Genomic DNA, 55,995 nt, shown 5'->3' with positions numbered 1-55,995 from the left:
CTCTCGATGCTCGAAGAAGTGCGCGCGGCCCTGCCCGGCTCCCTCGCCCAGGCACAGGAGCTGATCGGCGACCGCGAGCAGATGGTCGCCCAGGCCCGCCAGGAGGCCGAGCACATCATCGAGAGCGCGCACGCCGAGCGGAACTCCCTGATCGCCGGCACCGAGATCGCCCGCCGCTCCCAGGCCGAGGCGGACCGCATCCTCGCCGAGGCCCGCAAGGAGGCCGAGGAGATCCGCGCCGAGGCCGACGACTACGTCGACTCCAAGCTCGCCAACTTCGAGGTCGTCCTCACCAAGACCCTCGGCTCGGTCGGCCGAGGCCGCGAGAAGCTGCTCGGCACCGGCCCCGGCGTCGACGAGCAGGGCTACGAGGACGAGGACGCCCCCGAGCGCAGCCACGACCCGGAGACCCTGCGCCGCACCGCCGACGAGTACGTCGACGTCAAGCTCGGCGCCTTCGAGGCGGTCCTCGCCAAGACCCTGGAGGCCGTCGGACGCGGCCGGCAGAAGCTGCACGGCCGGATCGCCAGCGACGACCTCGGCGCCCTGGCCGACGACACCAGCACCGTCCAGCACACCAGCGATGCCGACTACCTCGCCGGCCTCGCGGCCGTCGCCGAGCCGGCCGCTGCCGAGCCGCCCCGGCAGCAGCCCGCGCCCGACTACGCGGCACCGCAGCCGGCCTACGGCTACCAGCAGCCCGCGCAGCCGGACCCGTACGGCGGCGGCTACCAGCAGCAGTACGAGGGCGCCCAGCAGTACGACGGCACCCAGCAGGACGCCTACGGCTACCAGCAGGCCGCGCAGGCCGATCCCTACGGCTACCACCAGGCCTACGACGCCCAGCAGGGCGCCTACGACCCGAACCAGGCCGCGCAGCCCCAGCAGCCGTACGTGCCGCCGCAGCCGCCCCAGCCGCCGGCGCAGGCCCTCGACGAGACCAGCCTCTTCGACACCAGCATGATCAGCGCCGAGCAGCTGCGGGCCTACGAGCAGGGCCGCGGCAACGGCTGAGGCGCTGTTCGTGGGCCCCGCAGCCGGTCGCGGGCACCGGATTGGGCCGAGAGCGAAAGGTCCAGTATCCTGGCTCTTCGGTCGCGTGTACGTCCGCGATCAACGCTGCCCGGGAAGACCGAAGGGCGGCGCCCGGAGAGCTCGGAAGATCGAAAGCAGGAATGGCTCTGAACGCCCGCCTCGACCACCGCAACCCCCTCGTGTTCGACACACACGAGCTGGGTCGGCGGCCCGGCGCGCTGCAGCGCCTGTCCCGCACGGTCGACGCTCCCCGGGATCTCGGCCTGAAGGACGTCATCGGAGTGCCGGAAGGCACCCCGGTGGAGCTCGAACTCCGCCTGGAGTCCGTCATGGAAGGGGTGCTCGTCACAGGCACCGCCCGTGCACGGGCCGAGGGGGAGTGCGTAAGGTGTCTGGAGCCGCTCGGGCAGCAGCTCGAAGCGGACTTCCAGGAGATGTTCTCGTACCCTGACGCCGACGACCGGGGCCGCCCCAAGGCGGAGCCGGCCGACGACGCCGAGGAAGACGAGGACAGGCTCTTCATCGAGGACGGCCTGTTCGACCTCGAACCCGTGCTGCGCGATGCGGTGGTGCTCGCACTGCCGATGCAGCCGGTGTGCCGGGAAGACTGCCCGGGGCTGTGCGCCGAGTGCGGCGTGCGCCTCGCGGACGACCCGGACCACCACCATGACGCCGTCGACATCCGTTGGGCGGCATTGCAGGGACTCGCCGGCACCATGAAGGACGGCGAGAAGGACGAGATGAGCGGCGCCGATGCGGAAGCGGGCGTCGACGAGAAGCAGGAGAAGTAGCCGTGGCTGTTCCGAAGCGGAAGATGTCGCGCAGCAACACGCGCCACCGCCGGTCGCAGTGGAAGGCTGCGGTCCCCACCCTGGTTGCGTGCGAGCGCTGCCACGAGCCGAAGCAGCAGCACATCGCGTGCCCGTCGTGCGGCACCTACAACAAGCGCCAGGTCCTCGAGGTCTGAGCGGCTGGTGAGAGGCACTGTGTCCACGCCCAAGAAGCAGCAGGCGGACAACCAGGCCTCGTCCCACACGCTTCTGGAAGGGCGGCTCGGCTATCAGGTCGAGTCCGCCCTTCTGGTGCGAGCACTGACCCACCGTTCGTACGCGTACGAGAACGGCGGTCTGCCCACGAACGAGCGGCTGGAGTTCCTCGGGGACTCCGTGCTCGGCCTCGTGGTCACGGACACGCTGTATCGCACCCACCCCGACCTGCCCGAGGGCCAGCTGGCCAAGCTCCGGGCCGCGGTGGTCAATTCGCGTGCGCTGGCGGAGGTCGGTCGCGGCCTCGACCTGGGCTCCTTCATCCGGCTGGGCCGCGGTGAAGAGGGCACGGGCGGCCGGGACAAGGCGTCCATCCTCGCCGACACCCTCGAAGCGGTGATCGGCGCGGTCTATCTCGACCAGGGGCTGGAATCGGCGGCGGAGCTGGTGCACCGCCTGTTCGACCCGCTGATCGAGAAGTCCTCGAACCTGGGAGCCGGCCTGGACTGGAAGACCAGTCTCCAGGAGCTCACCGCGACCGAAGGCCTCGGCGTGCCCGAGTACCTGGTCACGGAGACCGGCCCCGACCACGAGAAGACCTTCACTGCTGCTGCCCGCGTCGGAGGCGTCTCGTACGGCACCGGCACCGGCCGCAGCAAGAAGGAGGCGGAGCAGCAGGCCGCCGAGTCCGCGTGGCGGTCCATCCGGGCCGCGGCGGACGAGCGCGCCAAGGCAGCGGCCCAGGCCGCCGCCGCGGAGCTCACCGAGGCAGCGGCTCAGGCCGCCGCCGAACCGGAGCCGACCGAGGCCCCGGAGAGCGCCGACGCACCGTCGGCCTCCGCCTGACCGACAGCAGCATCCGAGCGCCCGCCCCGCCAGACCGGGGCGGGCGCTCGGCTCATCTCTTCATCTCTCATCCCACGGCCGTACGGGGGAGCCCATGCCCGAGTTGCCCGAGGTGGAGGTCGTCCGGCGCGGCCTCGAACGGTGGGTCGCCCACCGGACCGTCGCCGAGGCCGAGGTCCTGCACCCGCGCGCGGTGCGCCGCCATCTCGCGGGCCCCGAGGACTTCGCGCACCGCCTCAAGGGCCACCGCGTCGGCATGCCCAGCAGGCGCGGCAAGTACCTGTGGCTGCCGCTGGAGGGCACCGGGGTCACCGGCCAGGCGATCCTCGCCCACCTCGGCATGAGCGGCCAGCTGCTGGTCCAGCCGGGGTCGGCGCCCGACGAGAAGCACCTGCGCATCCGGGTCCGCTTCGCCGACGACCGCGGCACCGAGCTGCGCTTCGTCGACCAGCGCACCTTCGGCGGCCTGTCGCTGCACGAGACGACGCCCGAGGGCCTGCCCGACGTCATCGGGCACATCGCCCGCGACCCGCTGGACCCGCTCTTCGACGACGAGGCGTTCCACCAGGCGCTGCGCCGCCGCCGGTCCACGATCAAACGCGCCCTGCTCGACCAGTCCCTGATCAGCGGGGTCGGCAACATCTACGCGGACGAGGCGCTGTGGCGCGCCCGCCTGCACTACGAGCGCCCCACGTCCACCCTCACCCGTCCGCGGACGCGGGAACTCCTCGGCCATGTCCGGGACGTGATGAACGCGGCCCTCGCGGTCGGCGGCACCAGCTTCGACAGCCTGTACGTCAACGTCAACGGCGAGTCGGGCTACTTCGACCGGTCGCTGGACGCCTACGGCCGCGAGGGCGAGCCGTGCCGCCGGTGCGGTACGCCGATGCGCCGGCGCCCGTGGATGAACCGGTCCAGCTACTTCTGCCCGAGGTGTCAGCGCCCGCCGCGTGCCGCGTCGTAGCGCTCACGGGACGCCAGGACCTCGTCCATGCTGCCCTCCAGGAAGTGGATGAGGGACAGCAGGCGCGCGGCGACCTCGCGGCCGAGCGGGGTGAGCTCGTAGTCCACGCGGGGCGGATTGACCGGCTGCGCCTCGCGGTGCACCAGGCCGTCGCGCTCCAGGGCGTGCAGCGTCTGGGAGAGCATCTTCTCGCTGACCCCGTCGACCCGGCGGCGCAGCGCGTTGAACCGGAGGGAGCCCTCGGACAGGGCGCCCAGGGTGAGCGCGCCCCAGCGGCCCGTGATGTGCTCCAGCGTGCCGCGCGAGGGGCAGCACTTGGAGAACACGTCGTACGGCAGGCTCTGCTCCGGCGTGCGCTCCTCCTGCGTGGTCGTCATGCGTCCAGCGTAGGCGACCACAGCGCGAACCGGCAGACTGCGCTGACCGGGAGACAGTGCCGGCCCCGCCGGTCCGGAGAGTGTCCGGGCCGCCGGTTCAGTAGCCGAAGTTCTGCGTCCACCACGGGCCGCCCTGGCCGAAGTGCACGCCCACGCCCAGCGTCTTGAAGTCGCAGTTCAGTATGTTCGCGCGGTGGCCCGGGCTGTCCATCCAGGCCGCCATGACGGCCGCGGCGTCGGCCTGGCCGCGGGCTATGTTCTCGCCGCCGAGGTTGGTGATGCCGGCCTTCTCCGCCCGGTCCCACGGCGTCGCGCCGCTGGGGTCGGTGTGGTCGAAGAAGTTCCGCTCGGCCATGTCCTCGCTGAAGTCGGCGGCCAGCTCGCTCAGCGCGCTGTTCGCGGCGACGGGGCTGCACCCGGCCTGCGCCCGCTCGTCGTTGACGAGCTTGAGCACCTGCGCGGCCGCCGCGGCCTCCTCGGACACCGTGACCGGCGGAGTGCTGGGCACCGGTGCCTTCGTGGCCTGACGCGTGGGCGTCCGCTGCGGCTTCTCGCTCGGCGTGGCCTTCGGCTTCTTCGACGGTGCCTCGGTCGTCGGCGCGGCCGAGGACGTGGACGCGGAGGGCGACGGGGAGGTCGACGCGGACGGGGACGCGGAACGGTCGGTGCCACGGCCCGGCGACGTGCCGTCACGGCCCTCGACCGAGCCGGACGTGCCGCCCTGCTCGCTCGGCGTGCTCGTCGGCGAGTCCGCGGCCTGCACCCGGTCGCCGGCTCCGGAGCCGCCGCCGATGCGGTAGTTGTCCAGGCCCGGCACCGCGCCGGTGGCCACCGCGACCGTGCCGAGCGCGACGGCGGCCGAGACGCCCAGCAGCCCGGTGCGCACCGGTGCGGCCCGCTTCCTGCGGCGCCGGTGCCCCCCGGCGCGCGCGGAGCCGCCGTCGGGCCCCTGGCCGCCGCCCGCGAAGCCCTCGGCCGGGAAGGCGCGGGTGCCGGAGGCCGGGGTGTGGTCGTCGTCGGTGGCGTAGAGGAACGCCTCGGACTTCGCGTAGGTCTCGGCGTACGCCTCCGGGTTCAGGTACGGGGCGATCCCCATGGCCGGGCCGTCGCTCGGGCGTGAGTCCGCCGGCTCGTGGTGTCCCTGGTGGCCGTCCTGCTGCGTGCCCCCCGCGGCGCGGCCCGTGGCGGCGCGGCCGGCGGCGGAGCGTCGGTGGCGTCCCATGTCCTGGCCTTCCTCGTCCTCGCGGTCGACATCGTCCTCATGATCATCACGAAACTCACACGAACGAGTGAGTTTCGTTTGGGTGGGGACGGTACCGCATGGCGCCCGGGGAGGAAGTGTCGCAAGAGACATTGGCCGGTTAGGTTGCCCTCATGAGTGACGATGCACGGCTGGTCGCCTGGGTGCGCGGACGCGTCCAGGGCGTGGGTTTCCGCTGGTTCACGCGGGCCAAGGCTCTGGAGCTCGGAGGTCTGAGTGGCTTTGCTCTCAATTTGCAGGACGGACGGGTCCAGGTGGTCGCGGAGGGCCCGCGCAAGGGGTGCGAGGCACTGCTCGACTGGCTCCGCGGTGACGACACGCCCGGCCGCGTGGACGGAGTCACCGAGATCTGGGACACACCGCGTGGCGGCTACGACGGCTTCGCCATCCGCTGATCCCGGGTCCCGGCCCGGCCCGCCCGGCGGCGAACGAGCCCGTCGCCGGAGCCCGCCCGGAAGAGAAATGGCTGGTGGTTGCCAAGAAGGGCTTGTCGTGGCAGGCTCCACCCGCAAAGATGATCGCCACGCCCCGAGGGCCCCGCAGGAGTCGCCGCGCCGCCGTTTCCGGCCGCGCGCCACTGGGTTGCCGCCAATACGGGGCGTGATCGTGTTGACCGTCAAACTTTTTGGTGAGACGCTGAAAGCCCCGCGCACCTCAGCTGTTTGGCATGGAAGAACGGCACCACAAGTCCACATGTGCCAAGCACCGCGGGTGCGAATCCCTCACGACCCACACCGCTTCGGTCGGTCACTCATTGTGGAGGACCATCCATCATGGCAAAGGCGCTTCTCGGTTACGTCGGCGGCTCCGACCCGCGACTCCTCGCCGAGATGCGACGGCTGCAGCAGCGAGTCCAGGACCTCGAATCCGAGCTCGTACGGATCCAGGCCGAGAACGACGCACTGACGGCTGCCGCTTCTCACGACAGGATCATGGAGAGCGTTGACGCACACCAGGCGGAGCCTGCGCTGACCTGATCGCTGCACCGCTCACAACAGCGCAGCAGTGGTCGGGCCGCCCGTCAAACCGCTAACTCAGAGTTGCAAGGGACGCTTCGGCGTCCCTTCTTTCTTGCCTCCGGCCGCTCCGACGCCCCGACGGCTTCCTTGCCCCCGCGCATCCTTTCACCATCTTTAACGTCTGGTGTGCCCTGCGCGTTCACCGGTGAAACCGCGGGTTCATGGAGTGAGACAACCCCGGCGGGTAAAGTCCACGGGCGTGCACCTCAAGGCCCTGACCCTCCGCGGGTTCAAGTCGTTCGCCTCGGCGACCACGCTCCGGTTCGAACCGGGGATCACGTGCGTCGTCGGCCCGAACGGCTCGGGCAAGTCCAACGTGGTGGACGCGCTCAGCTGGGTCATGGGCGAACAGGGCGCCAAGTCGCTGCGCGGCGGCAAGATGGAGGACGTCATCTTCGCCGGCACCACCGGCCGCCCGCCGCTCGGCCGGGCCGAGGTGTCGCTGACCATCGACAACTCCGACGGGGCGCTGCCCATCGAGTACGCCGAGGTCACCATCACGCGGATCATGTTCCGAAACGGCGGCAGCGAGTACCAGATCAACGGCGACACCTGCCGCCTGCTCGACATCCAGGAACTGCTGTCCGACTCCGGCATCGGCCGCGAGATGCACGTCATCGTCGGCCAGGGCCAGCTCGACTCCGTCCTGCACGCCGACCCGATGGGCCGCCGCGCCTTCATCGAGGAGGCCGCCGGCGTCCTCAAGCACCGCAAGCGCAAGGAGAAGGCGCTGCGGAAGCTGGACGCGATGCAGGCCAACCTCGCCCGCGTGCAGGACCTCACGGACGAGTTGCGGCGCCAGCTCAAGCCGCTCGGACGGCAGGCGGCCGTCGCCCGGCGGGCCGCCGTCATCCAGGCCGACCTGCGCGACGCCCGGCTGCGCCTCCTCGCCGACGACCTCGTACGGCTGCGGGAGGCGCTCAACGCCGAGGTCGCCGACGAGGCCGCCCTCAAGGAGCGCAAGGAAGCCGCCGAGCAGGAGCTGAGGAAGGCCCAGCAGCGCGAGGCCCTGCTGGAGGACGAGGTGCGGCAGCTCACGCCCCGCCTCCAGCGCGCCCAGCAGACCTGGGTCGAGCTGTCCCAGCTCGCCGAGCGGGTGCGCGGCACGATCTCGCTCGCCGACGCGCGCGTGAAGAGCGCCACCTCCGCCCCGCCCGAGGAGCGGCGGGGCCGCGACCCGGAGGACATGGAGCGCGAGGCCGCCCGCGTCCGCGAGCAGGAGGCCGAGCTGGAGGCGGCTCTGGAGGCGGCCCGGCGCGCCCTGGAGGACACCGTCGCCCACCGGGCCGACCTGGAACGCGAACTGGCCGCCGAGGAACGCCGGCTGAAGGACGTGGCCCGCGCCATCGCCGACCGCCGTGAAGGGCTGGCCCGGCTGCGGGGTCAGGTGGGTGCCGCCCGGTCCCGCGCGGCCGCCGCCCAGGCCGAGATCGAGCGGCTGGCCGCCGCCCGCGACGAGGCCCAGGAGCGGGCCGCCGCCGCCCAGGAGGAGTACGAGGCACTCCAGGCGGAGGTCGACGGCCTGGACGCCGGCGACCGGGAACTCGCCGAGCGGCACGACGCCGCCAAGGCGCGGCTCGCCGAGGCGGAGGCCGCGCACACCGCCGCCCGCGAGGCCGTCACCGCCGCCGAACGCAAACGGGCCGCGACCCAGGCCCGCCACGACGCCCTCGCCATGGGCCTGCGCCGCAAGGACGGCACCGGGGCCCTGCTCGGCGCCCGGGACCGGCTCACCGGCCTGCTCGGCCCGGCGGCGGAGCTGCTGACGGTGACGCCCGGGTACGAGGTCCCGCTGGCGGCGGCTTTCGGCGCGGCGGCGGACGCGCTCGCGGTGACGTCACCGTCCGCCGCGGCGGACGCCATCCGGCTGCTGCGCAAGCAGGACGCGGGACGGGCGTCGCTGCTGCTGGCGGGAGCACCGGAGGACCCCGGCCCGGCGGCCGGTCCGGGCGGCGCGGACGACCGCCGGCCCGATACGGCGGTTCCCGCGGCGGACCTGGTCCGCGGCCCCGCCGACCTGATGCCCGCCGTACGCCGTCTCCTGCGGGGCATCGTCGTCGTGAGCACCCTGGAGGACGCCGAGGACCTCGTCTACGCCCGTCCCGACCTGACCGCGGTGACCGCCGAAGGCGATCTGCTCGGCGCGCACTTCGCGCACGGCGGGTCCGCCGGGGCGCCGAGCCTGCTGGAGGTGCAGGCCTCCGTGGACGAGGCCGCCGCCGAGCTGGAGGAGCTGGCGGTCAGGTGCGAGGAACTGGCCGGGGCGCAGCACGCGGCGGCCGAGCGGCGCCAGGAGTGCCGGGCGCGCGTGGAGGAGCTGGGGGAGCGGCGCCGGGCCGCCGACCGTGAGAAGTCGTCCGTCGCCCAGCAGCTCGGGCGGCTCGCCGGGCAGGCCCGGGGCGCGGCCGGTGAGGCCGAGCGGTCCACGGCCGCCGCGGCACGCGCGCAGGAGGCGCTGGACAAGGCCCTCCAGGACGCCGAGGAACTCGCCGAGCGACTCGCCGTCGCCGAGGAGATGCCGATCGAGGAGGAACCGGACACCTCCGCGCGCGACCGGCTCGCCGCCGACGGCGCCAACGCCCGCCAGACCGAGATGGAGGCCCGCCTCCAGGTCCGTACCCACGAGGAGCGGGTGAAGGGGCTCGCGGGACGGGCCGACTCGCTCGACCGGGCCGCCCGCGTCGAACGTGAGGCACGCGCGCGTGCCGAGCAGCGGCGGGCCCGGCTGCGTCACGAGGCCGCCGTCGCCGAGGCCGTCGCGTCCGGCGCCCGCCAGCTCCTCGCGCACGTCGAGGTGTCCCTGGCCCGCGCCGAGCAGGAACGTACCGCCGCCGAGGCCGCCAGGACGCGTCGCGAGCAGGAACTCGGTCAGGCGCGCGCGGCGGGACGCGATCTCAAGGCGGAACTCGACAAGTTGACGGATTCGGTCCACCGCGGGGAGGTACTCGGCGCCGAGAAGCGGCTGCGGATCGAGCAGCTGGAGACCAAGGCGCTGGAGGAACTGGGTGTGGAACCGGCCGGGTTGGTGGGGGAGTACGGCCCGCACCAGCCGGTGCCGCCCTCGCCCCCCGCCGAGGGCGAGGAACTGCCCCAGGACCCGGAGCATCCGCGCAACCGGCCGAGGCCCTTCGTACGGGCCGAGCAGGAGAAGCGGCTGAAGGCCGCCGAGCGGGCCTACCAGCAGCTCGGCAAGGTGAACCCGCTGGCGCTGGAGGAGTTCGCGGCGCTGGAGGAACGGCACAAGTTCCTCAGCGAGCAGCTGGAGGACCTGAAGAAGACGCGGGCCGACCTGTTGCAGGTGGTGAAGGAGGTCGACGAGCGCGTCGAGCAGGTCTTCACCGAGGCCTTCCGGGACACCGCCCGCGAGTTCGAGGGCGTCTTCTCCCGGCTCTTCCCGGGCGGCGAGGGGCGCCTGGTGCTGACCGATCCCGACAACATGCTCACCACGGGCGTGGACGTCGAGGCGCGTCCGCCGGGCAAGAAGGTCAAGCGGCTGTCGCTGCTGTCCGGCGGCGAGCGGTCGCTGACGGCGGTCGCCATGCTGGTGTCGATCTTCAAGGCGCGGCCCAGTCCGTTCTACGTCATGGACGAGGTCGAGGCCGCGCTCGACGACACCAACCTCCAGCGGCTGATCCGGATCATGCAGGAGCTGCAGGAGGCCTCGCAGCTGATCGTGATCACGCACCAGAAGCGCACGATGGAGGTCGCCGACGCGCTGTACGGCGTCTCCATGCAGGGCGACGGTGTGTCCAAGGTCATCAGTCAGCGACTGCGCTAGGCCGCGCACCGATGTGCGTGTGGTCTACACCTGTCTGACCTGCACTTCACGCACGTCTCCGCCACACCACTTCAACTGTTGAACACAACTGCACCTTGCGCAGGGTCGAACCCGTTAAAAATTCATAGATACAACCTCTTGACTTCGAAACTTGAAGGCATAGTCTCTGCAACGTTGCTTTTACCTTCAGGTAATACCTGGAAGGGCTGACCCCCCACCCCGGCGACGTTGCCGGTGGCCCGAGGAGTACACGTGACCAGCACAGCGCAGGCACCCAAGTCAGGAGCCAGGACGGCTCACCCCGAACATCTCGGGCACGTCATCTTCATCGCGGCGGCGGCCGCGATGGGCGGTTTCCTCTTCGGTTACGACAGCTCCGTGATCAACGGCGCCGTCGAGGCCATCCGGGACCGCTATGACATCGGCTCCGCGGCGCTGGCCCAGGTCATCGCCATCGCCCTGATCGGGTGCGCCATCGGCGCCGCGACCGCCGGCCGCATAGCCGACCGCATCGGCCGCATCCGGTGCATGCAGATCGCCGCGGTCCTGTTCACCGTCAGCGCCATCGGCTCGGCCCTGCCGTTCTCGCTGTGGGACCTCGCCTTCTGGCGCGTCGTCGGCGGCTTCGCCATCGGCATGGCCTCCGTGATCGGCCCGGCCTACATCGCCGAGGTCGCCCCGCCCGCCTACCGCGGCCGGCTCGGCTCCTTCCAGCAGGCCGCGATCGTCGTCGGCATCGCCGTCTCCCAGCTGGTCAACTGGGGCCTGCTCAACGCCGCCGACGGCGACCAGCGCGGCGAGCTGATGGGCCTGGAGGCCTGGCAGGTCATGCTCGGCGTCATGGTCGTCCCCGCCGTCCTCTACGGCCTGCTCTCCTTCGCCATCCCCGAGTCCCCCCGCTTCCTGATCTCCGTGGGCAAGCACGAGCGGGCCCGCGAGATCCTCGGCGAGGTCGAGGGCACGAAGATCGACCTCGACGCCCGCGTCGCCGAGATCGAGAACGCCATGAAGAGCGAGCACAAGTCGTCCTTCAAGGACCTGCTCGGCGGCAGCTTCCTCTTCAAGCCGATCGTCTGGGTCGGCATCGGCCTGTCGGTCTTCCAGCAGTTCGTCGGCATCAACGTCGCGTTCTACTACTCCTCGACGCTGTGGCAGTCGGTCGGCATCGACCCGACCGCATCGTTCTTCTACTCCTTCACCACGTCGATCATCAACATCGTCGGCACCGTCATCGCGATGATCTTCGTGGACCGCATCGGCCGCCGCCCGCTCGCCATCATCGGCTCCGTCGGCATGGTGATCGGCCTCGCGCTGGAGGCCTGGGCGTTCTCCTTCGACCTGGTCGGCGGCAAGCTGCCGGAGACGCAGGGCTGGGTCGCCCTGATCGCCGCCCACGTGTTCGTGCTCTTCTTCGCCCTGTCGTGGGGTGTCGTCGTCTGGGTCATGCTCGGCGAGATGTTCCCGAACCGGATCCGCGCGGCCGCCCTCGGTGTGGCCGCCGCCGCGCAGTGGATCGCCAACTGGGCCATCACCGCGAGCTTCCCGTCGCTGGCCGACTGGAACCTGTCCGTCACCTACGTGATCTACACCGCCTTCGCCGCGCTCTCCATCCCGTTCGTCCTCAAGTTCGTGAAGGAGACAAAGGGCAAGGCGCTGGAGGAGATGGGCTGACCCCGGCAACCTGAGCCTCACGGCGGCCGGCACCCTGCCCCGCGAGGCCCGAGCCCGAGGAGAAGGGCCAAGTCCCCGCCGCCCCTCTCCTCGCACCGTCCGCCGCCCCGGCCCGGCACCGCCCGAGCCGGGGCGGCGGTGTCGTTCCCCGCCCGCGCGGCACGGCGGGCGCGCGGGCGAGGTGCCCGGCGGGGCCCATGGCTGATACTGGACGGGTTATGGAAATCGTCATCCTTGCTGTAGTCATCGCCGTGGTCGTGCTCGGCGCGCTCGGCGGGCTCGTCGTCGGCAGCCGCCGGAAGAAGACGCTGCCCCCGCCGCCGCCCGCCGCGCCCGACATCACCGCCCCTCCGGCCGAACCGCACGTCGGCGACGAGGCCGAGACGCCGCGCGACGAACCGCGCCGGACCATAGAGGAGGTGGACCTGCCGGGCGGCGGCTCGACGATGGTCGGGGAACCGCCCGTCGAGGAACTCCCGCCCACCGAGATCGAGGTCCCGGAGCCCACCGAGGGACGCCTGGTACGCCTGCGCGCCCGGCTGTCCCGCTCGCAGAACGCCCTGGGCAAGGGACTGCTCACGCTGCTGTCCCGCGAGCACCTGGACGAGGACACCTGGGAGGAGATCGAGGACACGCTGCTGACCGCCGACGTCGGCGTGCAGCCCACCCAGGAACTGGTCGAGCGGCTGCGCGAGCGGGTGAAGGTGCTCGGCACCCGCACCCCGCAGGACCTGCGCACCCTGCTGCGCGAGGAACTGCTCACGCTCGTCGGCCCCGACATGGACCGCACCGTCAAGACCGAGCCCGCCACCAGCAAGCCCGGCATCGTGATGGTCGTCGGCGTCAACGGCACCGGCAAGACCACCACCACCGGCAAGCTCGCCCGCGTCCTGGTCGCCGACGGGCGCAGCGTCGTCCTCGGCGCCGCCGACACCTTCCGCGCCGCCGCCGCCGACCAGCTGCAGACCTGGGGCGAGCGGGTCGGCGCCCACACCGTGCGCGGCCCGGAGGCCGGCGACCCCGCCTCCGTCGCCTTCGACGCGGTCAAGGAGGGCAAGGAACTCGGTGCGGACGTCGTCCTCATCGACACCGCCGGCCGGCTCCACACCAAGACCGGCCTCATGGACGAGCTCGGCAAGGTCAAGCGCGTCGTGGAGAAGCAGGCCCCGCTGGACGAGGTCCTGCTCGTGCTGGACGCGACCACCGGTCAGAACGGCCTGGTCCAGGCCCGCGTCTTCGCCGAGGTCGTGGACATCACCGGCATCGTGCTCACCAAGCTGGACGGCACCGCCAAGGGCGGCATCGTCATCGCCGTGCAGCGCGAGCTGGGCGTCCCGGTCAAGCTCGTGGGGCTCGGCGAGGGCGCCGACGACCTGGCGCCGTTCGAGCCGGAGGCGTTCGTCGACGCGCTCATCGGGGAGTGAGGCACCTCCGGAGATCCGCAGGCTCACGACGTACGACGAAGCGCCCGCCCCGAGAACTTCGGGGACGGGCGCTTCGTCGTGAGCCAGGCGGGCGTCACGCCCGTGACCGGTGCGCCACGTACGCCAGCGTGCCCAGCAGCAGCCGGGCGGCCGGCGGCTTCGACGCCGAGTCCAGGGCGGGGGAGCGCAGCCAGCGCACCGGCCCGCGCCCGCCGCGGTCCGAGGGCGGGGCCGTGACGTACGTGCCGCGGCCGAGGCCGCGCAGGTCCAGGGAGGCCGGGTCGTCCCAGCCCATGCGGTAGAGCAGCTGGGGCAGTTGGGCCGCGGCGCCGGGGGCGACGAAGAAGTGCGCGCGGCCCTCGGGGGTGGCGGCGACCGGGCCCAGCGGCAGACCCATGCGCTCCAGCCGGGCCAGCGCGCGGCGCCCGGCGGACTCGGCGACCTCGATCACGTCGAAGGTCCGGCCGACCGGCAGCAGCACCGAGGCGCCGGGGAACGCCGACCAGGCGCGGGTCACCTCGTCCAGCGTGGCGCCCGCGGGGACCTCCGCCGCAACGTCCAGCGGGTGCGCGCCCGGGGCCCGGCAGTCGCCCCGGCCGCAGGAGCAGGCGCCCGCGGCGGCCCGGGTGCCCGGCACCACGTCCCAGCCCCACAGTCCGGTGAACTCGGCCACGGCGGTGCACTCCGAGGAGCGGCCGCGGCGGCGTGCGCCGGACCGGATGTCACGAATGCCCCGACTGCTGCCGATCGTGAAGCCCATGCCCCCTCCAACGGGTCCGACGCACCGCTGGTTACGAAACGGACGCGGAACGTGACTCTCTGTTTTCGACTCCCCGTTGCCGCGCGATTCAGGCGGCGCCCTGGGGTGTCCGGGGTGGCGCGTTCGACGGCGTGCGCCCCTCGGTGCACCGCTCCACCCACTTCTGACTGGCCTATGTCAAGTGAATCGGACACCGGCCTGGGTGAGTTCATTCGAAGGGGTGGCGAATGGTGGCGTTTGCTGGTTCTCCGCGGCCGGGTGCGTGATCGTAGGACTACCGTGGGTGCACGAGGCCAGGGGGCACATGCCTTTCTGGGTATGCCGGAGGCAATGCGACCTTCCGTTCGAAGGGTGACGATCGGCGGACGGGAGGATCCAATCACCGGCATTCTGATAGGGCTTGGCGCACTCGACGGCACAGTGGTCTCAGGGATGGGGGCGTTCCAGTGAGCGGCAACGGCGGTAACGCGACGAACGCGGACAAGCGCCCCAACGAGCTGCTCACCTCGTGGTTCGTCCGCAGCGGCTGGTCCAAGGGCGAGCTCGCCCGCCAAGTCAACCGCCGGGCACGCCAGTTGGGCGCCAACCACATCTCCACGGACACCTCGCGCGTGCGCCGCTGGCTGGACGGCGAGAACCCCCGCGAACCCATCCCCAGGATCCTGTCCGAGCTGTTCTCCGAGCGCTTCGGCGTCGTCGTCTCCGTCGAGGACCTGGGACTGCGCAGCACCCGCCGGCCGCCCTCCGCGACCGGCGTCGACCTGCCCTGGACGGGCCCGCAGACCGTGGCCCACCTCAGCGAGTTCTCGCGCAGCGACCTGATGCTGGCGCGGCGCGGCTTCCTCGGGAGCTCGCTGGCCCTGTCCGCGGGACCGTCCCTCATCGAGCCCATGCAGCGCTGGCTCGTCCCCGCGCCGGCCGGCCCGACGCAGGAGCCCCGGCCGGAGCCCACCACCCGCGCCCGCGGCAGGCTCTCCAAGCCCGAGCTGGACCTGCTGGAGACCACCACGGTGATGTTCCGGCAGTGGGACGCCCAGTGCGGCGGCGGCCTGCGCCGCAAGGCGGTCGTCGGCCAGCTGCACGAGGTGACCGACCTGCTCCAGGAACCCCAACCCGAGCGCACCACCCGCACGTTGTTCAAGGTCGCCGCCGAACTGGCCGAACTGGCCGGCTGGATGTCGTACGACATCGGGCTGCAGCCCACCGCGCAGAAGTACTTCGTCCTCGCGCTGCACGCCGCCAAGGAGGCCGGCGACCGGCCGCTCGGCTCGTACATCCTCTCCAGCATGAGCCGCCAGATGATCCACCTCGGCCGGCCCGACGACGCCCTGGAGCTCATCCACCTCGCGCAGTACGGCAGCCGGGACTGCGCGAGCCCGCGCACCCAGTCGATGCTGTATGCGATGGAGGCCCGCGCCTACGCCAACATGGGCCAGCCCGGAAAGTGCAAGCGGGCGGTCCGGATGGCCGAGGAGACCTTCGCCGAGGCCGACGAGTGGGACGAGCCCGACCCCGACTGGATCCGCTTCTTCTCCGAGGCCGAGCTGTACGGCGAGAACTCCCACTCGTTCCGCGACCTCGCCTACGTCGCGGGCCGCAGCCCCACCTACGCGTCCCTGGCCGAACCGCTGATGCGGCGGGCCGTGGAACTGTTCGCGCAGGACGGCGAGCACCAGCGGTCCTACGCGCTGAACCTGATCGGCATGGCCACCGTGCACCTCCTCCAGCGCGAGCCCGAGCAGAGCGCCGTCCTCGCCCAGCGGGCCATGGAAGAGGCCAAAAAGGTCCGCTCCGAGCGCGTCAACACCCGTATCCGAAAGACGGTCGACACGGCCGTACGCGACTTCGGCGACCTCGCCGACGTCGTGGACCTCACGCAGCGGCTCGCCGCAGAGCTGCCGGAGACCGCCGAAGCGGTCTGACCGCCAGAACCCCGGCCGCGGCCGGCCCTCCCGAACAGCCCGACTCGGCTCCCCCCACGCCAGGTCGTCGGAAGGCCGACCGCGGCCGGTTCGCGTCCCCCGCGGCGCCCTTCGTACGAAGGTTGCGCCACGATAACGATCCGGCGATCCGGGATCAGGCAGTTCACCGACGCGTAACACCCAGGGCGCCTTCGTCACGGCGGCGAAACAACGAGGGGCTTCCACCGAAACGGCGCTGCGCCAATCTCTTGGCGCATAACCGGCCCACCCCTCAATCCGCTCAGGCTTCGCCCGCACGGGGCCGTACCAATGACGAGGAGACGCCGATGGCATCAGCCGCCATCACGCTTGCGGCGGACGCACCCACGCTGTCGTCCGCCAACACAGGCTTCATGCTCATCTGTTCCGCCCTGGTGATGCTCATGACCCCGGGCCTGGCCTTCTTCTACGGAGGCATGGTCCGCGTCAAAAGCACCCTGAACATGCTGATGATGAGCTTCATCAGCCTGGGAATCGTCACCGTCCTGTGGGTGCTGTACGGCTTCTCCATGGCGTTCGGCACGGACACGGGCAGCATCGTCGGCTGGAACTCCGACTGGGTCGGCCTCAGCAACATCGGCCTGACCGAGCTGTGGGACGGCTACACGATCCCCGTCTTCGTGTTCCTGGTCTTCCAGCTGATGTTCGCGATCCTGACGCCCGCCCTGATCAGCGGCGCCCTCGCGGACCGCGTCAAGTTCACCGCCTGGGCGCTGTTCATCGCCCTGTGGGCCACGATCGTCTACTTCCCGGTCGCCCACTGGGTGTGGGGCACCGGCGGCTGGGCCTTCGAGCTCGGCGTCATCGACTTCGCCGGCGGTACGGCCGTGCACATCAACGCCGGTGCCGCCGCCCTCGGCGTCATCCTGGTGATCGGCAAGCGCGTCGGCTTCAAGAAGGACCCGATGCGCCCGCACAGCCTGCCGCTGGTCATGCTGGGCGCCGGTCTGCTGTGGTTCGGCTGGTTCGGCTTCAACGCCGGCTCCTGGCTCGGCAACGACGACGGCGTCGGCGCGCTGATGTTCGTCAACACCCAGGTCGCCACCGCCGCCGCCATCCTCGGCTGGCTCGCCTACGAGAAGATCCGCCACGGCGCCTTCACCACGCTGGGCGCCGCCTCCGGCGCGGTCTCCGGCCTGGTCGCCATCACCCCGGCGGGCGGCGCGGTCTCCCCGCTCGGCGCCATCGCGGTCGGCGTCGTCGCCGGCGTGCTGTGCGCCATGGCGGTCGGCCTGAAGTACCGGTTCGGCTACGACGACTCCCTCGACGTCGTCGGCGTCCACCTCGTCGGCGGCATCCTCGGCTCCCTGCTCGTCGGCTTCTTCGCCACCGGCAAGGGCCAGTCCGACGTCGCGGGCCTCTTCTACGGCGGCGGCCTGGACCAGTTCTGGAAGCAGTGCGCCGGTGTCTTCGGTGTCCTCGCCTACTCGCTGGTCGTCTCCGCGATCCTCGCCCTCCTCCTCGACAAGACCATCGGCATGCGGGTCACCGAGGACGAAGAGGTCGCCGGCATCGACCAGGCGGAGCACGCCGAGACCGCATACGACTTCAGCGGCGCCGGCGGGGGTACCGCCCGGACCGCCGCCCCCGCCCCCGTCGTCGGCGCCGGGAGCACGGCCGAGAGCAAGAAGGTGGACGCATGAAGCTCATCACCGCCGTCGTCAAGCCGCACCGGCTCGACGAGATCAAGGAAGCCCTGCAGGCCTTCGGCGTGCACGGTCTGACGGTCACCGAGGCCAGCGGCTACGGTCGGCAGCGGGGACACACCGAGGTCTACCGCGGCGCCGAGTACACCGTCGACCTGGTCCCCAAGATCCGCATCGAGGTGCTGGTCGAGGACGACGACGCCGAGCAGCTGATCGACGTCGTGGTCAAGGCGGCCCGTACCGGCAAGATCGGTGACGGCAAGGTGTGGTCCGTCCCGGTCGACACCGCCGTACGCGTCCGGACCGGCGAGCGCGGCCCGGACGCGCTGTAGGGCAACGGAACAGGAGTCGCTGGGTGACGAGCACGAGCGTGCGCAACGAAGCAGAGGACCCGGGACCCAGCGGCTACGCGGCGGCCCGGCTGCGCCTCCTCACCGAGGGGGCGCAGTCCGGGCCGCCGCGCCGTGCGGCCCTGTCCGGACTGACCGACGACTGGCTGGCCGGGCTGTTCACGGCGGCGACCGGCGAACTGTGCGGCGCCTCCCTGGTCGCCGTCGGCGGCTACGGCCGGGGCGAGCTGTCCCCGCGCAGCGACCTGGACCTGCTCCTGCTGCACGACGGCAGCGACCCCAGGGCCGTCGCCGTGCTCGCCGACCGCCTCTGGTACCCCGTGTGGGATCTCGGCCTCGACCTCGACCACTCCGTAAGGACCCCGGCCGAGGCCCGCAAAACCGCCGGCGAGGACCTGAAGGCCCAGCTCGGCCTGCTGGACGCCCGGCACGTCGCGGGCGACCTCGGCCTCACCGCCGCACTGCGCACCGCCGTCCTCGCGGACTGGCGCAACCAGGCGCCCAAACGCCTGCCCGAACTCCAGGAACTGTGCGCCGAGCGCGCCGAACGCCAGGGCGAACTGCAGTACCTCCTGGAACCCGACCTCAAGGAAGCCCGCGGCGGCCTGCGCGACGCCACCGCCCTGCGCGCCGTCGCCGCGTCCTGGCTGGCCGACGCCCCGCGCGAGGGCCTCGCCGACGCCCGGCGCCGCCTCCTCGACGTCCGCGACGCGCTGCACCTGGCCACCGGGCGCGCGACCGACCGGCTCGCGCTCCAGGAGCAGGACCAGGTCGCCGCCGAGCTGGGCCTCCTCGACGCCGACGCCCTGCTGCGGCAGGTGTACGAGGCGGCACGCCTCATCTCGTACGCCGGCGACGTCACCTGGCGCGAGGTCGGGCGCGTCCTGCGGGCCCGGTCCGTGCGGCCCCGGCTGCGCGCCATGCTGGGCGGCGGCAAACCGGCCGCCGACCGCTCACCGCTCGCCGAGGGCGTCGTCGAACAGGACGGCGAAGTGGTGCTCGCCCGCGCCGCACGCCCCGACCGCGACCCCGTGCTCCCGCTGCGCGCCGCGGCCGCCGCCGCACAGGCCGGGCTGCCGCTCTCCCTGCACGCCGTGCGCCGCATGGCGGCCACCGTGCGCCCGCTGCCGACACCGTGGCCCGCCGAGGCCCGCGAGCAACTGGTCACCCTGCTCGGTTCCGGGCGCCCCACCGTCGAGGTGTGGGAGGCGCTGGAGGCCGAGGGTCTGATCACCCGCCTGCTGCCCGACTGGGAGCGGGTCCGCTGCCGCCCGCAGCGCAACGCCGTGCACGTGTGGACCGTCGACCGGCACCTCATCGAGACGGCGGTGCGGGCCTCCGAGTTCACCCGCCGCGTCAGCCGCCCCGACCTGCTGCTGGTCGCCGCGCTGCTGCACGACATCGGCAAGGGCTGGCCCGGCGACCACTCGGTGGCCGGCGAGATCATCGCCAGGGACGTGGCCGCGCGCATCGGTTTCGACCGCGCGGACGTCGCCGTGCTCTCCGCCCTCGTCCGCCACCACCTCCTGCTCGTGGAGACCGCCACCCGGCGCGACCTGGAGGACCCGGCCACCGTCCGCTCGGTCGCCGACGCCGTCGGCTCCCAGAGCACCCTGGAACTGCTGCACGCCCTCACCGAGGCCGACGCCCTGGCCACCGGCCCGGCCGCCTGGTCGAGCTGGCGCGGCTCCCTCGTCACCGAACTGGTCAAACGGGTCTCCGCGGTGCTCGCCGGCGACATCCCCGAGGAACCGGAGAGCGCCGCGCCGACCGCCGAGCAGGAACGCCTGGCCATCGAGGCCGTCGCCACCGGCAGCCCGGTGCTCGCGCTGCGGGCCCAGACCGAGCCGCCGCCCGAGTCCGCCGCCCAGGACCAGCCCGGGGACCCCGAACCGCTCGGCGTGGAGCTCCTCATCGCCGTGCCCGACCAGTCGGGCGTGCTGCCCGCGGTCGCCGGCGTGCTCGCCATGCACCGGCTGACCGTACGGACGGCCGAGCTGCGGGCCGTGGACCTGCCCGACGGCGTCGACGGCTCCGTACTCCTGCTGAACTGGCGGGTCGCCGCCGAGTACGGCTCCCTGCCGCAGGCCGCCCGGCTGCGCGCCGACCTCGTACGCGCCCTGGACGGCACCCTGGACATCGCGGGCCGCCTCGCCGAACGCGACGCCGCCTACCCGCGCCGCCGGGGCGTCGTCGCGCCGCCGCCCCGCGTCACCGTCCACCCGGCCGCCTCCCGGCTGGCCACGGTCATCGAGGTCCGCGCCCAGGACGCCCCGGGGCTGCTGTTCCGCATCGGCCGCGCTCTGGAGAACGCGGGCGTGTGGACGCGCAGCGCGCACGTCTCCACCCTCGGCGCCAACGCCGTGGACGCCTTCTACGTCACCGGCCCGCAGGGCGCTCCGCTGCCCGCGGACGAGGCGTCGTCCGTCGCCCGGAAGCTGGAGGAGACCCTGCGAGGATGAGCCGGGCCCGGTGACTTGCCCGGCCGGGATACCCTGGAGGGCGATTCATTCGCCTGTCACCGACCCCGAGGACCGCGAGCGCCGTGTTCGATACTCTTTCCGATCGCCTTTCAGCGACTTTCAGGAACCTGCGCGGCAAGGGACGGCTGTCCGAAGCGGACATCGACGCCACGGCGCGCGACATCCGCATCGCGCTCCTCGAGGCGGACGTGGCGCTGCCCGTCGTGCGCTCCTTCATCAAGAGCGTGAAGGAACGCGCCCTCGGTGCGGAGGTCTCCAAGGCGCTCAACCCCGCCCAGCAGTTCATCAAGATCGTCAACGACGAGCTGGTGATCATCCTGGGCGGCGAGACGCGCCGGCTGCGCTTCGCCAAGCAGCCGCCGACCGTCATCATGCTGGCCGGTCTCCAGGGTGCCGGTAAGACCACCCTCGCGGGCAAGCTCGGCCGGTGGCTGAAGGAACAGGGCCACTCGCCGCTGCTGGTCGCCTGTGACCTCCAGCGCCCCAACGCCGTGAACCAGCTCAGCGTGGTCGCCGAGCGCGCCGGCGTGGCCGTCTACGCGCCCGAGCCGGGCAACGGCGTCGGCGACCCGGTGAAGGTCGCCAAGGACTCGATCGAGCACGCGAAGTCCAAGGTCCACGACATCGTCATCGTCGACACCGCCGGCCGCCTCGGCATCGACCAGGAGATGATGCGGCAGGCCGCGGACATCCGCGACGCGGTCTCCCCGGACGAGATCCTGTTCGTGGTCGACGCGATGATCGGCCAGGACGCGGTCAACACCGCCGAGGCCTTCCGCGACGGCGTCGGCTTCGACGGCGTGGTGCTCTCCAAGCTGGACGGCGACGCCCGCGGTGGTGCGGCCCTGTCGATCGCCTCGGTGACCGGCAAGCCGATCATGTTCGCCTCCAACGGCGAGAAGCTCGACGACTTCGACGCCTTCCACCCGGACCGGATGGCCTCCCGCATCCTCGACATGGGTGACCTGCTCACCCTGATCGAGCAGGCGGAGAAGACGTTCAGCCAGGAAGAGGCCGAGAAGATGGCCTCCAAGCTGGCGTCCAAGAAGGGCCAGGAATTCACCCTGGACGACTTCCTGGCCCAGATGGAGCAGGTCAGGAAGATGGGCTCCATCTCGAAGCTCCTCGGGATGCTGCCCGGCATGGGCCAGATCAAGGACCAGATCCAGAACCTGGACGAGCGGGACGTCGACCGCACGGCCGCGATCATCAAGTCGATGACGCCGGGCGAGCGCCAGGACCCGACGATCATCAACGGCTCGCGGCGCGCCCGTATCGCCAAGGGCTCCGGTGTCGAGGTCGGCGCCGTGAAGAACCTGGTGGAGCGGTTCTTCGAGGCCCGCAAGATGATGTCCCGCATGGCCCAGGGCGGCGGCATGCCCGGGATGCCGGGTATGCCGGGCATGGGTGGCGGCCCGGGCCGTTCCAAGAAGCAGCCGAAGAAGGCCAAGGGCAAGCAGCGCTCCGGCAACCCGATGAAGCGCAAGCAGCAGGAGCAGGAGGAGGCCGCCCGCCGCGCCGCCGCAGCCCAGGGCGGCAACGCCTTCGGCCTGCCGCAGCAGGGCGGCCAGGACTTCGAGCTGCCGGACGAGTTCAAGAAGTTCATGGGCTGACCGGCCCGCGCGGTCCACGCTCCGGCCGGTTCCCGCACACGCGCCACTGGGGGCGCCCCTCGTCACAAGGGGCGCCCCCAGTGGCGTTCGGCCAGGTCAGGGCGTGCGGGCGATGAGGTACCGGAACACGTTCGGCATCCACACCGTGCCGTCCGCCCGCCGGTAGGCGTGCAGCGCCTCCGCCAGCTCCTTGTCCACTTGTTCCTGGTCGGTCGCCACGATCGCCGCGTCGAACAGCCCCGTCGACAGCAGACCCCGCACCGCGCTGTCCACGTCGGCGTACCCGAAGGGGCAGGACACCCGGCCGGAACCGTCCGGCCTCAGGCCCGCGCGCTGGGCGACCTCCTCCAGGTCGTCCCGCAGCGCCGGGCGCCAGGTGCCCGCACTGCGCAGCGGGTCCGCCAGCTTCGTCGCCACCCGGAACACGGACGACGTGGCGCAGCGCTCCGGCGGGCCCCAGCCGGCCAGCACGACGGGCGCCCCGCGCGTGGCCAGCGGCGTCGCCTCCTCGATCAGCTCACCGAGCCCTTCCGAGTCGCCCGCCAGACAGCCGATCGGCTCGAAGGCCGTCACCAGTGTGTACGCGGGCGTCCGCGCGTCGGCCGTGTCCCCGGGCGTGCCGTCGACGACCCGGGTCGCGGCACGCGCGCGCGTGTCCCACGCCTCCGGCCGGAGCCGCTCCCGGGCGAGCTGGAGCCGTTCGGGGGAGGAGGTGTCGACGCCGGTGACCGCGGCGCCGCGGGTGGCCGCCATGAGGAGGGCCAGCCCCGAACCGCAGCCGAGGCCGAGCAGCCGCGTGCCGGAGCCCACGTCGAGTCGCTCGTAGACGGCCTCGTAGAGCGGCACCAGCATCCGCTCCTGGATCTCCGACCAGTCACGCGCGCGTGCACGCCGGTCCACGCCGGGTATCGCCCCCACGTGCCGCGGGTGCTGTCGCACGAGCGTAGGTGTCATGAAAGCGCCCCAATCCGCCGAGAGTTGCCGCTGTGCCCATGTACCGGCCCCCGTGAAGATGCGCTCGCACTCCCCCCGTAAGCCAGGAAACTCCGAGCGCGGCGTCGCGTCCAGTGGAACGGGGGCCCGGCTTGCTGAATCCGTGGGAAAGGGGCGAGATTTCACATTCCGGCAACCTGGACGGTTCCGGCCAAGGTCGTCACGACGGGTCGGTGCGGGACGTCGGTGACGGACCGGGTAACGTCGCGGTCGTCGCGTGCGCTGGGTGAGGGGAGGCCCTCCGGCGCCAGAGCGACCGAATCGCCTCTTGCGCATCCGGAGCGCGGCCACCCCCGGCGCCCGGATCCCGCCTACACGCCGGGTCGTATGTTGAACTACGTACCGTCTTGTGGCGAGCTGCGAGGCTTCTCCGCAGATCAGCGCACCCGCCCTCGTCGCGACGCATCAGTGCCAACTGACGGGTACGTGCAAATTATTTGGGATGCCCCGGAATAGGAACACAGCGGCACCCCGGCTCGTTGTCATTACGTGAGCACGACACAGACACCACCTGTTCTCGCCGCGGAACTGGCGCAGGCGTGGGCCGACATTCAGCGGCACCACCCCGAGCTGCCGGATCTGGCCGCGCCGGAGTCCCTGATCGGGGAGTCGTCGTCCGCCTGCGGACACGAGCTCTCCTTCGAGCGACTGCTTCACGAGGCAGTCCACGGCATCGCCGCCGCCCGCGGAGTGCGCGACACGTCCCGGGCCGGCCGCTACCACAACCGCAGATTCCTCTCGATCGCCGAGGAGCTGGGTCTTGACCACCCCGAGGAACCGCATCCCAGCAGCGGTTTCTCGCTGGTCTCGCTCACGCCCGAGGCGAGGCGCCGTTACCGGCCGACGATCGAGCGCCTCCAGCGGGCGCTGAAGGCCCACACGGCGGCGACGGCGTCCGACACCGCCCGCAGCTTCCGCGGTCCCGCCGCCCGGCACGGCTCCTCCGGCGGAGGTGTCCGCGTCAAGGCGGTGTGCGACTGCGGGCGCAACGTCCGGGTCGTTCCGTCGGTCCTGGCCCAGGCCCCCATCATGTGCGGCGGCTGCGGCAAGCCGTTCCGCATCCCGGAGGTCGTGGGAGCCGCGGCAGGCTGACGTGCGGCTGCTCGTGGCAGTCGCACGTCGGCACTGGCGGCGCCGGGCCGCGCACCCGACGTCCTCGGGCGCCGGGTGCCGCTCAGGCGTGCCCGACACGGCCGCGGTCAAGCGTGACCCGCAGGGTGTGGCAGAATGGTCAGCTGTACTCGACAGCCGCACAGGACCCCTCTCTCCTCCGGCTGACGCGTCCATCGGGCACTCGGGTACCGCAACCCCACGCGGCCGTCTCGCCGTGCCCAACCACGTCAAATCCAGGAGAACCCACTCCCGTGGCAGTCAAGATCAAGCTGAAGCGTCTGGGCAAGATCCGTTCGCCCCACTACCGCATCGTCGTCGCCGACTCCCGTACCCGCCGTGACGGCCGGGCCATCGAGGAGATCGGCAAGTACCACCCGACGTACAACCCGTCGGTGATGGAGGTCGACAGCGAGCGCGTGGCGTACTGGCTCTCTGTCGGCGCCCAGCCGACCGAGCCCGTGCTCGCCATCCTGAAGAAGACCGGCGACTGGCAGAAGTTCAAGGGCGAGCCCGCCCCGGCTCCGCTGCTGCAGCCGGCCGAGAAGCCGGCGCGCCCGTCGTTCGAGGCTCTCGGCGGTGACGACGAGGGCAAGGGTGAGGCCATCACCCAGAAGAAGAAGGCTGAGAAGAAGGACGAGGCCGCCGCTGAGTCCGCGTCGACCGAGGCCTGAGCATGCTCGAGGAGGCTCTCGAGCACCTCGTGAAGGGCATCGTCGACAACCCTGACGATGTGCAGGTCGCCTCGCGCAATCTGCGCCGCGGGCGGGTGCTCGAGGTCCGGGTCCACCCGGACGACCTCGGCAAGGTGATCGGCCGCAACGGCCGCACCGCACGCGCCCTGCGCACCGTCGTGGGCGCCATCGGCGGCCGCGGTGTCCGCGTCGACCTCGTCGACGTGGACCACGTCCGCTGACGCAACGCAGCACCGGCTCGGGCCGGGGAGGGCCACAGGGCCGTCCCCGGCCCGCAGTCGTATGACAGGAGATCCAGAAAAGTGCAGCTGGTAGTCGCTCGCATCGGCCGTGCCCACGGCATCAAGGGCGAGGTCACCGTCGAGGTACGCACCGACGAACCGGAGCTCAGGCTCGCCCCCGGCGCCGTCCTGGCCACGGACCCGGCCTCGACCGGTCCGCTCACCATCGAGACCGGCCGCGTGCACAGCGGCCGTCTCCTGCTGCGCTTCGAAGGTGTGCGCGACCGCACCGCCGCCGAGGCGCTGCGCAACACCCTCCTGATCGCCGAGGTCGACCCCGACGAACTGCCCGAGGGCGAGGACGAGTACTACGACCACCAGCTGATGGACCTCGACGTGGTGACCGTGGACGGCACCGAGGTCGGCCGCATCACCGAGATCTCCCACCTGGCCTCGCAGGACCTGTTCGTGGTCGAGCGTCCCGACGGCACCGAGGTGCTGATCCCGTTCGTCCAGGAGATCGTCACCGAGATCGACCTGGAGGAGCAGCGCGCGGTCATCGACCCGCCGCCCGGTCTGATCGACGACCGGGCCGAGATCGCCTCCGCCCGGGACGCGGCCGGAGAAGAGGCGTAATGCGGCTCGACGTCGTCACGATCTTCCCCGAGTACCTCGAACCGCTGAACGTCTCCCTGGTCGGCAAGGCACGCGCGCGTGGGCAGCTCGACGTGCACGTCCACGACCTGCGCTCCTGGACGTACGACCGGCACAACACCGTCGACGACACCCCGTACGGCGGCGGCCCCGGCATGGTCATGAAGACCGATCCCTGGGGGGACGCGCTCGACTCCGTCCTCGCCGACGGCTACGAGACCGGTTCCCGCGAGCCGGCCCTCATCGTGCCCACGCCCAGCGGCCGGCCCTTCACCCAGGAACTCGCCGTCGAGCTCTCCGAGCGCCCCTGGCTGATCTTCACGCCGGCCCGTTACGAGGGCATCGACCGGCGCGTCGTCGACGAGTACGCCACCCGCCTGCCGGTCTACGAAGTGTCCATCGGCGACTACGTCCTGGCCGGCGGCGAGGCGGCCGTCCTCGTCGTCACCGAGGCGGTGGCGCGGCTGCTGCCCGGCGTCCTGGGCAACGCCGAGTCCCACCGCGACGACTCCTTCGCGCCGGGCGCCATGGCGAGCCTGCTGGAGGGCCCCGTCTACACCAAGCCGCCCGAGTGGCGCGGGCGCGGCATCCCGGACGTCCTGCTCAGCGGCCACCACGGGAAGATCGCCCGCTGGCGCCGCGACGAGGCCCTGCGCCGCACCACCGCCAACCGGCCCGACCTCATCGAGCGGTGCGATCCCAAGGCCTTCGACAAGAAGGACCGCGAGATGCTCTCCATCCTGGGCTGGTCACCCGCCCCGGAGGGGGAGCCGTACGGCCGATTTTGGCGCAGGACCGACGGCGTGGAAGAATAGGCCGCTGTTGTGCGCCCGTCCGGCGTGCGCCCCTGCCACAGGGGGACACGACGCCCGCTCCGACCCGCACACCCCCGAACCGAATCTCTCTAGTGCCGCTGATGACCTGTGGCATCAGCGAAGAAAGCAGACGAAATGTCTCACCTGCTCGACACCGTCGACTCCGCGTCGCTGCGCACCGACGTCCCGGCCTTCCGCCCCGGCGACACCGTCAACGTCCACGTGCGCGTCATCGAGGGCAACCGCTCCCGTGTGCAGCAGTTCAAGGGCGTGGTGATCCGCCGCCAGGGTGCCGGCGTGCGCGAGACCTTCACGGTCCGCAAGGTCTCCTTCTCCGTCGGCGTCGAGCGCACCTTCCCGGTGCACACCCCGATCGTCGAGAAGATCGAGCTCGTCACCAAGGGCGACGTCCGCCGCGCCAAGCTGTACTACCTGCGCGAGCTGCGCGGCAAGGCGGCGAAGATCAAGGAGAAGCGCGAGAGCTGAGCTCGCGCCGGAGTCCGTGCGGGGGCCGGATAGCATCTGGCCCCGATGGACACCGAAGCACAGCCGACGGAGCGCGACCGCTCCTCCAGCCCTTGCGAGACCGAGGACACCTCGGATCCGACGGGGCCGGAGGGCCGGTCGCGTTTCGCGTTGGTGTCGCGGGCGGCGGACTGGCTGCCCGGCGGGCGGATCACCCTGACCCTGCTGCTCTGCCTGCTGTTCCTGCTGCTGTTCAGCAGGTTCGTCCTGCAGCCCTTCCAGATCCCCAGCGGGTCCATGGAACGCGGATTGAGGATCGGGGACCGGGTTCTCGTAAACAAGTTGGCGTACCGTTTCGGTGCCGAACCGCGGCGCGGTGATGTTGTCGTGTTCGACGGAAGTGGGTATTTCGGGGACGCGGAGTACATCAAGCGCGTTGTCGGTGTGGGGGGAGACCGCGTGGTCTGCTGCGACAGGGAGGGGAGGCTCCAGGTGAACGGCCGGTCGGTCGACGAGTCGACATACCTCTATCCCGGCGACAGCCCGTCCACGGTGCGTTTCGACGTCGTCGTCCCCGAGGGCACCCTGTTCGTGCTCGGCGACCACCGCAGCGACTCCAGCGACTCCCGCGACCACCTCGGCTCCCCGGGCGGCGGCATGATCCCCGTCGGTGACGTCGTCGGCCGCGCCGACTGGATCGTCTGGCCCTTCGACCATGCCACCCGCCTGGTCCGCCCCGACGTCTACGCGCGTGTGCCCGCCGTGGAGGGCGCCCATGGGTAACCGCGGCAAACCCCGCGGCGCGCCCCGCAGCGCCGCGGACAACCTGCTGCCCACGGGCACCCGGCGGGCGAGCGGCCCGGCCGGCGGGCGTACCCGCGCGGAGCGCCGCAAGCTCCAGCGCAAGGTCAAGCGGCGCCGCAGGCGCTCCGCCGTCAAAGAGGTCCCCCTCCTCGTCGGCGTCGCCGTCCTCATAGCCCTCGTGCTCAAGACGTTCCTCGTCCAGGCCTTCGTGATCCCGTCGGGCTCCATGGAGCAGACCATCCAGATCGGCGACCGGGTCCTGGTCGACAAGCTCACGCCGTGGTTCGGCTCCAGGCCCGCGCGCGGCGACGTCGTCGTCTTCCGCGACCCCGGCGGCTGGCTCCAGGACGAGACCGGCACGCAGAAGAAGGACGACCCCGTCGTCGTCAAGCAGATCAAGGAAGGCCTGACCTTCATCGGCCTGCTGCCGTCCGACAACGAGAAGGACCTGATCAAGCGCGTCGTCGGCGTCGGCGGCGACCGCGTCAAGTGCTGCGACACCCAAGGGCGGGTCACCGTCAACGGCGTCCCCTTGGAGGAGGACTACCTTTTCCCCGGCAACGCCCCCTCCAGCACCCCCTTCGACGTCACCGTGCCCGAGGGGCGGCTGTGGGTGATGGGCGACCACCGCTCCAACTCCGCGGACTCCCGCTACCACCAGAGGAAGGGCAACAGCGGCACCGTCTCCGAGGACGAGGTGGTCGGCCGGGCCGTGGTCATCGCCTGGCCGCTGGGCCACTGGAGCACCCTCGACGAGCCGAAAACCTACGCCTCCGTGGCCGACCCGGGTGCCGCGTCGACCGCCGCCGCCGAGCTGTCGCATAGGGTTGCACCTGATGACCCGGCATCAGAACCGGAAAGATTGATTCAGCTCCCGACCCCTGCGGAACTCCCGCTCGTTATGGGAGTGGTGGGCCTGCGTCGCGGATGGCGCAGGCAGTGGCAAGGAGTAAGGAGTTGGCGTGGGGGATGTGGCGGTAGGCGCACGGTCCGGGCACGACGGCGAGGATCACCGCGGACGCTCCGTGGAGTCGACCGTCCCGGCTTCCGGCGCCGTGACCTCCGGGAGTGGCTCCGGAGCGGGTGAGGACGACAGGGTGACGGGCGAGCAGACCAGGACCGGCGACCAGGGGCCCGACAAGCCGGGTGCCAAGGCGAAGAAGCCCCGCTCCTTCTGGAAGGAACTGCCCATCCTGGTCGGTATCGCGCTGGTTCTCGCGCTGCTGATCAAGACGTTCCTGGTGCAGGCGTTCTCGATCCCCTCCGACTCGATGCAGAACACCCTGCAGCAGGGTGACCGCGTCCTGGTGGACAAGCTCACCCCGTGGTTCGGTGGCGCCGAGCCCGAGCGCGGCGAGGTCATCGTCTTCCACGACCCCGACAACTGGCTGGCGGGCGAGCCGACGGCCGACCCGAACGCGATCCAGACGTTCCTCAGCTGGATCGGCCTCATGCCGTCCGTCGAGGAGAAGGACCTGATCAAGCGGGTCGTCGGTGTCGGGGGCGACACCATCGAGTGCAAGGGCACCGGCCCGCTGAAGGTCAACGGCAAGGCCCTCAACGAGGAGTCGTACGTCTACCTGGGCAACACGCCGTGCAGCATGGACGACCAGGGCGGCCAGTTCAAGGTGAAGGTCCCCCAGGACCACGTCTGGGTCATGGGCGACCACCGGCAGAACTCCCGCGACTCCCGCTACAACCGGTCGGACAAGAACGGCGGCATGGTCCCGGTCAAGGACGTCGTCGGACGGGCCGTCGTCGTGGCCTGGCCGGTCAACCGCTGGGACACGCTGCCCGTGCCCGACACCTTCGACCAGGACGGCCTGAACGCGGCGCCCGCCGCCGCCCTGTCGGTCGCGCCGCAGGGCCTGGCCCTCGTCGGCGTCGTCCCGTTCGCGCTGTGGCGCCGCAAGCGGATCGCGGTGGCCCGGACCCGCTGACGCGGCTGCCGCCGGCGCGGCCCGGTGCCGTGGGACCCGCCGGCGCGCCGGGCCCCGTGAAGCCCTCGTGGAGCTGTGACCTCGGTCGGACCCAAAGGCTGACCGGGTCAGGTACCGCCGGGTAGGGTGCGGATCCATGGGTGGTCAGAGCACGACACGCACGGCCCCGCGCAGCGGCGGCACGAACAGCGGCCCGGCGGGCAGCCGGACCGGGCAGTTCCTGTCCGGCCTGGCGGTGGCGCTGGGCCTGGTGCTGTTCCTCGGAGGGTTCGCCTGGGGAGCGGTCGTCTACCGGCCGTACACCGTGCCCACCACCTCGATGACGCCCTCGATCGACGCCGGCGACCGGGTGCTCGCGCAGCGCGTCGACGGCGCCGAGGTGCGCCGCGGAGACGTCGTCGTCTTCAAGGACACCACCTGGGCCAACGTGCCGATGCTCAAGCGTGTGGTCGCCGTCGGCGGCGACACCGTGGCCTGCTGCCAGGACGGCAAGCTGAAGGTCAACGGCAAGGAGATCGACGAGCCGTACCTCGCCGAGGGCGAGGCGGCCGGGGTCGCCAACTTCCCCACCGTGACGGTCCCCGAGGGCCGGCTGTTCCTGCTCGGCGACGAACGCGGCAACTCCGTGGACTCCACCGCCCACCTCACGGACGCCGCGAAGGGAACCGTCTCGCGCAGCACCGTCGAGGGCCGTGTCGACGCCGTCGTGTGGCCCATGAACGGCATGCTGGAGCGCCCCACCGGCTTCGAGACCCTCGGTGGCCTGTCCACGCCGGGACCGCTGCGCGCCATGGTCGCGCTGATCGTCGGCGGCGCCGCGCTGGTACTCGGCGGGGCGGCGTACGGCCCCCTCGCCAGGCGGAGGAGCGCCTCCCGTGCGCGGGCGAGGACGGAGCCGGCCGGTGCCCGCTGAGGCGACGGACGCCGGCGACCGGGAAGCCCCCGCGGCCGGGCTGCGCAAGGTGGCACGGGTCGTCCTGCTCGACCCCCGGGACCGCATCCTGCTGCTGCACGGCCACGAGCCGGAGGATCCGGCCGACGACTGGTGGTTCACCCCCGGCGGCGGTCTGGAGGGCGACGAGACACGTGAAGAGGCCGCCCTGCGGGAACTCGCCGAGGAGACCGGCATCACCGAGGTTGAGCTCGGCCCGGTGCTCTGGCGGCGGACGTGCTCCTTCCCGTTCGCCGGCCGCCGCTGGGACCAGGACGAGTGGTACTACCTGGCCCGCACGACCCGGACGGCGATCGAGGCGCTGGGCCTGACCGACCTGGAGCGGCGCAGTGTCGCCGGAGCGCGCTGGTGGACGTGTCAGGAACTGACCCGGGCACATGAGACGGTGTATCCGACGAGACTCGCCGAGCTGCTGCGCACACTGCTCGACGAAGGTCCTCCCGCCCGGCCCGTGACCCTTGACACCGAAATCGTCTAGGGGTCCGTGGGACTGGCGCACAATGGTGGGACCGCACGGCTGAAGGGGAACATGCCATGAGCGCCGAGGACCTCGAGAAGTACGAGACCGAGATGGAGCTGAAGCTCTACCGGGAGTACCGCGACGTCGTCGGTCTGTTCAAATACGTGATCGAGACCGAGCGGCGCTTCTACCTGACCAACGACTACGAGATGCAGGTGCACTCGGTCCAGGGTGAGGTGTTCTTCGAGGTGTCCATGGCGGACGCCTGGGTGTGGGACATGTACCGGCCGGCACGCTTCGTCAAGCAGGTCCGGGTCCTGACGTTCAAGGACGTGAACATCGAGGAGCTCAACAAGAGCGACCTGGAGCTGCCGGGCGGCTGAACGCCGGTGGGTGACTGAACATCACCGGGCGACCCGCTGTGCGACCGGGGCCCCCGTCCTGCTGCCGTTCCCCAGTGGCCGTCGTCCCTGTTGGCTGCTGTCCCCCACAGGGGTGACGGAGTTTTCCACAACCCCGTGGTCCGTCCACCAAGATCACACGGCTCGCTGAGCTGCCCGCACTGTTGGCGCCGGAGGTGGTGCCGACATGAACGCACGAGGTGCGATGGGCAAGTACGGCGAGAGTCTGGCCGCGCGGCGGCTGACCGAGGCCGGCATGACGGTCCTGGAGCGCAACTGGCGCTGCGGCAGGACCGGCGAGATCGACATCGTGGCCCGGGACGGTGACGTCCTCGTGGTGTGCGAGGTGAAGACGCGCAGGGGGAGCGCCTTCGAGCACCCCATGGCCGCGGTCACCCCGGAGAAGGCGGCGCGGCTGCGGGAGCTCGCCGAGGGCTGGATCCACACCCACGGCGGAGCACCGCCCGGAGGCGTCCGCATCGACCTGGTCGGCGTGCTGCTCCCGCAGCGCGGCGCGGCCGTCGTCGAGCACGCGCGGGGGGTGGCCTGAATGGGGTTCGCCCGTACGTGCTCGGTGGCCCTCGTCGGCGTCGAGGGCGTCGTCGTGGAGGTCCAGGCCGACCTCGAACCCGGCGTCGCGGCGTTCACGCTGGTCGGGCTGCCGGACAAGAGCCTCACGGAGAGCCGCGACCGGGTGCGGGCCGCGGTGGTGAACTCGGGGGCGTCCTGGCCCCAGAAGAAACTCACCGTCGGCCTGAGCCCGGCGTCCGTCCCCAAGAGTGGCAGCGGCTTTGATCTGTCCGTCGCCGCAGCCGTCCTGGGCGCGGCGGAGCGCATCGACCCCCGGGTCCTCGCCGACATCGTGATGATCGGGGAGCTGGGGCTGGACGGAAGGGTGCGGCCGGTGCGGGGCACCCTGCCCGCCGTGCTGGCCGCGGCGGACGCCGGATACGAGCAGGTCGTCGTGCCGGAGTGCGCCGCCGCGGAAGCCTCGCTGGTGCCGGGAGTGTCGGTTCTGGGGGTGCGCAGCCTGCGGCAGCTGATCGCCGTCCTCGCCGACGAACCCGTGCCCGACGAGGAACCCGACGAACCGGGCCGCCCTGACCCGCTCCTCGCCGGACTGCGCGTGCCCGGTGCGGGAGCCGCCACGGGCATGCACAGCACGGGCGCGGCCCACCACGACCAGGGCCACGACCTCGCCGACGTCGTGGGCCAGATCTCGGCGCGCACGGCGGTGGAAGTGGCCGCCGCCGGGGGACACCACCTCTTCCTCGAAGGGCCGCCGGGCGCCGGGAAGACGATGCTCGCCGAGCGGCTGCCCGCGATCCTGCCCCGGCTCGGCAGGCAGGAGGCGCTCGAAGTGACGGCGGTCCACTCGGTGGCCGGCCTGCTCCCACCGGGCAAACCCATGATCGACACGGCGCCCTACTGCGCCCCGCACCACTCGGCGACCATGCAGGCCCTGGTCGGAGGCGGCCCCGGCATCGCACGGCCGGGAGCGGTCTCGCTCTCCCACCGGGGCGTCCTCTTCCTCGACGAGGCACCGGAATTCAGCAGCCACGCACTCGACGCCCTCCGCCAGCCCCTGGAAGCGGGCCACGTCGTCATCGCGCGCAGCGCCGGCGTCGTGCGCTTCCCGGCGAAGTTCCTGATGGTGCTCGCGGCCAACCCGTGCCCGTGCGGCCGGTTCTCCCAGCGGGACGACTTCTGCGAGTGCCCGCCCTCCGCGATCCGCCGCTACCAGGCCAGACTGTCCGGCCCGCTGCTCGACCGCGTCGACCTCCGCGTCGAGGTGGACCGCGTGACGCGCACCGAACTGACCCGGCTCGGCAGCCGCGGCAAATCCACCGCCACCGTGGCCGACCGGGTACGGGCAGCCCGGGAACGGACGGCGGCACGGCTGGCCGGCACCCCCTGGCGCACCAACAGCGAAGTGCCCGGACGCGAGCTGCGCAGTCGCTGGTCGGCCGCGCCAGGAGCCATGGACGAGGCCGAGCGGAGCCTGGAACGCGGCGCGCTCACCGCCCGCGGAATCGACCGGGTGCTGCGCGTCGCCTGGACCGTGGCCGACCTCGTCTCCCACGACCGGCCGGACGCCACGGACGTCGCCCTCGCGCTGCAACTGCGCACCGGTGTGCCTCGCGGGGTGCCCATGGCGATCGGCGCGCTGACGTGAGCGCCGGACCCGACCCGGCCGGTGACCTGCTCGACCGCGTCCTGCTCACCCGGGTCGTCGAACCCGGTGACGAGGCCGGCGGCCGGTGGGTGCGGGAGTTCGGGGTGGAAGAAGTGGCGCGGCGGTTGCGGGAGGGGGCCCCGCCGCTGCCCGGAGTGAGCGGCAGGCGGTGGGCGGGGCTGCTCGCGCGGGCCGGGCAGGCCGACCCCCGGCGGGACCTCGCCGTGGCGCGGGAGGCCGGGGTGCGGTTCGTGCGGCCCGGCGGGGCGGAGTGGCCCGGCCAACTCGACGACCTCGGTGACGCCCGGCCGCTGGGTCTTTGGGTGCGGGGCCGGCCCAGCCTGCGGATGTGGGCGCTGAAGTCCGTCGCCGTCGTCGGCGCCCGCGCCTGCACCGAGTACGGCGCGCACATGGCCGCCACCCTCGCCGCCGACCTCGCCGGACGCGGCTGGGTCGTCGTCTCCGGAGGTGCCTACGGGGTGGACGGCGCCGCCCACCGGGGTGCTCTCGGGGCCGGCGGAGCCACCGTCGCCGTCCTGGCCTGCGGCGTCGACCGCCCCTACCCGCGCGGCCACACGGAACTGATCAACAGGATCGCCGAACAAGGACTGGTGGTGGGCGAGTTGGCGCCCGGGGAACATCCGACACCGAGCAGGTTCATCCTGCGCAACCGGGTGATCGCCGCCCTCACCCGCGGCACCGTCGTGGTCGAGGCCGCCCACCGCAGCGGCTCACTCGTCACGGCGCGCGCCGCCCAACGCCTCGGGCGCCACACGATAGGGGTACCCGGACCGGCCACCAGCGGCCTCTCCGCGGGCGTGCACGAGCTCCTGCGCGGCGACGCCGTCCTCGTCACCGACGCCGCGGACGTCATCGAAATGGTCGGTGACATCGGCGACCTCGCCCCCGACCGGCGCGGCCCCGTACTGCCCCGTGACCTGCTGGAACCTCGCGCCCGGCACGTCCTCGCCGCGCTGCCCGCGCGCCGGGCGGCGACGGCTGCGGAGATCGCGCGCGGCGCTCAGACGAGCGAGGACGACGCGATCGCGAGACTGTACGAACTCAGAGCACTTGGATACGTCGAACGACATGACGACGGCTGGAAGTTGACACGCCAGGCCGTGATCTCCGTCCGGGATGGTCGGCGCCGCTCCTGACGGAGCGTGTTCGGCCGTCCGGGGGAACGCCGACAGCCTTGGGATTTCCCGCAGTTGGAGCATCGCGGAGATCACGCACAGCGATCACCGTGACCCCGAGGAGCGCCTCGCGGAACGTATCTGCGCACCCCCGCCGCCGTCGTCTTCGCACACCGCGACACCGCAGTCACGCTACGCTCACGAGGATTCCGACGCAGAAGGCAACTCGACATCAGACCGACAGCTCACCCAGGTACCACCACTCCACAGCAGAACGGCACAAGGCGACGAATGCCCCAGCACACCTCCGGGTCCGACCGGGCGGCCATCCCCCCAGCCGCCCGTGACGGTGGCAGCGTGCGGCCGCCCGCTCCCTCGACGCTCGACGAACTGTGGCGGTCGTACAAGGCGACCGGGGACGAGCGGCTGCGGGAGCAGCTCATCCTCCACTACTCGCCGCTCGTGAAGTACGTCGCGGGACGGGTCAGCGTCGGCCTGCCGCCCAACGTGGAACAGGCCGACTTCGTCTCGTCCGGCGTGTTCGGGCTGATCGACGCGATCGAGAAGTTCGACATCGACCGGGAGATCAAGTTCGAGACGTACGCGATCACCCGGATCCGCGGCGCCATGATCGACGAACTGCGGGCGCTCGACTGGATCCCGCGCTCGGTGCGGCAGAAGGCGCGCAACGTCGAGCGTGCCTACGCGACCCTGGAGGCCCGGCTGCGGCGCACCCCCTCGGAGGCCGAGGTCGCCACCGAGATGGGCATCGCGGTGGAAGAACTCCACGCGGTCTTCAGTCAGTTGTCGCTGGCCAACGTGGTCGCTCTGGAGGAGCTGCTGCACGTTGGGGGCGAGGGCGGCGACCGGCTCAGCCTCATGGACACGCTGGAGGACACCGCCGCCGACAACCCGGTCGAGGTGGCCGAGGACCGGGAGCTGCGGAGGTTCCTCGCGCGGGCGATCAACACCCTGCCCGACCGGGAGAAGACCGTCGTCACCCTGTACTACTACGAGGGCCTCACCCTCGCCGAGATCGGCAACGTGCTCGGTGTCACCGAGAGCCGCGTCAGCCAGATCCACACCAAGTCGGTGCTCCAGCTGCGCGCCAAGCTGGCGAGCTTCGGCCGCTGACCCTGCCGGAAGAGGACAGCCCGGCCGGTGTGCCTCCCGCCCGGAGCGGTCCCTCCGTAAGCTGGACGGCGTGCCAAGGATTCGAGCGGCCTCCGTGGCCGAGCACCGGTCGATGCAGCGAGCCGCCCTGCTGGACGCGGCACGCTCCCTGCTGTCCGAGGGCGGGACGGAGGCGCTGACCTTCCCGGCCCTCGCCGAGCGCACGGGGCTCGCGCGCTCGTCCGTGTACGAGTACTTCCGTTCCCGGGCGGCCGTGGTCGAGGAACTGTGCGAGGTCGACTTCCCTCTCTGGGCGGCCGAGGTCGAGGCGGCGATGGGCCAGGCCGACGGGGCCGAGGCGAAGATCGAGGCCTACGTCCGCCAGCAGCTCGAACTCGTCGGGGACCGGCGGCACCGGGCCGTCGTCGCGATCTCCGCGAGCGAGCTGGACGCCGGGGCGCGGGAGAAGATCCGGGCGGCCCACGGCGGGCTGATCACGATGATCGTCGAGGCGCTGGGGGAGCTGGGCCACGCGGAACCGCGGCTGGCGGCGATGCTGCTCCAGGGGATCGTCGACGCGGCCGTGCGGCGCATTGAGCTGGGTGCGGCGGAGGAGCCGGGCGTCGTGACGGAGGCGGCGGTGTCGATGGTGCTGCGGGGCGTGCGCGGCTGACCCGCTGTGCCCGAGGTCCCGCCTTCGAGGCGGTGCGTCTGACGCGTGGCGCTTGAGACGGTGCGGCTGAGGCGTTGCGCCTGAGCGGTGCGTCTGAGGCGGTATGTCTGACGCGGTATGTCTGACGCGTCGCGCCGAGGCTTCGCGTCCGATGCCCTTGCCTGACGCACGGCCCTGCTCTTGGCCTCTGACGTGCCGGCCTTCGATGCGCTGGCCTCTGACATGCTGCGCCTGACGTGCTGCGTCTGACGCGCTGGGTCCCGGCGCACTGCGTGCGGCGCCGACGCCCTGGCGGTCGGCGTCATTCCGGCAGTGGTACTCCCAGCACGGGCAGGAGCCTCGGTGGCGCGTTGCCCGCCAGCCACGGTGGGAGCAGGGCGAGCGGGTTCAGGTAGGTGTCTTTGCGGCGCAGGCCCCAGTGCAGGCAGGAAGGGCCGCCGCAGTGGGCGGACCCGTCCAGCGTGCCCAGGACGTCGCCGGCCGCCACCTCGGCGCCCTCCTCCACCGACGGCCGTACCGGTTCGTACGTCGTGCGCAGTGGGGGTGTGCCCGTGCCCGACAGGTCCACCGACACCACGCCCCGTCCCGCCACCCGGCCGGCGAAGGACACCCGGCCCGGGGCGACGGCCCGCACGGGTGCGCCCGGCGGGGCCGCCAGGTCCACGCCCCGGTGGCCCGGACCGTACGGCGTGGCGGGCGGGTCCCAGCCGCGCAGGACCGCGGGGCGAGCGCCCACCGCCCAGATTCGGCCCACCGCCGGTACCGCCGGGTCCGGCACCCCGGGGCTCGGCGCGGCCGGGCCCGATGCTCCAGGGTCCGGCACTCCAGGGCTCGGCGCGGCCGGGTCCGGCGCTTCAGGGTCCGACGTTCCAGGGCTCGGCGCGGCCGGGTCCGATGCCCTCGGTTCCGGCCGCGCCGAGCCCGGTGCGCCCGGGGCCTGTGTCGCCGGAACGGGTGCTGTCTGGTCCGGTGTGGCCGGCGCGGGTGCTGTCGCCGCCAACCGGCCGGACGCGGAGGGGGCCGGCGACACCGGGCCGTCCGCCCGTGCCGCCCCCGTCGGAACCACCCCCGTCAGTGCCCACAGCAACCCCGCGCCCAGCCACCCGTATCGCCTCGTTCGCATGTCAGGAACCGTGCCGCACGGTCGGTGACCGCCGCCACGGCCTGTGGACGACCGGCCCGTTGTGGGTATCGGCGTCACCCGGTGCCTCCCGGGTCCCGTACACTTCTGATGGCGATCCGGGTCACCGGGTCGACTTCGCACGCCCCGACACCGGGGCCCGGCGCGAGCCGGTGTCCAGGTGTCAGCGCCCCTCGGTCCTTCGCGGCACGGCGCATCGCGGGCGTCAGGCGCGGAAGCCGTCCGGTTTCCGCGGCACAACCGAGAAACACGAGGAGAGCGGCCATGGCCGTCGTCACGATGCGGGAGCTGCTGGAGAGCGGCGTCCACTTCGGTCACCAGACCCGTCGTTGGAACCCGAAGATGAAGCGCTTCATCTTCACGGAGCGCAACGGCATCTACATCATCGACCTGCTCCAGTCGCTGTCGTACATCGACCGCGCCTACGAGTTCGTCAAGGAGACCGTCGCCCACGGCGGCACGGTCATGTTCGTCGGTACGAAGAAGCAGGCGCAGGAGGCCATCGCCGAGCAGGCGACCCGCGTCGGCATGCCGTACGTCAACCAGCGCTGGCTGGGCGGCATGCTCACCAACTTCTCGACCGTCTACAAGCGTCTGCAGCGCCTCAAGGAGCTTGAGCAGATCGACTTCGAGGACGTGGCCGCCTCCGGCCTCACCAAGAAGGAGCTGCTCGTCCTCTCCCGCGAGAAGGCCAAGCTGGAGAAGACCCTCGGCGGTATCCGCGAGATGCAGAAGGTGCCCAGCGCCGTCTGGATCGTGGACACCAAGAAGGAGCACATCGCGGTCGGCGAGGCCCGGAAGCTCAACATCCCGGTCGTCGCCATCCTCGACACCAACTGCGACCCCGACGAGGTCGACTACAAGATCCCGGGCAACGACGACGCGATCCGTTCCGTCACCCTGCTCACCCGCGTGATCGCGGACGCCGTCGCCGAGGGCCTCATCGCCCGTTCCGGCGTCGCGACCGAGGGCAAGGGCGAGAAGGCCGCGGGCGAGCCGCTCGCCGAGTGGGAGCGCGACCTGCTCGAGGGCGAGAAGAAGGCCGACGAGGCTCCGGCCGCCGAGGCCGCTGCCCCCGCCGAGGAGGCCCCCGCCGCCGAGGCCGAGGCCGAGAAGCCCGCCGAGGCGCCCGCCGCCGAGGCTCCGGCCGCCGAGGCCGAGCAGGCCTGACCCGTCAGCGTCGGTGTTGACGGCGGGAGCGGTGACATGAAGTCCGCTCCCGCCGTTCACCCGTAGGTCAGCGGTGAGTCGGCGATCCACACGGATCTTCCACTAGATGTGGATGGCAGACCCCGTAGATCTCCGATCTTCCAGACTTCAGAAAGACTCACAGACTCATGGCGAACTACACCGCCGCCGACGTCAAGAAGCTCCGCGAGCTCACCGGCGCCGGCATGATGGACTGCAAGAAGGCGCTGGACGAGGCCGAGGGCAACGTCGAGAAGGCCGTCGAGGCGCTCCGTATCAAGGGCCAGAAGGGCGTCGCCAAGCGCGAGGGCCGCTCCGCCGAGAACGGCGCCGTGGTCTCGATCATCGCCGACGACAACTCCTCCGGCGTCCTGGTCGAGCTGAAGTGCGAGACGGACTTCGTCGCCAAGGGTGACAAGTTCCAGTCGGTCGCCACGGCGATCGCCGAGCACGTCGCCAAGACCTCCCCGGCGGACCTGGAGGCGCTGCTCGCCTCCGAGATCGAGGCCGGCAAGACCGTCCAGGCGTTCGTGGACGAGGCCAACGCCAACCTGGGCGAGAAGATCGTTCTGGACCGCTTCGCGCAGTTCTCCGACGGCTACGTCACGGCGTACATGCACCGCACGATGCCCGACCTGCCGCCGCAGATCGGTGTCCTCGTCGAGCTCGACAAGCCGAACGCCGAGATCGCCAAGGGCGTCGCCCAGCACATCGCCGCCTTCGCGCCGAAGTACCTCTCCAAGGAGGACGTGCCGGCCGAGGTCGTCGAGACCGAGCGTCGTGTCGCCGAGGAGACCACCCGCGCCGAGGGCAAGCCCGAGGCCGCCCTGCCGAAGATCGTCGAGGGTCGCCTCAACGGCTTCTTCAAGGACGCCACGCTGCTGGGCCAGCCGTACGCGCTCGACAACAAGAAGTCCGTCCAGAAGGTCCTGGACGAGGCCGGTGTCACCCTGAAGCGCTTCACGCGCATCAAGGTCGGCATCTGAGTCCGTACCGCGACCGGCGCCCGGCCCCTATAGGGTCGAGTGCAGTCGGCCAGGGCGCCCGGGGACACCGCCCCGTAAGCGCGTGGCGCGGGCGACAGCAGATCTGACGAGGAGGCCATTGCCGAGTATGGGATGCGAAACACGCCCCACCGGCAATGGCCTTCTTCGTATGTGCGACACGTAAAAGAGGCGAGATCCCATGAGCACCAAGGCCCAGAAAAGCGACGACGGCAAAGTACCCGGCCGGTTTCTGCTGAAGCTGTCCGGAGAGGCCTTCTCCGGCGGCGGGGGCCTGGGGGTCGACCCCGACGTGGTGCACGCCATCGCCCGTGAGATCGCGGCGGTCGTCCGCGACGGAGCACAGATCGCGGCCGTCATCGGCGGCGGCAACTTCTTCCGCGGCGCGGAGCTCCAGCAGCGCGGCATGGACCGGGCCCGCTCCGACTACATGGGCATGCTCGGCACCGTCATGAACTGCCTCGCCCTCCAGGACTTCCTGGAGAAGGAGGGCGTGGACTGCCGCGTGCAGACCGCGATCACCATGGGGCAGGTCGCCGAGCCGTACATCCCGCTGCGTGCCGTGCGCCACCTGGAGAAGGGCCGCGTGGTCATCTTCGGCGCCGGTATGGGCATGCCGTACTTCTCCACCGACACCACCGCCGCGCAGCGCGCCCTGGAGATCGACGCCGAGGCGCTGCTGATGGGCAAGAACGGTGTCGACGGGGTCTACGACTCCGACCCGAAGAAGAACCCCGACGCGGTGAAGTTCGACCACCTCGGCTACGGCGAGGTCATCACCCGCGACCTGAAGGTCGCCGACGCCACCGCCGTCACCCTGTGCCGCGACAACAAGCTGCCGATCGTCGTCTTCGAGCTTCTCTCCGAGGGCAATATCGCGCGCGCGGTCAAGGGTGAGAAGATCGGCACGCTTGTCGGTGACCAAGGCAGCCGGGACTGACCGGCCGGGGGATGGACAATGTCCTGCCGGTCGGGAACCGTGCAGGAAGAAGACGCGACGCAGCCGGCCGCCGCCCCGACAAGGAACCGCAGCCGGGCCTACTCAAGACACGCAGGAGCAAGTGGTGATCGAAGAGACCCTCCTCGAGGCCGAGGAGAAGATGGAGAAGGCCGTCGTGGTCGCCAAGGAGGACTTCGCCGCGATCCGCACCGGCCGTGCGCACCCGGCGATGTTCAACAAGATCGTGGCCGACTACTACGGCGCACCGACGCCGATCAACCAGCTGGCCTCGTTCTCCGTGCCCGAGCCGCGCATGGCCGTGGTGACGCCGTTCGACAAGAGCGCTCTGCGCAACATCGAGCAGGCGATCCGCGACTCCGACCTGGGCGTCAACCCGAGCAACGACGGCAACATCATCCGGGTGGTGTTCCCCGAGCTCACCGAGGAGCGCCGCCGCGAGTACATCAAGGTCGCCAAGGGCAAGGGTGAGGACGCCAAGGTCTCCATCCGCTCCGTGCGCCGCAAGGCCAAGGACGCCATCGACAAGCTGATCAAGGACGGCGACGTCGGCGAGGACGAGGGCCGCCGTGCGGAGAAGGAGCTCGACGACACCACCGCGAAGTACGTCGCCCAGGTGGACGAGCTCCTGAAGCACAAGGAAGCGGAGCTGCTCGAGGTCTGATGAACGACTCTTCCTGGGGCGCGCCGCCACAAGCCGGGTACCCGCCGCAAGCGGGGCACTGGGGGCCCACCGGCCGGGGCCCCGCCCAGGGACACGCCTACGGGCATGTCCAGGGGACCGCCCCGGCGGGTCCCTCGTACGACGCGCACGACGCGCAGCAGACTCGTCCCATGCCCATCGTGCCCGACGTACCCGATCACGGCGGAGACCAGGATGACGACCGGGGGGCCGCTCGGCTGAGCGGCCCCTTGTTCCGCGACGAGACGCCGCAGGCACACCCGTACGGGGAGGTGCCGCAGAATCCGGAGCCCATGCCCGACGCCCCGCAGCCGGCGCCGAAGCCGAAGAAGAACGCGGGCCGTGACCTGGGTGCCGCGATAGGGGTCGGCGTCGGACTCGGCGCGGTGATCGTCGCGTCGCTGTTCGTCGTCAAGGCCGTGTTCGTCGGCGTCGTCGCGGTCGCCGTCGTCGTCGGGCTGTGGGAACTGACGAAGCGGCTCGACGAGCGCAAGGGCATCAAGGCGCCGCTCGTGCCGCTGGCGATCGGCGGCGCGGCGATGGTGGTCGCCGGCTATGTGCGCGGTGCCGAGGGCGCCTGGGTCGCCATGGCGCTGACGGCGCTCGCGGTGCTGGTCTGGCGCATGACGGAACCGCCCGAGGGCTACCTCAAGGACGTCACCGCCGGCGTCTTCGCGGCCTTCTACGTGCCGTTCCTGGCCACGTTCGTCGCGATGATGCTCACCGCCGGGGACGGGGCGTTCCGCGTCCTGACGTTCCTGCTGCTGACCGTGGTGAGCGACACCGGCGCGTACGCGGTGGGCTGGCGCTTCGGCCGGCACAAGCTGGCGCCGCGCATCAGCCCCGGCAAGACCCGCGAGGGCCTGCTCGGCGCGGTGACGTTCGCGATGGCGGCGGGCGCGCTGTGCATGCAGTTCCTGATCGACGGCGGCTCCTGGTGGCAGGGCCTGGTGCTGGGCCTCGCGGTCGCGGTCAGCGCCACGCTCGGCGACCTCGGCGAGTCGATGATCAAGCGCGACCTGGGCATCAAGGACATGGGCACGCTGCTGCCGGGCCACGGCGGCATCATGGACCGGCTGGACTCGCTGCTGCCGACCGCGCCGGTGGTGTGGCTGCTGCTGGTGCTGTTCGTCGGGTCGGGCTGACCCTCTCCGCGCGCCGCAGGCAGTGCGCAACCGTTCGACGAGGCTCGTCGTCCGTACAGGGCGGCGGGCCTTCGTCATGCGCCCGCGGACATCTGCGACGGGGAGAGAGCGACGATGAGCAGGAGTACGAGGCCATGCCGTACCTGCGGGACGGCCGTACGGCAGCCGAGCTTTCGGGTGCGCAGACGGAAGTGGAAGTACTGCCGGACCCATCGCGGCGGGTGGCTCGCCGACATCCTGGAAGCGCTGTTCACCTAGCGGGGAACGGGGGCGGCCGGGCGGGGCAGGCGGGTCACTCCAGTGGATCTGCGACACTGGTACAGCCATGCCTAAGCCCGGAGAACTGGCAGTAGCCGGGCAGCAATAAGCCCCCTACCAGCGCGTTCGGCGCGGATAGGGGGCCTTGTTCGGGCTACTGGGCCGTCTCTGGGCCGTCAGGCTCGCGCGGGGCCGGGAGAAGCACCCGATCCACGGCCTTCCTCGTGCGCTCCTGGCTCGACGGCATCAGGTGCGCGTACACCCGCAGCGTCAGTCCGGGGTCGGCGTGCCCCAGGTACTCGCTCACGGCCTTGATGCTCTCGCCCGCGTCCAGCAGTACCGAGGCGTAGAAGTGCCTCAGGGCGTGCATGCCGTGTTCACGAGCGGACTCGTGCTTGCCGTCCGCTCCCGCTTTCGCGATCAAGCCAGCTGCGGCGAGGGCGGGCTTCCACTCCTGGACGTTGAAGTTGCTGCGCCAGACGAGGCCGCTCGCGGTGTTCGTGAACAGGAGGCGGGCCGACACCTTGGGGCCGTCCGGCTTTCGCCAGGGCAGCGTGATTTCCACTGGCTTGTAGGTGTCCATGTGCGCGCGGAGAGCTTCAGCGACGGAGGGTGGCAACGGCACGTCCCGCTCCTTGTTGCACTTCGGCGGAGCGAACACGGCCTTGCCCCGGATCAGCTTCACCTGGCGGACCACTCGGATGAGGCCGCCGTCGAAGTCGAGCGCGTCCTCAGCGAGCCCCACGATCTCGCCCTGACGCAGCCCGCACCCGGCACCCACGTCCACCATGGGCCGGTAGCGCTCGGGGAGGGCGGCACGGACCGCGTGAACCTGGCCAGGCAGCCAGGGCACAACGCGGCGTTGCTCGACCGCCGGCGGGCGGACGGACTTCGCGGAGCACGGGTTACGGGGCAGGAGCCCGTCGTCGACCGCCGCACTGAGCACGGCTCGTACGTCGCCGTAGATGTTCCGCGCATAGCCTCCACTCACGGCCGGGTCCTTCTCCAGCGCGCTCACCAGGCCGCGAATGTGCTCCGGGCGGAACGAGTCCAGTGGCCGAGAGCCGATCAGACGGAATGCGTGCAGGCGCAACCGCTGCTCGACCACCACCTGACTGGCCGGGTCGATGCCGTGAGTCTTGAGCCACTTCTCCGCGTAGCTCTTGAAGGTGATCCTTGCGGCGCGAGGGTCGATGTACCGACCGTGAGACATGTCCGACGCGATGTCGGTGAGCCACTTCTCGGCGAGGCGCTTCTGGCGGTCCGGGAAGCTCTTGGACTTCTCCGTGCCGTCGGGGCCGATGTACCGAGCGCGGTACCGCATGCCCGTGCCGTACCGGTCAGTCTTGACTCGTACGGCTTTCCCATTCGGGCCGATCTCGGTCTTGTACCAGCGGTCCTGGATGTGTCCGGCCATTAGGCGGCCTCTGCCATCTGTGAGTTGACCCAGGCGCGCACGTCGTTCGGGTCGAAGCGGAGGTGCCGGCCGACCCGGAAGCCGCGAGGGCCGGTGCGCTTGCGCCGCCACTGGTAGACCGTCTCGACGCTGGGGAGTTCGAACATCTCGACCAGGTCCTCAGGGGTCAGGAACCGGTTCGGCAGTTCTGAGGCCATGGTCAGTACGTCCCTTCGTGCGTGAGTTGGTCGCGTAGTGCTTCGCGGGCGGTTTCGCGGTTGGTCTGGAGTTGGCGGGCGATGGTGGCGGCGAGGGCGGATTCGCCGGGGGTGTGGCCGTGTCCGGCGTACTGCCAGTCGGCGAGGACGAGGACGGTGTCCGGCTCGGTGTCGTCCAGGCCCAGGGCCGTGCGCTCCTGGGCGGCGCGGTAGTCGGCGCGCTCCTGGCGGAGGGTGCCGAGGGTGGTGGAGTAGTGGCGGGACTTGGAGGAGAAGTGGCCGCGGAAGCCGAGCATGTGGGCCCAGGCCCAGAGGCGGCGGTCGGGGTAGAGCGGGTCGAGCGTCTTGCACGCATGGATGAGGCGGCGGGTGTGGTCGGGCACCTGGTGGCGGTCGAGTTCGGAGAGTTCGCCGATGCGGCGGTCGAGAGTGCCGGTGTTCTCGGCGGCCTTGGTGGCGTACTTCGCGACGTAGGAGGCGACGGCCTGCTCGGTGATGTCCGAGCCGTCACCGAAGGCCTTGACCGGCCGGACGTCGAGTTGGGTGCCCCAGCGGAAGGTCCGGGCGGGCTGGTCGTCGGCGGCCGGGACGGAGACCGAGGTGTAGGAGTGGGCGGCAGCTGCGCGGATGGCGTCGGAGAGGAGGTCGACCGTTGCCCAGACGGGCGGCGGGGTCTGCGGGCCGTCCGGGCCGTCGAGCCGGATGACGGCATGGAGGTGGAGAGCGCCGCGTTTCTGGAACTCCGCGACCTTGCCGTAGGAGACGCGGAGGTGGTCGCCGAGTTCCCGGCGTGAAAGGCCGGCGCGGGCGGCGATTTCGCGGCGGAGCCGGGTGGTGAAGCGCTGCCAGAGCTGTCCGGCGTGGTTGTTGAACAGGACGGCGCCCGCGTAGTCGTACGTCTCCGGGTCGAGGGCCGTGCCCAGTTCCGGGGCGTCCGGGGCGTGGTGAGCACCGCAGCCGCAGGCTCCGCGGTCGGGACGGTTGTGCACGCGGCCGAACGAAGGCGCGGTGAGCGTGGCGAAGACGCGCGGGTGGTCGCGGACCGTGGCGGGGATCTCGCGTCGGTCGTCTCCCGCGAGGCCCGCGCGGATGAGGTGGTAGGTGTCGCCCGCGTAGGTCCAGGCGCAGGCCGGGCAGCGGGAGGCGCGGCGGTTGCCGCAGGCGATGCGGAGGCGTCCGCCGGGTTCGTTGGCGGTCGTGTAGCGGTGCAGGGTCTCGCCGGTCGTCTTGTCCTTGTGGATCGTCCAGCCGGTGAGGTGGACGGGGTCGGAGCAGCCGCCGGTGCGGCGGATCTGGTCTTCCCAGCGCGTGTAGTCGGGAGCCGAAGCCACCCTCAGCAGGTCGCCGAGGGTGATCGGGTCGAGCAGGGTGTCAGGCACGGGCACCCTCCTGGACGCGGCGGGCGAGGACGGTGCCGAGGCCGTGGCAGGTGGGGCAGTGGGTGGTGATGGTGCGCAGGTGCCCGTGGGAGTCGCGGCCGCCGAGGGTAACGGCAGCGGAGGCGAAGCCGTTGCAGCTCGGGCAGATTCGTGGCGGAGGTGTGGTGCGGTGGGCCATGCTGAAGGTGCCTTTCGATCGAGGTTGGAAGGAACGGCCCCGGGTGGCGTCGTGCTTGGCGGCTTGTGCGCCACCCGGCGGCCGGTCAGCGGCGCTTGCTCTCGGAGGTGAGGAGCGAGCGGAGGACGACGGCGCAGACGGCGACCGAGGTGGCGGTGACGGCGACGGCCAGGAGCATGGAGACCAGGACGGCGCCGACGACCAGGACGACGGCGGTGCCGCCGCCGACGAGGGCGAGCGCGGTTCCGGTGAGCTGGACCGCGGGGCGGGAAGGCGCCGGGGCGGTCGGCGTGGGCAGCGGGGCCGGGGTCGTCGGGAGGATCGCTGTCGGCTCCACCACGACGGGCGGGGTGACCGTGCCGGTGGGCTGGGGCATGGTCGGCAGCTTGGGCCGGAACATGGGCGGTTCTCCTTTCGCGGGTTACTTGACGGCGGTGTCGATGGCGGGAGCCAAGAGGCTGTCGGCGAGGAGGTAGCCGCCGAGGAGGAGCACGGCCACGAGCCACCAGGGCGGGCGGATGAGCTTGACGCCGAGGACTCCGACGCAGAGCAGGGCGAACCAGAGGGGGACGTCCATGGCGGTGGCCTCCTAGCGGACCTTGCAGCGGTGGGTGCGGGCGGCGAGCTGGGCGGCGGACTGGCTGGAGTAGTCGGCGGACCAGCCGCAGCCGTCGGAGCTGCACACGGCGGCGTGCTTGGTCTGGCCGTTGCGGTCGCGGTGGGTGCCGATCTGCACCGGGCCGATCCGCATCACGGAGTGGAAGTGGTCACGAGCAGGCATGAGCTGTCTTCCGTTCTTGTCAGGCGAGTTGGGCGGCGATGGCGTCGGCGAGTTGGGGCGGGACGCCGAGCCGGACGCGCAGGGTGTCGGTGTCGATCGGGACCCCGGTGCGGACGCGGTGGTCGTCGGCGACCTTGCGGGCGTGGTCGACGAGCGCGGCCGGGACCGGCGGGGCCGGGTCGGCGGCCGTGAGCTGCGGGGGCTCCTCGGCTGCGGCTGGTACGGGCTCCAGGGCCGGGCCGGGTTCTGTGTTGAACTCGGACTCGGGCACGGTGGGTTCGGCTACGGCGGCGTCGGGCGCCGGCGCTTCCGGTGCGCGGTCCGCGGCCGAGTGGGCGAGGAGTGTGCCGCCCATGAAGGCGAGCGCGGGCCAGGCGGCGACGAGGATGCGCAGCCAGGCCGGGACGTCGGTCAGGTCGAGGAGTCCGGCGGTGGCGACGTTGGCGCCGAGCGAGGCGAACAGGGCGATCACGAACCAGCACCAGGCCAGCCGGGACGGTCCGTCGGTGCGCAGGCGGCGCCAGGCGGCGACCAGGAGCAGGTCAACACTGATCGGGTAGGCCCAGGCCTTCCAGCCGTCCTGTCCGGCAGCGGCGGCGAGGTCGTGGAGGTGGGCGAAGGACAGGGCTCCGGCGATGACGGCCTGGACCAGGACGGCGTCGACGCGGACGGCGGGGCGGGCCATCAGGCGCCGCCGGGGTAGTCGGGGCCGTCGGTCGGCTCGTAGCCGGTCGGGGGTTCGGGGAGGGAGGCGGCCAGAGACGGGCTCACGGCCTCGATGAAGTCGAGGTCGGCGCCGTCCGTGTCGGCGTAGAGAGCGATTTGACCGAGCAGCAGCACGGTGCGGGCGAAGTCCTCGCAGTCGGGGCACATGGCGGGGGTTCTCCCTTCAGCAGGCATGGAGGGGGTAGGGACCCGGCGCGATGCGGTCGCGCCAGCCGTGGCAGTGGGGTTGGTCAGGCCGTGGTCGGGAGGGACTCGACGACCGGGGCGTCGACGGGCTTCGGCAGGCCGAGAGCGGGACGGAACGGCGCGAGAGCGGGCAGGACCGGGGTGCGGTCGGCGTGCTTGTTGCAGATGTTCACGGCCTGCCGCAGCGAGGTGTGCGGGGCACGGATGCGGTGCCAACCGCCGGTCGAGTCGCCCGCGATGGCCAGACCGCGCGCCTCGGCGGGGATCTGGATGGCGGCGAGGACGGCGTCCGGGGCGATGTCACCGAAGGCCATGTTGGCGCTGGTCTCGTCGTTGACGCGGTGCGCGGTGCGGGCGGTGAGCTGGGCGCGGAGCATGGTGATGCCCTTGCCGAGTTCGGAGCCGAAGCGCTGCCCGCAGATTTCGAGGTAGATGCCGGCCGCACGGCCGAGCTGGGCGAGACGGACCAAGGCGGTGATGATGCGGTCCCGTCGCTTCTCTTCCTCCTTGCTGGCGTACATGGCGAGTTCGGCAACTTCGTCGACCAGGACCACGACGGGCACCGGCCGTAGGTCCTCGGGGAGGTCCCAGATGTCGGCGGCGATCTCGGCGTCCGGGACATCGGCGGTGATGCGCTGTTCAGCGCGGATGAGTTGGTAGACGTCCTCCATGTGTGACACCAGGGCATCGAGCAACTCGGCGGCGGTGTCCTGGTCGTCGGCGAGAGCGGAGAACCGGCGCGCCAGCGGGTACAGCTCGACTCCCTGCTTGCAGTCGATGCCGACCAGGGCCACCCGTTGCGGCGCGAGAGCGGCGACCAGGTTGCGCTGGTAGACGGACTTGCCAGACTCCGTGGCGCCGAGGGTGAGCGCGTGGGGTATCGCGCGGTAGTCGCGGTAGTGGACCGAACCGTCTTCGCGCAGGGCGACGGGAACGCGCATCGGGCGGGTGTCGGCCTGGGCGGGCATCTGCACCCGCTTGAGCACGTCGTAGCCGGTCATCCGCAACTCGACGACGCCTGAGCGGATTCCGCGCGAGGTGACGCCGTACATTCCGAAGGAGTGGCGCAGCCGGTCCGAGGCGGCGGCGACGTCGAAGGCGTCCTGGCCGGGCCGCAGTTTGAGCCGCAGGACGAGACCCGTCCGGGTCGGCCGCAGCCGCATGATGCACGGGGCACGGGACTCGGGAGCAGGGCGGTCGGTCATCCGGGCCAGGGCCAGGCGCCAGCGGGGAACCGGAACGGTCAGGCCGCAGGCGTCCATGACCGAGGAGTAGCGGACCAGTACGCGCATGGTGGCGAGGGTGACCCCGAAGGTCAGCCAGTACCAGGCGGGGCGCCGCCACCGCAGGAGACCCGCGGCGGCGACGACCAGCACCAGCGCGACCGTGAAACCGGTCATGATCAGGCCGCCTTCTGCTTCGCGGCACCAGCGACGAGCGAGGTCACCGCGACCGCGCGGAACGCGATGCCGTGCCGCTTCTGGCCGTTGAACTCGTTCTCCCAGGGACGGGCGATCAGACCCGTGAGCGCAACCGGGGTCCCCATGGTCAGGTCACCGGCGATGCCGGTCTCCGGGACGGTGACGGAGAGGATCTCCACCTCGTCGTTGGCCGCGAACATGACGTCCACGGTCATCAGCTTCGCGCCGGTCTCGGCGTCGGTGGCGATCTCACCGGTCCGGCGGTCACGGACCTTGGGCTGCGGGTTCTTGGCGACCATCACGGTCGCGGCGGAGGTGTCGACGGGAATCTGACGCACGGCAGAACACTCCTCTATAGAGGCTGGACTCCATCACTCATGTACATGAGTGACATGAAGAAGAGCGCATCACTCCTGTACATGAGTCAACCCGCCGCGGCTCAGAAGTCGCGACGGGTTGCGGGAAGTTGAGTGCGCGTCAGTCCGCGGCGGGGATGCGGTACTCGAAAACGAACTGGTCAGCGGCCATGAGCGTGTCGCAGACCTCGACCACGCGGCCTTCAGTGGTGCGAGCCTCACGCACCAGATGCACCACGGCGGCCCCGGCACTCAGCGCCAGTTCGGATGCCTCCGCCTTGGAGGCCTGACGCGCTTGCAGCGTCTCTACGAACTCCGCGAACTCGTGGCCGTGGTCCTCAAGTCGGGCGTAGATGCCACCGCCGCCGGGGTTCTCGGCGAACAGTTCGGGGATCTCCTTCACCACGTCCCAGGGAAGGTAGGAAGTCGCGGTCTCGACGGGGGTCCCGTTACGGAAGTAGAGCCGTCGCCGGGCAAGCACCTGGGTGCCGGCGGGGATGTCCAGCCGCTGTGCGACGTCCTCGGGGGCGTCCATGGGGCCGATGTAGAGGACGCTCACCTTGGCGGTAGCGCCGGACTGTGCCGACTCGGCGAGGTAGGCGGCCTTGCCGCCCTGTCGATGTGAGCGGCGGAAGCGGTCGGAGGAGCGGTGCCGTACCGGCGGCCGATCCTTCACGATCGAACCCTTGCCGTGCCGCGTCTCGACGAGCCCGCTTGCCCGCACCTCCACCATGGCCTTACGGATCGTGCCCCCCGAGACGCCGTAGCGCTCGACCAGCTCCGACTCACTCGGCACCATGTCACCAGGCTTGAGGACACCAGCCCGGATCTGCTGGACAATCTCGTCGGCGATCTGCACGTACCGGGGTACGGACCTCTCACCTCCTGCTGCGGTTCCCATAGACCTTCTCCGCCTCCTATGCTCCTGTACATGAGTGAATCACAAGGAGCAACGTCCGCGCCGCTGCACTCGGTATCCGTAGCCGGGGTGGTCGTACGCGAAGACGGTCGGCTTCTGGCGATTCGCCGCGCCGACAACGGCACGTGGGAGCTGCCCGGCGGAGTACTCGAACTCGACGAGGCCCCAGAGGCCGGCGTAGCCCGCGAAGTGCTGGAGGAGACGGGCATCCACGTCGATGTGGACGAGCTGACCGGCGTCTACAAGAACACGACGCGAGGCATCGTGGCCCTGGTCTTCCGCTGCAAGCCGTCAGGCGGCACCGAGCGCACGTCGAGCGAGTCGACAGCCGTCGAGTGGCTCACGCCCGACGAGGTCAGCGAGCGCATGTCCGAGGTCTTCGCGGTCCGCCTCTTGGACGCCCTGGACGGCAATGGTCCTCATGTGCGGAGCCATGACGGCAAGCGGCTCATCCCTGCGGGATAAGACTTTCCCTACTTCATCAAGGCGGCTCGCTCCGCTCACCGCGCGCGGCCCGGCCCCCGGCCGGGCCTGCGCTCCTGTCTCCGCCCCGCTCCAGCCCGGCCGGCGCCCGGGCCGCGCTCACAACAATCAGCCACTTGCCGTTAGACAAGGGGTACATCGTGGTTGGGGCGGTCGGCTCCACGGCCCTTCTTCCCACGCTCAGTCAGCTCGGGCGCTCCGCTTGTAGGACCAATTCCGAGACGCCCAGCGCACCGACAAGCAGCAAGCCATCCAACACATCGAGAAGTTTGGCGCGTACCGCGGGCGTAGGTGACGCGTAGCCTCGGATCACGAGCTGACCTAGATATCGAGCATCCGCGGCCGCGCCGGTTCGAATGTCCGCAGCGCCCGAACCGCTCTCTGCGAGGAATCGGTTAGCGCACTCAAAAACTAAATCATCAACCCTATCGGGGGCATCACGCAGGGTGATGAGAAGCTGAGTCGAGGCGTCACTAAAAGCGGGAGAGGCAATCAAATCTTTGACGGGTCGAGAAAGAGGGCGAAGGCGGTTCCCTCGAACGGCAGCAGCAAACGCCGCAGCCGACTTCCTTACTTCAGGTTCCGGGTCGCGGACGAAATCAGTAAAAGCTGCACGCACTAGAGATTTTTCACCCACATTCGCAAGGTGATGAGCACACACAGTTGCCGCCCCCTTCCTAGCCGATACATCACCTCCAGCATTAACAGAGGTCAGCAAATCCCCATTCTCCCAATATGCTGCCGCGAGCGCTGCAATTTGCCCCCCCACTTCGCGAACTTTCGAATTTTCTGAATAAAGCATGCGTTGAACGATTGGGTGCAACACTTGGAAGTCGCTATGACCGATAGCAAGCATAAGTTGCACGACAGGACGTGTAGCGAGCAAGCTGTCATCAGCCTGAATTAGTTCACCGAAGGCCTCTATGGCCTGATTCCGAGCATGGCGCAAAGAGGCGTGAACGAGATGGGCCACACACGCGCGGACAGTCAGAGTGGGGTCGTTAACCAAGGGCCGCAGCGCGGGCGATACTAGTGCAGTAAGAGAGCCGTCGACATCATATAGGAGAATATCACCCAATACCTCAACCGAGCTTCCGCGAGCTGAATTGAATCCAGAGGTCCAAATATCCTCAGCCGATGATTCACCCTGATCAGACCGTCTAATAATCAAAGTCTCATCAACCGGATCTACTGCAGATGTTGCGCGACCTATCAACATCTCAACCAAATCGATGGGGACATCCCGCAGATATCGCCGGAGACCATACCCTAGCCACCGGTCGTTATCTGGATTTCCAAGCTGAGCAATATGTCTTACAGCGGAAAATACTGGACTCGGATCAGTCAGAGGAGCCCCTTCCGCCAAACCCATCAAGATGGAGTCACTATAAGCCGGGTTAACGGATTCCGTGATCCGCAATGCAAGTTTAGCGAAACGAGCCGGGTCCTGCTTCGTCTGCTCCTTCAGGACACTCGCCAACTCGCGAGCGCCGCCAGTTAAATTCTCCCAATCCCTGCGATCGCCATCATATTTCTGCATGGCACGCAACCAGTGATCATCATTCATTCGATTTGCGGAATCCGACGAAATTGGTGAACCGATGAAACCACCTTTAATTCCTTGAGGTTTCGCTGGCTCGTCGGCTCGATGACGACGACGCAACTCGCCCAAACGTCGACGTCCATCCACTGAAAGTCGGCTTTCAGGCACCGCCGACAGCAGCGTAAATTGATGCCACCGTGATGATTTAGCACTTTCCCATGGGAAGCGGACATCAAGAATCTCAGTCTCTAGCTCCTGTAGCATACTGTCGGGAAGGAACTCGGAGACAGCCAAAATGAGCTCACGCGTCTTCCAAACAGCGCCAGACCGAGGATACCCACAGATGAGCCTTTTCGTCCCTCCTAGCAGCAACTCCGCAGCCCACATTGCGTGCACCTGCTTTGCTGCTATCAGACCTTCGTACAGCAACCACTGAGCAGTCTCATGTACGTCGTTCGCAAGAGACCGCAGAAAGAATTCGGCGTCCTTAGGTTCGCCTTGCACCTTCCGTAATGCAGTAGCTGCCGCTTCGAGTATCGATTCCTCAAGCTCCCGAGTGACAGATTCCGGAAGCCGGTTAGAGAATTGCCGGTCTAGCCGCGGCCACCCCTCGCGATCGGCTTCTTCCGTTGCCGACATCACTCGCAACAAATAGGGGATAAGCAGCTCACAAAACCTTTTCGGCGCTCTTTCAGCAACGGACAGCACCATTTGATTAAGACCGTAGTCGCTATCATCAAGCGCGGCGATCTTTCCTGTGCCGCTGAGTTTCAACGCATCAGGGCGCTCGGAGAGGTGTGCATGCAGCAACTCCACGGCCCACTCAGGCCGGCGCTCATTAAGCCCATGAGCTGCCATCCAAACGGAGTCAGAGGAATTGCTGTATGCGCCACTACGGACAGCATCAAGTAGTAGATCAAATAGGGCTCGACTGGTATGGAGAGATGCCGCATGCACCATCCACAGAAGCCACGACGCATACTGCGGTTCGTCTTTACGTGAAGACAATATCTCAGCGATACGGTCCGGATTCCCTACCGCACCACCAGACATCACTTCGAGGGCAAGCGACTTTTCGGAGTCTGCACCATCAAGCCATTGCTCAATATCCCCCTCCTCGTCGATCCTGCTGAACCAATGCGAGGTTCTTAGCGCTCTGTGTAGCCTCTCACTCCAAACCGGATTTTCCGCAAGTACGCCGTTAACAGCATCCCACTCCGCAGATGTAGGGGCACGCAAGGTAGCGATTAGAGAAAGGGCCACATCTTTGATATGAAAGCGGATGTCATCATGGAGGAGCAGTGATTGCATCTCAGCTGGAAATCGATCGGGATCCGCTTCTCGCAGGTGGGCCAGCACCTGTCTCACTTGCGCTCTCCTGAATAGTTCTTGCTCGCTGCTCAACAAGAAACCTACGAGAGACTGATTGCGGTCGACCCACACGCGAGCGAAGGTGTAATCAAAAAAGGTTTCATGGAAGAATGCGATCTGCTGGCCGTCTCTGACCAATACATGCTCCGACACCAATACTCCCGCGTCGAACGCCAAGTCATTAGCATCCAATACCGTCACTGGCACAGAGAGACGCTGCCGTGCGCTGATTGCTTCAGCGAGAGTTGAGACGACCTCATGGAAACGCACTGATTTATTCCGCTGGGCACAGTCCACCAACTTGCGCTGCCAGTAAGCATCGAAAAGATGTTTGGTGGACTCGAATGTTAACGCCGCTGAATCATTACGAACATGGCTGAGCAATACAAGATTCAATGGTGCACGAAGCAGTTTCCTCTGCTGCTGGTTGAGAGTACCAGTCGAGATCCTCATAGCCTCCAGAGCGGCAGCTATTTGATCGTCAGTGAGGTCCGCAACTTCGATGTGAGCCCATCGCCTCTCGTCCACCAACTCGCGGATGCGATAGTCGTTTTCGACATCAAATCTTCGGCAGGCTAGGACAACATGCATTCCAGGAAATGCTTCAGCCTCTCTTACCAGATTGGCAACGGCATCGAAGTTTAGCGGCATTCTTCCTGAGGCTAGACTGACTGCGTCCACTTGGTCGACGAGCAGAATGCACTCTCCGCTTCCCGCCATCGACGCCAAGGCGGAAACCGGCGACATCTCAAGGCCTATGGCTTTGCCGAGTTCAATCGTGGTCGCAAAGTTTTCAAGCCTATCAAGCCGGAAGGCCAAAATAGGTTTATCAAGAGCACGGATGCGTTCGTAAAACTGATGGAGAACAGCACTTTTTCCGCCGCCAGCCGCTCCCATCAATAGCGTCAGACTCTTCGGACTGGACGTTACCTCCAAAAGGCGACTGGCCTCTTCTCTTACGATCGCAGGGCGCAAAAACTCGCGCTCAACGCTTGCAGCCCATCCCTCACTGACAGTCTGCACTTTTTCGCTGATGCTTTCTGACCGATGACTCGATGCTCGCCGAAGTCCATACCGGCCCAGTCGAGCCTCAATGGCATTCCGATGGAGCTGCACACCTAGACTATGGAGAGCCATATCCCCTAGGCCGACCGCCGCCAAATTCCCGGCAGCACCCTCAAGAAGGAAGTCCGCCAGTGTCGCATTGGTCCTAATCAGCTCTTTTTCATCATGCCAAGAAATGTAGAACCCCTGAAGAACCTCCCACGCCTTTTCAGTCGAGCCAAGAATTCCAGGCTTAGCGAGCTGATCAAAAAGGTCCCTGAGTTCCTCCGAGGTGAGCCAGTGGTCTACGAAGGCCTTAACGTCCTTCGATCGCTGTGCGCGTTCCGCAAGCTCTTGCAGAGGTCTAGCTGGCAGTGTAGATACGAAGTGGAACTCACGACCAGATTCGACATGATGCCGAGCATCGGTCCAAATTCCCTTTTCTAGTAGGCTGGCTACTGTCCATGCATTGATGTTGCGATTCTGCCGTTTAAGCTGATGGACCTCTTCGGTGCTTCCATGTAGGTAGGTGAACTCAGCGCCCTCTTCGCGCGTTGGGTCGGCATCTTCCAGGGTGATGGATTGCCCATCACCGTGAAGAATCAGGAGCATGTGCCGAACCACCCAAGCACCCTCGTATCGGTTGCCGAACTTGTCGGTCTCACCGCCTGGTCGAGGGCTCATGGCGTTCTCCTAGCAGGTCTACAACTAAGACGGCATCTCATTTGGTGAGTCTGTGCGACGATTCGTCGGCCAGTGGAAAGTCATGAGTGGGGGCGAAGGTCGATGGAGTACATCAATCTTGATGCGCAGGTCGGCGACCTGTCAGGGGTCTT

At 70.0% G+C, this 55,995-nt stretch carries 56 protein-coding genes (1 of these 56 only partly in view); 38 read left to right on the top strand and 18 right to left on the bottom strand.

Going from position 1 to position 55,995, the window contains the following annotated elements:
• The 5 genes from QC282_RS22565 to mutM form a co-directional block, all read left to right on the top strand.
• Positions 1-1,014, top strand: the 3' portion of a protein-coding gene (locus tag QC282_RS22565) for a cell division initiation protein (protein ID WP_279551358.1). Its footprint begins 99 nt before the window's first position; the window shows 1,014 of its 1,113 coding nt (coding positions 100-1,113); its start codon lies off the left edge, out of view; its stop codon occupies positions 1,012-1,014.
• Positions 1,015-1,175: 161 nt separating this feature from the next.
• Positions 1,176-1,826 (top strand): DUF177 domain-containing protein, encoded by a 651-nt coding sequence (locus QC282_RS22560; protein WP_279551357.1) that lies wholly within the window; start codon positions 1,176-1,178, stop codon positions 1,824-1,826.
• A 2-nt stretch (positions 1,827-1,828) separates the two neighbouring features.
• Positions 1,829-2,002 (top strand): 50S ribosomal protein L32, encoded by a 174-nt coding sequence (gene rpmF, locus QC282_RS22555; RefSeq protein WP_003951102.1) that lies wholly within the window; start codon positions 1,829-1,831, stop codon positions 2,000-2,002.
• 19 nt (positions 2,003-2,021) lie between these two features.
• On the top strand, positions 2,022-2,867 hold the full coding sequence (gene rnc, locus QC282_RS22550) for a ribonuclease III (protein ID WP_279551386.1): 846 nt from the start codon (positions 2,022-2,024) through the stop codon (positions 2,865-2,867).
• Between the two features lie 94 nt (positions 2,868-2,961).
• Positions 2,962-3,831, top strand: coding sequence for a bifunctional DNA-formamidopyrimidine glycosylase/DNA-(apurinic or apyrimidinic site) lyase (gene mutM / locus QC282_RS22545; RefSeq protein WP_279551356.1), 870 nt, complete (start codon positions 2,962-2,964; stop codon positions 3,829-3,831).
• Here the strand turns inward: mutM and QC282_RS22540 are convergent.
• Positions 3,804-4,208, bottom strand: coding sequence for a helix-turn-helix domain-containing protein (locus QC282_RS22540; protein WP_279551355.1), 405 nt, complete (start codon positions 4,206-4,208; stop codon positions 3,804-3,806). The genes mutM and QC282_RS22540 overlap by 28 nt on opposite strands.
• Positions 4,209-4,305: 97 nt before the next feature.
• The gene (locus tag QC282_RS22535) at positions 4,306-5,430 is read right to left on the bottom strand and encodes a CAP domain-containing protein (protein WP_279551354.1); all 1,125 of its coding nucleotides are present in this window, start codon (positions 5,428-5,430) and stop codon (positions 4,306-4,308) included.
• Positions 5,431-5,582: 152 nt separating this feature from the next.
• On the opposite strand from QC282_RS22535, the gene QC282_RS22530 reads away from it, so the two are divergent.
• The 5 genes from QC282_RS22530 (at position 5,583) to ftsY (ending at position 13,361) form a co-directional block, all read left to right on the top strand.
• On the top strand, positions 5,583-5,864 hold the full coding sequence (locus QC282_RS22530; protein ID WP_279551353.1) for an acylphosphatase: 282 nt from the start codon (positions 5,583-5,585) through the stop codon (positions 5,862-5,864).
• 378 nt (positions 5,865-6,242) lie between these two features.
• Entirely contained in the window at positions 6,243-6,446 is a 204-nt protein-coding gene (locus QC282_RS22525) for a hypothetical protein (RefSeq protein ID WP_142192916.1), read from the top strand.
• A 241-nt stretch (positions 6,447-6,687) separates the two neighbouring features.
• Complete coding sequence (smc, locus tag QC282_RS22520) at positions 6,688-10,266, top strand: chromosome segregation protein SMC (protein WP_279551352.1); 3,579 nt, start codon at positions 6,688-6,690, stop codon at positions 10,264-10,266.
• A gap of 252 nt (positions 10,267-10,518) precedes the next feature.
• Positions 10,519-11,937, top strand: coding sequence for a sugar porter family MFS transporter (locus QC282_RS22515; RefSeq protein WP_279551351.1), 1,419 nt, complete (start codon positions 10,519-10,521; stop codon positions 11,935-11,937).
• Positions 11,938-12,155: 218 nt separating this feature from the next.
• Positions 12,156-13,361, top strand: coding sequence for a signal recognition particle-docking protein FtsY (gene ftsY / locus QC282_RS22510; RefSeq protein WP_279551350.1), 1,206 nt, complete (start codon positions 12,156-12,158; stop codon positions 13,359-13,361).
• 94 nt (positions 13,362-13,455) lie between these two features.
• Here the strand turns inward: ftsY and QC282_RS22505 are convergent, their stop codons facing one another.
• Complete coding sequence (locus QC282_RS22505) at positions 13,456-14,121, bottom strand: bifunctional DNA primase/polymerase (RefSeq protein ID WP_279551349.1); 666 nt, start codon at positions 14,119-14,121, stop codon at positions 13,456-13,458.
• A 446-nt stretch (positions 14,122-14,567) separates the two neighbouring features.
• Between QC282_RS22505 and QC282_RS22500 the strand changes: the two genes are divergently transcribed.
• The 5 genes from QC282_RS22500 (at position 14,568) to ffh (ending at position 22,174) form a co-directional block, all read left to right on the top strand.
• Positions 14,568-16,043 carry a hypothetical protein gene (locus QC282_RS22500; RefSeq protein WP_279551348.1) on the top strand — a complete coding sequence of 492 codons (1,476 nt, stop codon included), beginning with the start codon at positions 14,568-14,570 and terminating at the stop codon, positions 16,041-16,043.
• Between the two features lie 326 nt (positions 16,044-16,369).
• Complete coding sequence (locus tag QC282_RS22495) at positions 16,370-17,725, top strand: ammonium transporter (RefSeq protein WP_279551347.1); 1,356 nt, start codon at positions 16,370-16,372, stop codon at positions 17,723-17,725.
• Positions 17,722-18,060 carry a P-II family nitrogen regulator gene (locus tag QC282_RS22490; protein WP_142192909.1) on the top strand — a complete coding sequence of 113 codons (339 nt, stop codon included), beginning with the start codon at positions 17,722-17,724 and terminating at the stop codon, positions 18,058-18,060. Before QC282_RS22495 ends, QC282_RS22490 begins: the two co-directional genes overlap by 4 nt.
• Before the next feature lie 23 nt (positions 18,061-18,083).
• Entirely contained in the window at positions 18,084-20,540 is a 2,457-nt protein-coding gene (locus QC282_RS22485; RefSeq protein ID WP_279551346.1) for a [protein-PII] uridylyltransferase, read from the top strand.
• A gap of 83 nt (positions 20,541-20,623) precedes the next feature.
• A complete protein-coding gene (ffh, locus tag QC282_RS22480) occupies positions 20,624-22,174 on the top strand; it encodes a signal recognition particle protein (protein WP_279551345.1) in 1,551 nt (516 codons plus the stop codon).
• A 96-nt stretch (positions 22,175-22,270) separates the two neighbouring features.
• Here ffh and QC282_RS22475 read toward each other — a convergent pair whose 3' ends face one another.
• Positions 22,271-23,128, bottom strand: a complete 858-nt coding sequence (locus tag QC282_RS22475) for a class I SAM-dependent methyltransferase (RefSeq protein WP_279551344.1) — start codon at positions 23,126-23,128, stop codon at positions 22,271-22,273.
• Between the two features lie 528 nt (positions 23,129-23,656).
• Here QC282_RS22475 and QC282_RS22470 point away from each other — a divergent pair.
• The 17 genes from QC282_RS22470 to QC282_RS22390 all read left to right on the top strand — a co-directional run bounded on the left by QC282_RS22470 (position 23,657) and on the right by QC282_RS22390 (position 36,782).
• Positions 23,657-24,259, top strand: a complete 603-nt coding sequence (locus QC282_RS22470; protein ID WP_279551343.1) for a hypothetical protein — start codon at positions 23,657-23,659, stop codon at positions 24,257-24,259.
• Positions 24,260-24,531: 272 nt separating this feature from the next.
• Entirely contained in the window at positions 24,532-24,951 is a 420-nt protein-coding gene (rpsP, locus tag QC282_RS22465) for a 30S ribosomal protein S16 (protein ID WP_279551342.1), read from the top strand.
• Positions 24,952-24,953: 2 nt separating this feature from the next.
• Positions 24,954-25,193: an RNA-binding protein gene (locus QC282_RS22460; RefSeq protein WP_003973401.1), complete on the top strand. Its 240-nt coding sequence runs from the start codon at positions 24,954-24,956 to the stop codon at positions 25,191-25,193.
• Between the two features lie 81 nt (positions 25,194-25,274).
• Positions 25,275-25,829, top strand: a complete 555-nt coding sequence (gene rimM / locus QC282_RS22455) for a ribosome maturation factor RimM (RefSeq protein WP_279551341.1) — start codon at positions 25,275-25,277, stop codon at positions 25,827-25,829.
• A complete protein-coding gene (trmD, locus tag QC282_RS22450; RefSeq protein ID WP_279551340.1) occupies positions 25,829-26,662 on the top strand; it encodes a tRNA (guanosine(37)-N1)-methyltransferase TrmD in 834 nt (277 codons plus the stop codon). The genes rimM and trmD overlap by 1 nt, the downstream gene beginning before the upstream one ends.
• A gap of 135 nt (positions 26,663-26,797) precedes the next feature.
• Positions 26,798-27,148, top strand: coding sequence for a 50S ribosomal protein L19 (gene rplS / locus QC282_RS22445; protein ID WP_279551339.1), 351 nt, complete (start codon positions 26,798-26,800; stop codon positions 27,146-27,148).
• 45 nt (positions 27,149-27,193) lie between these two features.
• Positions 27,194-27,910, top strand: a complete 717-nt coding sequence (lepB, locus tag QC282_RS22440) for a signal peptidase I (protein ID WP_279551338.1) — start codon at positions 27,194-27,196, stop codon at positions 27,908-27,910.
• Positions 27,903-29,018, top strand: coding sequence for a signal peptidase I (lepB, locus tag QC282_RS22435; protein ID WP_279551337.1), 1,116 nt, complete (start codon positions 27,903-27,905; stop codon positions 29,016-29,018). The genes lepB (QC282_RS22440) and lepB (QC282_RS22435) overlap by 8 nt, the downstream gene beginning before the upstream one ends.
• Positions 28,903-29,871 carry a signal peptidase I gene (gene lepB / locus QC282_RS22430; RefSeq protein WP_279551336.1) on the top strand — a complete coding sequence of 323 codons (969 nt, stop codon included), beginning with the start codon at positions 28,903-28,905 and terminating at the stop codon, positions 29,869-29,871. The genes lepB (QC282_RS22435) and lepB (QC282_RS22430) overlap by 116 nt, the downstream gene beginning before the upstream one ends.
• 136 nt (positions 29,872-30,007) lie before the next feature.
• The gene (lepB, locus tag QC282_RS22425) at positions 30,008-30,784 is read left to right on the top strand and encodes a signal peptidase I (RefSeq protein WP_279551335.1); all 777 of its coding nucleotides are present in this window, start codon (positions 30,008-30,010) and stop codon (positions 30,782-30,784) included.
• Positions 30,774-31,301 carry an NUDIX hydrolase gene (locus QC282_RS22420; protein WP_279551334.1) on the top strand — a complete coding sequence of 176 codons (528 nt, stop codon included), beginning with the start codon at positions 30,774-30,776 and terminating at the stop codon, positions 31,299-31,301. The genes lepB (QC282_RS22425) and QC282_RS22420 overlap by 11 nt, the downstream gene beginning before the upstream one ends.
• Before the next feature lie 56 nt (positions 31,302-31,357).
• A complete protein-coding gene (locus tag QC282_RS22415) occupies positions 31,358-31,666 on the top strand; it encodes a DUF2469 domain-containing protein (RefSeq protein WP_003965949.1) in 309 nt (102 codons plus the stop codon).
• A gap of 205 nt (positions 31,667-31,871) precedes the next feature.
• The gene (locus QC282_RS22410; RefSeq protein WP_279551333.1) at positions 31,872-32,234 is read left to right on the top strand and encodes a YraN family protein; all 363 of its coding nucleotides are present in this window, start codon (positions 31,872-31,874) and stop codon (positions 32,232-32,234) included.
• Positions 32,235-33,860 (top strand): YifB family Mg chelatase-like AAA ATPase, encoded by a 1,626-nt coding sequence (locus tag QC282_RS22405; RefSeq protein WP_279551332.1) that lies wholly within the window; start codon positions 32,235-32,237, stop codon positions 33,858-33,860.
• Entirely contained in the window at positions 33,857-35,017 is a 1,161-nt protein-coding gene (gene dprA, locus QC282_RS22400; RefSeq protein ID WP_279551331.1) for a DNA-processing protein DprA, read from the top strand. Before QC282_RS22405 ends, dprA begins: the two co-directional genes overlap by 4 nt.
• 270 nt (positions 35,018-35,287) lie before the next feature.
• Complete coding sequence (gene whiG / locus QC282_RS22395) at positions 35,288-36,130, top strand: RNA polymerase sigma factor WhiG (protein ID WP_279551330.1); 843 nt, start codon at positions 35,288-35,290, stop codon at positions 36,128-36,130.
• 94 nt (positions 36,131-36,224) lie between these two features.
• Positions 36,225-36,782, top strand: a complete 558-nt coding sequence (locus QC282_RS22390; protein ID WP_279551385.1) for a helix-turn-helix domain containing protein — start codon at positions 36,225-36,227, stop codon at positions 36,780-36,782.
• Between the two features lie 301 nt (positions 36,783-37,083).
• Here QC282_RS22390 and QC282_RS22385 read toward each other — a convergent pair whose 3' ends face one another.
• On the bottom strand, positions 37,084-37,605 hold the full coding sequence (locus tag QC282_RS22385) for a M23 family metallopeptidase (RefSeq protein ID WP_279551329.1): 522 nt from the start codon (positions 37,603-37,605) through the stop codon (positions 37,084-37,086).
• Between the two features lie 582 nt (positions 37,606-38,187).
• Here QC282_RS22385 and rpsB point away from each other — a divergent pair.
• The 5 genes from rpsB (at position 38,188) to QC282_RS22360 (ending at position 42,900) form a co-directional block, all read left to right on the top strand.
• Positions 38,188-39,093 (top strand): 30S ribosomal protein S2, encoded by a 906-nt coding sequence (rpsB, locus tag QC282_RS22380; protein WP_279551328.1) that lies wholly within the window; start codon positions 38,188-38,190, stop codon positions 39,091-39,093.
• 167 nt (positions 39,094-39,260) lie between these two features.
• The gene (gene tsf, locus QC282_RS22375; protein ID WP_279551327.1) at positions 39,261-40,097 is read left to right on the top strand and encodes a translation elongation factor Ts; all 837 of its coding nucleotides are present in this window, start codon (positions 39,261-39,263) and stop codon (positions 40,095-40,097) included.
• A gap of 199 nt (positions 40,098-40,296) precedes the next feature.
• Positions 40,297-41,055, top strand: coding sequence for a UMP kinase (gene pyrH / locus QC282_RS22370; protein ID WP_279551326.1), 759 nt, complete (start codon positions 40,297-40,299; stop codon positions 41,053-41,055).
• Between the two features lie 124 nt (positions 41,056-41,179).
• Positions 41,180-41,737 (top strand): ribosome recycling factor, encoded by a 558-nt coding sequence (gene frr, locus QC282_RS22365; protein WP_279551325.1) that lies wholly within the window; start codon positions 41,180-41,182, stop codon positions 41,735-41,737.
• Entirely contained in the window at positions 41,737-42,900 is a 1,164-nt protein-coding gene (locus tag QC282_RS22360) for a phosphatidate cytidylyltransferase (RefSeq protein ID WP_279551324.1), read from the top strand. Before frr ends, QC282_RS22360 begins: the two co-directional genes overlap by 1 nt.
• Before the next feature lie 412 nt (positions 42,901-43,312).
• Here the strand turns inward: QC282_RS22360 and QC282_RS22355 are convergent, their stop codons facing one another.
• From QC282_RS22355 to QC282_RS22300, 12 genes are all read right to left on the bottom strand, one after another.
• Positions 43,313-44,575, bottom strand: a complete 1,263-nt coding sequence (locus QC282_RS22355; protein WP_279551323.1) for a site-specific integrase — start codon at positions 44,573-44,575, stop codon at positions 43,313-43,315.
• On the bottom strand, positions 44,575-44,772 hold the full coding sequence (locus QC282_RS22350; protein ID WP_279551322.1) for a helix-turn-helix domain-containing protein: 198 nt from the start codon (positions 44,770-44,772) through the stop codon (positions 44,575-44,577). The genes QC282_RS22355 and QC282_RS22350 overlap by 1 nt, the downstream gene beginning before the upstream one ends.
• A 2-nt stretch (positions 44,773-44,774) precedes the next feature.
• A complete protein-coding gene (repSA, locus tag QC282_RS22345; RefSeq protein WP_279551321.1) occupies positions 44,775-46,151 on the bottom strand; it encodes a replication initiator protein RepSA in 1,377 nt (458 codons plus the stop codon).
• A complete protein-coding gene (locus tag QC282_RS22340) occupies positions 46,144-46,329 on the bottom strand; it encodes a hypothetical protein (protein ID WP_279551320.1) in 186 nt (61 codons plus the stop codon). The genes repSA and QC282_RS22340 overlap by 8 nt, the downstream gene beginning before the upstream one ends.
• Before the next feature lie 85 nt (positions 46,330-46,414).
• Positions 46,415-46,729, bottom strand: a complete 315-nt coding sequence (locus QC282_RS22335; protein ID WP_279551319.1) for a SpdD-like protein — start codon at positions 46,727-46,729, stop codon at positions 46,415-46,417.
• A gap of 21 nt (positions 46,730-46,750) precedes the next feature.
• Positions 46,751-46,906, bottom strand: coding sequence for a hypothetical protein (locus tag QC282_RS22330; RefSeq protein WP_279551318.1), 156 nt, complete (start codon positions 46,904-46,906; stop codon positions 46,751-46,753).
• A 12-nt stretch (positions 46,907-46,918) separates the two neighbouring features.
• Positions 46,919-47,110 carry a mobile element transfer protein gene (locus QC282_RS22325; protein ID WP_279551317.1) on the bottom strand — a complete coding sequence of 64 codons (192 nt, stop codon included), beginning with the start codon at positions 47,108-47,110 and terminating at the stop codon, positions 46,919-46,921.
• A gap of 19 nt (positions 47,111-47,129) precedes the next feature.
• Complete coding sequence (locus tag QC282_RS22320; protein WP_279551316.1) at positions 47,130-47,795, bottom strand: DUF2637 domain-containing protein; 666 nt, start codon at positions 47,793-47,795, stop codon at positions 47,130-47,132.
• Entirely contained in the window at positions 47,795-47,983 is a 189-nt protein-coding gene (locus QC282_RS22315) for a hypothetical protein (RefSeq protein ID WP_279551315.1), read from the bottom strand. The genes QC282_RS22320 and QC282_RS22315 overlap by 1 nt, the downstream gene beginning before the upstream one ends.
• Positions 47,984-48,066: 83 nt before the next feature.
• Complete coding sequence (locus QC282_RS22310) at positions 48,067-49,422, bottom strand: FtsK/SpoIIIE domain-containing protein (protein WP_279551314.1); 1,356 nt, start codon at positions 49,420-49,422, stop codon at positions 48,067-48,069.
• 2 nt (positions 49,423-49,424) lie between these two features.
• Positions 49,425-49,781: a hypothetical protein gene (locus QC282_RS22305; RefSeq protein WP_279551313.1), complete on the bottom strand. Its 357-nt coding sequence runs from the start codon at positions 49,779-49,781 to the stop codon at positions 49,425-49,427.
• A 139-nt stretch (positions 49,782-49,920) separates the two neighbouring features.
• Positions 49,921-50,700 carry a GntR family transcriptional regulator gene (locus tag QC282_RS22300; RefSeq protein WP_279551312.1) on the bottom strand — a complete coding sequence of 260 codons (780 nt, stop codon included), beginning with the start codon at positions 50,698-50,700 and terminating at the stop codon, positions 49,921-49,923.
• An 18-nt stretch (positions 50,701-50,718) separates the two neighbouring features.
• Here QC282_RS22300 and QC282_RS22295 point away from each other — a divergent pair, with 18 nt between their 5' ends.
• A complete protein-coding gene (locus tag QC282_RS22295) occupies positions 50,719-51,183 on the top strand; it encodes an NUDIX hydrolase (RefSeq protein ID WP_279551311.1) in 465 nt (154 codons plus the stop codon).
• A 202-nt stretch (positions 51,184-51,385) separates the two neighbouring features.
• Here QC282_RS22295 and QC282_RS22290 read toward each other — a convergent pair whose 3' ends face one another.
• On the bottom strand, positions 51,386-55,843 hold the full coding sequence (locus QC282_RS22290; protein ID WP_279551310.1) for a hypothetical protein: 4,458 nt from the start codon (positions 55,841-55,843) through the stop codon (positions 51,386-51,388).
• Between the last annotated feature and the right edge of the window lie 152 nt (positions 55,844-55,995).

Source organism: Streptomyces sp. DH24 (genome assembly GCF_029813775.1).
Taxonomy (GTDB): Bacteria; Actinomycetota; Actinomycetes; order Streptomycetales; family Streptomycetaceae; genus Streptomyces.
Note: the sequence above shows the minus strand (reverse complement) of the source record. Positions and strands in the feature narration are given on the sequence as shown.

What these genes read in the sequence shown, in the direction of transcription:
- QC282_RS22560 (WP_279551357.1), top strand. Translation starts at nt 1,176, where the DNA reads ATGGCTCTGAACGCCCGCCTCGACCACCGCAACCCCCTCGTGTTCGAC.
- mutM (WP_279551356.1), top strand. Translation starts at nt 2,962, where the DNA reads ATGCCCGAGTTGCCCGAGGTGGAGGTCGTCCGGCGCGGCCTCGAACGG.
- QC282_RS22540 (WP_279551355.1), bottom strand. Translation starts at nt 4,208, where the DNA reads ATGACGACCACGCAGGAGGAGCGCACGCCGGAGCAGAGCCTGCCGTAC.
- QC282_RS22535 (WP_279551354.1), bottom strand. Translation starts at nt 5,430, where the DNA reads ATGGGACGCCACCGACGCTCCGCCGCCGGCCGCGCCGCCACGGGCCGC.
- QC282_RS22530 (WP_279551353.1), top strand. Translation starts at nt 5,583, where the DNA reads ATGAGTGACGATGCACGGCTGGTCGCCTGGGTGCGCGGACGCGTCCAG.
- QC282_RS22525 (WP_142192916.1), top strand. Translation starts at nt 6,243, where the DNA reads ATGGCAAAGGCGCTTCTCGGTTACGTCGGCGGCTCCGACCCGCGACTC.
- ftsY (WP_279551350.1), top strand. Translation starts at nt 12,156, where the DNA reads ATGGAAATCGTCATCCTTGCTGTAGTCATCGCCGTGGTCGTGCTCGGC.
- QC282_RS22505 (WP_279551349.1), bottom strand. Translation starts at nt 14,121, where the DNA reads ATGGGCTTCACGATCGGCAGCAGTCGGGGCATTCGTGACATCCGGTCC.
- QC282_RS22495 (WP_279551347.1), top strand. Translation starts at nt 16,370, where the DNA reads ATGGCATCAGCCGCCATCACGCTTGCGGCGGACGCACCCACGCTGTCG.
- QC282_RS22490 (WP_142192909.1), top strand. Translation starts at nt 17,722, where the DNA reads ATGAAGCTCATCACCGCCGTCGTCAAGCCGCACCGGCTCGACGAGATC.
- QC282_RS22475 (WP_279551344.1), bottom strand. Translation starts at nt 23,128, where the DNA reads ATGACACCTACGCTCGTGCGACAGCACCCGCGGCACGTGGGGGCGATA.
- QC282_RS22460 (WP_003973401.1), top strand. Translation starts at nt 24,954, where the DNA reads ATGCTCGAGGAGGCTCTCGAGCACCTCGTGAAGGGCATCGTCGACAAC.
- trmD (WP_279551340.1), top strand. Translation starts at nt 25,829, where the DNA reads ATGCGGCTCGACGTCGTCACGATCTTCCCCGAGTACCTCGAACCGCTG.
- rplS (WP_279551339.1), top strand. Translation starts at nt 26,798, where the DNA reads ATGTCTCACCTGCTCGACACCGTCGACTCCGCGTCGCTGCGCACCGAC.
- lepB (WP_279551338.1), top strand. Translation starts at nt 27,194, where the DNA reads ATGGACACCGAAGCACAGCCGACGGAGCGCGACCGCTCCTCCAGCCCT.
- lepB (WP_279551337.1), top strand. Translation starts at nt 27,903, where the DNA reads ATGGGTAACCGCGGCAAACCCCGCGGCGCGCCCCGCAGCGCCGCGGAC.
- lepB (WP_279551335.1), top strand. Translation starts at nt 30,008, where the DNA reads ATGGGTGGTCAGAGCACGACACGCACGGCCCCGCGCAGCGGCGGCACG.
- QC282_RS22415 (WP_003965949.1), top strand. Translation starts at nt 31,358, where the DNA reads ATGAGCGCCGAGGACCTCGAGAAGTACGAGACCGAGATGGAGCTGAAG.
- QC282_RS22410 (WP_279551333.1), top strand. Translation starts at nt 31,872, where the DNA reads ATGAACGCACGAGGTGCGATGGGCAAGTACGGCGAGAGTCTGGCCGCG.
- QC282_RS22405 (WP_279551332.1), top strand. Translation starts at nt 32,235, where the DNA reads ATGGGGTTCGCCCGTACGTGCTCGGTGGCCCTCGTCGGCGTCGAGGGC.
- whiG (WP_279551330.1), top strand. Translation starts at nt 35,288, where the DNA reads ATGCCCCAGCACACCTCCGGGTCCGACCGGGCGGCCATCCCCCCAGCC.
- rpsB (WP_279551328.1), top strand. Translation starts at nt 38,188, where the DNA reads ATGGCCGTCGTCACGATGCGGGAGCTGCTGGAGAGCGGCGTCCACTTC.
- tsf (WP_279551327.1), top strand. Translation starts at nt 39,261, where the DNA reads ATGGCGAACTACACCGCCGCCGACGTCAAGAAGCTCCGCGAGCTCACC.
- pyrH (WP_279551326.1), top strand. Translation starts at nt 40,297, where the DNA reads ATGAGCACCAAGGCCCAGAAAAGCGACGACGGCAAAGTACCCGGCCGG.
- QC282_RS22360 (WP_279551324.1), top strand. Translation starts at nt 41,737, where the DNA reads ATGAACGACTCTTCCTGGGGCGCGCCGCCACAAGCCGGGTACCCGCCG.
- QC282_RS22355 (WP_279551323.1), bottom strand. Translation starts at nt 44,575, where the DNA reads ATGGCCGGACACATCCAGGACCGCTGGTACAAGACCGAGATCGGCCCG.
- QC282_RS22350 (WP_279551322.1), bottom strand. Translation starts at nt 44,772, where the DNA reads ATGGCCTCAGAACTGCCGAACCGGTTCCTGACCCCTGAGGACCTGGTC.
- QC282_RS22340 (WP_279551320.1), bottom strand. Translation starts at nt 46,329, where the DNA reads ATGGCCCACCGCACCACACCTCCGCCACGAATCTGCCCGAGCTGCAAC.
- QC282_RS22335 (WP_279551319.1), bottom strand. Translation starts at nt 46,729, where the DNA reads ATGTTCCGGCCCAAGCTGCCGACCATGCCCCAGCCCACCGGCACGGTC.
- QC282_RS22330 (WP_279551318.1), bottom strand. Translation starts at nt 46,906, where the DNA reads ATGGACGTCCCCCTCTGGTTCGCCCTGCTCTGCGTCGGAGTCCTCGGC.
- QC282_RS22325 (WP_279551317.1), bottom strand. Translation starts at nt 47,110, where the DNA reads ATGCCTGCTCGTGACCACTTCCACTCCGTGATGCGGATCGGCCCGGTG.
- QC282_RS22320 (WP_279551316.1), bottom strand. Translation starts at nt 47,795, where the DNA reads ATGGCCCGCCCCGCCGTCCGCGTCGACGCCGTCCTGGTCCAGGCCGTC.
- QC282_RS22315 (WP_279551315.1), bottom strand. Translation starts at nt 47,983, where the DNA reads ATGTGCCCCGACTGCGAGGACTTCGCCCGCACCGTGCTGCTGCTCGGT.
- QC282_RS22310 (WP_279551314.1), bottom strand. Translation starts at nt 49,422, where the DNA reads ATGACCGGTTTCACGGTCGCGCTGGTGCTGGTCGTCGCCGCCGCGGGT.
- QC282_RS22300 (WP_279551312.1), bottom strand. Translation starts at nt 50,700, where the DNA reads ATGGGAACCGCAGCAGGAGGTGAGAGGTCCGTACCCCGGTACGTGCAG.
- QC282_RS22295 (WP_279551311.1), top strand. Translation starts at nt 50,719, where the DNA reads ATGCTCCTGTACATGAGTGAATCACAAGGAGCAACGTCCGCGCCGCTG.
- QC282_RS22290 (WP_279551310.1), bottom strand. Translation starts at nt 55,843, where the DNA reads ATGAGCCCTCGACCAGGCGGTGAGACCGACAAGTTCGGCAACCGATAC.